49 protein-coding genes and 1 pseudogene (1 of these 50 running past the window's edge) are annotated in these 57,671 nt (G+C 37.0%); 21 read left to right on the top strand and 29 right to left on the bottom strand.

The features are described from left to right. Positions 1-339, bottom strand: the 5' portion of a protein-coding gene (locus ON09_RS00785; protein WP_010599159.1) for an acyl-CoA thioesterase. Its footprint begins 183 nt before the window's first position; the window shows 339 of its 522 coding nt (coding positions 1-339); it begins with the start codon at positions 337-339; its stop codon lies beyond the left edge, outside the window. 217 nt (positions 340-556) lie between these two features. After that, entirely contained in the window at positions 557-1,402 is an 846-nt protein-coding gene (gene accD / locus ON09_RS00780) for an acetyl-CoA carboxylase, carboxyltransferase subunit beta (protein ID WP_010599158.1), read from the bottom strand. A 345-nt stretch (positions 1,403-1,747) separates the two neighbouring features. Here accD and fbaA point away from each other — a divergent pair, with 345 nt between their 5' ends. From fbaA to ON09_RS00760, 4 genes are all read left to right on the top strand, one after another. Continuing rightward, positions 1,748-2,827: a class II fructose-bisphosphate aldolase gene (gene fbaA / locus ON09_RS00775; RefSeq protein WP_010599157.1), complete on the top strand. Its 1,080-nt coding sequence runs from the start codon at positions 1,748-1,750 to the stop codon at positions 2,825-2,827. A 153-nt stretch (positions 2,828-2,980) separates the two neighbouring features. Beyond that, positions 2,981-3,439, top strand: a complete 459-nt coding sequence (locus ON09_RS00770; protein ID WP_029204019.1) for a low affinity iron permease family protein — start codon at positions 2,981-2,983, stop codon at positions 3,437-3,439. Between the two features lie 5 nt (positions 3,440-3,444). Continuing rightward, positions 3,445-3,867 (top strand): GNAT family N-acetyltransferase, encoded by a 423-nt coding sequence (locus ON09_RS00765; protein ID WP_010599155.1) that lies wholly within the window; start codon positions 3,445-3,447, stop codon positions 3,865-3,867. A 64-nt stretch (positions 3,868-3,931) separates the two neighbouring features. Further along, positions 3,932-4,225, top strand: a complete 294-nt coding sequence (locus tag ON09_RS00760) for a GIY-YIG nuclease family protein (RefSeq protein WP_029204018.1) — start codon at positions 3,932-3,934, stop codon at positions 4,223-4,225. A gap of 308 nt (positions 4,226-4,533) precedes the next feature. Here the strand turns inward: ON09_RS00760 and ON09_RS00755 are convergent, their stop codons facing one another. From ON09_RS00755 to ON09_RS00735, 5 genes are all read right to left on the bottom strand, one after another. Then, entirely contained in the window at positions 4,534-5,394 is an 861-nt protein-coding gene (locus ON09_RS00755) for a hydroxymethylglutaryl-CoA lyase (protein WP_010599153.1), read from the bottom strand. Positions 5,395-5,507: 113 nt separating this feature from the next. Then, positions 5,508-6,824 (bottom strand): NAD(P)/FAD-dependent oxidoreductase, encoded by a 1,317-nt coding sequence (locus ON09_RS00750; protein WP_010599152.1) that lies wholly within the window; start codon positions 6,822-6,824, stop codon positions 5,508-5,510. 318 nt (positions 6,825-7,142) lie between these two features. Beyond that, positions 7,143-10,118, bottom strand: a complete 2,976-nt coding sequence (gene secDF / locus ON09_RS00745) for a protein translocase subunit SecDF (RefSeq protein ID WP_010599151.1) — start codon at positions 10,116-10,118, stop codon at positions 7,143-7,145. A gap of 392 nt (positions 10,119-10,510) precedes the next feature. Beyond that, positions 10,511-11,197: a dihydrofolate reductase gene (locus ON09_RS00740; protein WP_316927760.1), complete on the bottom strand. Its 687-nt coding sequence runs from the start codon at positions 11,195-11,197 to the stop codon at positions 10,511-10,513. Between the two features lie 34 nt (positions 11,198-11,231). Next, positions 11,232-12,026 carry a thymidylate synthase gene (locus ON09_RS00735; protein WP_010599149.1) on the bottom strand — a complete coding sequence of 265 codons (795 nt, stop codon included), beginning with the start codon at positions 12,024-12,026 and terminating at the stop codon, positions 11,232-11,234. A 408-nt stretch (positions 12,027-12,434) separates the two neighbouring features. On the opposite strand from ON09_RS00735, the gene ispE reads away from it, so the two are divergent. From ispE to ON09_RS00705, 6 genes are all read left to right on the top strand, one after another. Next, positions 12,435-13,238 (top strand): 4-(cytidine 5'-diphospho)-2-C-methyl-D-erythritol kinase, encoded by an 804-nt coding sequence (gene ispE / locus ON09_RS00730; protein ID WP_010599148.1) that lies wholly within the window; start codon positions 12,435-12,437, stop codon positions 13,236-13,238. A gap of 79 nt (positions 13,239-13,317) precedes the next feature. Next, positions 13,318-13,740 (top strand): OsmC family protein, encoded by a 423-nt coding sequence (locus tag ON09_RS00725; RefSeq protein WP_010599147.1) that lies wholly within the window; start codon positions 13,318-13,320, stop codon positions 13,738-13,740. A gap of 80 nt (positions 13,741-13,820) precedes the next feature. Then, positions 13,821-14,987: a trans-sulfuration enzyme family protein gene (locus ON09_RS00720; protein ID WP_010599146.1), complete on the top strand. Its 1,167-nt coding sequence runs from the start codon at positions 13,821-13,823 to the stop codon at positions 14,985-14,987. A gap of 250 nt (positions 14,988-15,237) precedes the next feature. Next, positions 15,238-15,918: a DNA alkylation repair protein gene (locus tag ON09_RS00715; RefSeq protein ID WP_010599145.1), complete on the top strand. Its 681-nt coding sequence runs from the start codon at positions 15,238-15,240 to the stop codon at positions 15,916-15,918. A 102-nt stretch (positions 15,919-16,020) separates the two neighbouring features. Further along, complete coding sequence (locus tag ON09_RS00710; RefSeq protein WP_010599144.1) at positions 16,021-16,740, top strand: pirin family protein; 720 nt, start codon at positions 16,021-16,023, stop codon at positions 16,738-16,740. Positions 16,741-16,817: 77 nt separating this feature from the next. Continuing rightward, positions 16,818-17,114: a response regulator gene (locus ON09_RS00705; RefSeq protein ID WP_010599143.1), complete on the top strand. Its 297-nt coding sequence runs from the start codon at positions 16,818-16,820 to the stop codon at positions 17,112-17,114. Between the two features lie 181 nt (positions 17,115-17,295). Here ON09_RS00705 and ON09_RS00700 read toward each other — a convergent pair whose 3' ends face one another. From ON09_RS00700 to tgt, 5 genes are all read right to left on the bottom strand, one after another. Then, entirely contained in the window at positions 17,296-17,574 is a 279-nt protein-coding gene (locus ON09_RS00700; protein WP_010599142.1) for a lipopolysaccharide assembly protein LapA domain-containing protein, read from the bottom strand. Positions 17,575-17,577: 3 nt separating this feature from the next. Next, entirely contained in the window at positions 17,578-20,382 is a 2,805-nt protein-coding gene (locus tag ON09_RS00695; protein WP_010599141.1) for a TolB family protein, read from the bottom strand. 1,317 nt (positions 20,383-21,699) lie between these two features. After that, positions 21,700-22,578 carry a DMT family transporter gene (locus ON09_RS00690; RefSeq protein ID WP_010599140.1) on the bottom strand — a complete coding sequence of 293 codons (879 nt, stop codon included), beginning with the start codon at positions 22,576-22,578 and terminating at the stop codon, positions 21,700-21,702. Positions 22,579-22,580: 2 nt separating this feature from the next. Beyond that, the gene (locus ON09_RS00685; protein WP_010599139.1) at positions 22,581-23,684 is read right to left on the bottom strand and encodes an LptF/LptG family permease; all 1,104 of its coding nucleotides are present in this window, start codon (positions 23,682-23,684) and stop codon (positions 22,581-22,583) included. A 1-nt stretch (position 23,685) separates the two neighbouring features. Then, positions 23,686-24,816: a tRNA guanosine(34) transglycosylase Tgt gene (gene tgt / locus ON09_RS00680; protein ID WP_010599138.1), complete on the bottom strand. Its 1,131-nt coding sequence runs from the start codon at positions 24,814-24,816 to the stop codon at positions 23,686-23,688. 112 nt (positions 24,817-24,928) lie between these two features. Between tgt and ON09_RS00675 the strand changes: the two genes are divergently transcribed. The 3 genes from ON09_RS00675 (at position 24,929) to rsmG (ending at position 27,565) form a co-directional block, all read left to right on the top strand. Further along, positions 24,929-25,612 carry a hypothetical protein gene (locus ON09_RS00675; protein ID WP_010599137.1) on the top strand — a complete coding sequence of 228 codons (684 nt, stop codon included), beginning with the start codon at positions 24,929-24,931 and terminating at the stop codon, positions 25,610-25,612. A gap of 79 nt (positions 25,613-25,691) precedes the next feature. Continuing rightward, a complete protein-coding gene (locus ON09_RS00670; protein WP_238533576.1) occupies positions 25,692-26,819 on the top strand; it encodes a glycosyltransferase in 1,128 nt (375 codons plus the stop codon). A gap of 110 nt (positions 26,820-26,929) precedes the next feature. Then, positions 26,930-27,565, top strand: a complete 636-nt coding sequence (rsmG, locus tag ON09_RS00665) for a 16S rRNA (guanine(527)-N(7))-methyltransferase RsmG (RefSeq protein ID WP_010599135.1) — start codon at positions 26,930-26,932, stop codon at positions 27,563-27,565. 1 nt (position 27,566) lies between these two features. Here rsmG and ON09_RS00660 read toward each other — a convergent pair whose 3' ends face one another. From ON09_RS00660 to ON09_RS00640, 5 genes and pseudogenes are all read right to left on the bottom strand, one after another. After that, complete coding sequence (locus tag ON09_RS00660; RefSeq protein WP_162097929.1) at positions 27,567-29,066, bottom strand: M56 family metallopeptidase; 1,500 nt, start codon at positions 29,064-29,066, stop codon at positions 27,567-27,569. Between the two features lie 71 nt (positions 29,067-29,137). Further along, positions 29,138-29,509: a BlaI/MecI/CopY family transcriptional regulator gene (locus ON09_RS00655; protein ID WP_010599133.1), complete on the bottom strand. Its 372-nt coding sequence runs from the start codon at positions 29,507-29,509 to the stop codon at positions 29,138-29,140. A gap of 177 nt (positions 29,510-29,686) precedes the next feature. After that, positions 29,687-30,491 (bottom strand): annotated as a pseudogene (locus ON09_RS00650) (M28 family peptidase). 496 nt (positions 30,492-30,987) lie between these two features. After that, a complete protein-coding gene (gene smc, locus ON09_RS00645) occupies positions 30,988-34,527 on the bottom strand; it encodes a chromosome segregation protein SMC (RefSeq protein WP_010599132.1) in 3,540 nt (1,179 codons plus the stop codon). A gap of 353 nt (positions 34,528-34,880) precedes the next feature. After that, the gene (locus tag ON09_RS00640; protein ID WP_010599131.1) at positions 34,881-37,178 is read right to left on the bottom strand and encodes an ATP-dependent helicase; all 2,298 of its coding nucleotides are present in this window, start codon (positions 37,176-37,178) and stop codon (positions 34,881-34,883) included. Positions 37,179-37,486: 308 nt separating this feature from the next. Here ON09_RS00640 and ON09_RS00635 point away from each other — a divergent pair, with 308 nt between their 5' ends. Next, positions 37,487-37,810 carry a DUF493 family protein gene (locus ON09_RS00635; protein WP_010599130.1) on the top strand — a complete coding sequence of 108 codons (324 nt, stop codon included), beginning with the start codon at positions 37,487-37,489 and terminating at the stop codon, positions 37,808-37,810. 71 nt (positions 37,811-37,881) lie between these two features. On the opposite strand, the gene ON09_RS00630 is transcribed toward ON09_RS00635, so the two are convergent. Genes ON09_RS00630 through ON09_RS23965 form a run of 3 tightly spaced genes read right to left on the bottom strand, consistent with a single transcriptional unit; the run spans position 37,882 to position 40,955 of the window. Further along, entirely contained in the window at positions 37,882-39,381 is a 1,500-nt protein-coding gene (locus ON09_RS00630; protein WP_162097928.1) for a PH domain-containing protein, read from the bottom strand. Continuing rightward, positions 39,374-39,925 carry a PH domain-containing protein gene (locus tag ON09_RS00625; RefSeq protein ID WP_010599128.1) on the bottom strand — a complete coding sequence of 184 codons (552 nt, stop codon included), beginning with the start codon at positions 39,923-39,925 and terminating at the stop codon, positions 39,374-39,376. Before ON09_RS00625 ends, ON09_RS00630 begins: the two co-directional genes overlap by 8 nt. 55 nt (positions 39,926-39,980) lie before the next feature. Next, positions 39,981-40,955, bottom strand: a complete 975-nt coding sequence (locus tag ON09_RS23965; protein ID WP_010599127.1) for an SGNH/GDSL hydrolase family protein — start codon at positions 40,953-40,955, stop codon at positions 39,981-39,983. A 256-nt stretch (positions 40,956-41,211) separates the two neighbouring features. Between ON09_RS23965 and ON09_RS00615 the strand changes: the two genes are divergently transcribed. Both ON09_RS00615 and ON09_RS00610 read left to right on the top strand, forming a co-directional pair. Beyond that, positions 41,212-42,582: a dipeptidase gene (locus ON09_RS00615; protein ID WP_010599126.1), complete on the top strand. Its 1,371-nt coding sequence runs from the start codon at positions 41,212-41,214 to the stop codon at positions 42,580-42,582. 696 nt (positions 42,583-43,278) lie between these two features. Further along, positions 43,279-44,259: a glycoside hydrolase family 43 protein gene (locus tag ON09_RS00610; RefSeq protein ID WP_010599125.1), complete on the top strand. Its 981-nt coding sequence runs from the start codon at positions 43,279-43,281 to the stop codon at positions 44,257-44,259. 39 nt (positions 44,260-44,298) lie between these two features. Here the strand turns inward: ON09_RS00610 and ON09_RS00605 are convergent, their stop codons facing one another. Then, positions 44,299-45,612: an MFS transporter gene (locus ON09_RS00605; protein ID WP_238533575.1), complete on the bottom strand. Its 1,314-nt coding sequence runs from the start codon at positions 45,610-45,612 to the stop codon at positions 44,299-44,301. Between the two features lie 62 nt (positions 45,613-45,674). On the opposite strand from ON09_RS00605, the gene ON09_RS00600 reads away from it, so the two are divergent. Both ON09_RS00600 and ON09_RS00595 read left to right on the top strand, forming a co-directional pair. Beyond that, on the top strand, positions 45,675-46,322 hold the full coding sequence (locus ON09_RS00600; protein ID WP_010599123.1) for a cupin domain-containing protein: 648 nt from the start codon (positions 45,675-45,677) through the stop codon (positions 46,320-46,322). Positions 46,323-46,411: 89 nt separating this feature from the next. Beyond that, positions 46,412-47,278, top strand: coding sequence for a glycoside hydrolase family 25 protein (locus ON09_RS00595; protein WP_010599122.1), 867 nt, complete (start codon positions 46,412-46,414; stop codon positions 47,276-47,278). A 152-nt stretch (positions 47,279-47,430) separates the two neighbouring features. Here the strand turns inward: ON09_RS00595 and ON09_RS00590 are convergent, their stop codons facing one another. After that, complete coding sequence (locus ON09_RS00590; RefSeq protein ID WP_010599121.1) at positions 47,431-48,528, bottom strand: mandelate racemase/muconate lactonizing enzyme family protein; 1,098 nt, start codon at positions 48,526-48,528, stop codon at positions 47,431-47,433. Between the two features lie 154 nt (positions 48,529-48,682). Here ON09_RS00590 and ON09_RS00585 point away from each other — a divergent pair, with 154 nt between their 5' ends. The 3 genes from ON09_RS00585 to ON09_RS00575 all read left to right on the top strand — a co-directional run bounded on the left by ON09_RS00585 (position 48,683) and on the right by ON09_RS00575 (position 51,714). After that, positions 48,683-50,704 carry a thioredoxin domain-containing protein gene (locus tag ON09_RS00585; RefSeq protein WP_051010142.1) on the top strand — a complete coding sequence of 674 codons (2,022 nt, stop codon included), beginning with the start codon at positions 48,683-48,685 and terminating at the stop codon, positions 50,702-50,704. 10 nt (positions 50,705-50,714) lie between these two features. Continuing rightward, the gene (locus ON09_RS00580) at positions 50,715-51,221 is read left to right on the top strand and encodes an FKBP-type peptidyl-prolyl cis-trans isomerase (RefSeq protein ID WP_010599119.1); all 507 of its coding nucleotides are present in this window, start codon (positions 50,715-50,717) and stop codon (positions 51,219-51,221) included. A 76-nt stretch (positions 51,222-51,297) separates the two neighbouring features. Then, on the top strand, positions 51,298-51,714 hold the full coding sequence (locus ON09_RS00575) for a hypothetical protein (protein WP_010599118.1): 417 nt from the start codon (positions 51,298-51,300) through the stop codon (positions 51,712-51,714). A gap of 77 nt (positions 51,715-51,791) precedes the next feature. Here ON09_RS00575 and ON09_RS00570 read toward each other — a convergent pair whose 3' ends face one another. The 7 genes from ON09_RS00570 to ON09_RS00540 all read right to left on the bottom strand — a co-directional run. Then, complete coding sequence (locus tag ON09_RS00570) at positions 51,792-52,244, bottom strand: DUF3299 domain-containing protein (RefSeq protein ID WP_238533574.1); 453 nt, start codon at positions 52,242-52,244, stop codon at positions 51,792-51,794. A 163-nt stretch (positions 52,245-52,407) separates the two neighbouring features. Beyond that, positions 52,408-53,679 carry a hypothetical protein gene (locus ON09_RS00565; RefSeq protein ID WP_010599116.1) on the bottom strand — a complete coding sequence of 424 codons (1,272 nt, stop codon included), beginning with the start codon at positions 53,677-53,679 and terminating at the stop codon, positions 52,408-52,410. Further along, positions 53,672-54,256, bottom strand: a complete 585-nt coding sequence (locus ON09_RS00560; protein WP_010599115.1) for an RNA polymerase sigma factor — start codon at positions 54,254-54,256, stop codon at positions 53,672-53,674. Before ON09_RS00560 ends, ON09_RS00565 begins: the two co-directional genes overlap by 8 nt. A gap of 120 nt (positions 54,257-54,376) precedes the next feature. Beyond that, positions 54,377-55,078 carry a DUF4397 domain-containing protein gene (locus ON09_RS00555; protein ID WP_010599114.1) on the bottom strand — a complete coding sequence of 234 codons (702 nt, stop codon included), beginning with the start codon at positions 55,076-55,078 and terminating at the stop codon, positions 54,377-54,379. Positions 55,079-55,179: 101 nt separating this feature from the next. Next, positions 55,180-55,836 carry a hypothetical protein gene (locus tag ON09_RS00550; protein WP_010599113.1) on the bottom strand — a complete coding sequence of 219 codons (657 nt, stop codon included), beginning with the start codon at positions 55,834-55,836 and terminating at the stop codon, positions 55,180-55,182. Between the two features lie 63 nt (positions 55,837-55,899). After that, positions 55,900-56,514, bottom strand: a complete 615-nt coding sequence (locus ON09_RS00545) for a hypothetical protein (protein WP_010599112.1) — start codon at positions 56,512-56,514, stop codon at positions 55,900-55,902. 121 nt (positions 56,515-56,635) lie between these two features. Next, a partial coding sequence (locus ON09_RS00540; protein WP_010599111.1) for an ABC-F family ATP-binding cassette domain-containing protein occupies positions 56,636-57,671 on the bottom strand: 1,036 nt, incomplete at its 5' end.

The raw sequence follows: 57,671 nt of genomic DNA, 5'->3' as shown, positions 1-57,671 counted from the left end.
GTAGTAAGCCTCATTACTTTTCTGGCGGGCACCACTCGGAATATTTTCAGCCCAAACATCTAAACGAACTTCGACTGATGTATTGAAAGCCCTGGTTACTTTAGCCTCAATGGTAATGACATCGCCAAGTTTTATGGGATGTTTAAAAGAAACATTATCTACTGAAGCGGTAACTACAATGCGGTTACAATGTTTTTGAGCTGAAATGGCTGCGGCGATATCCATCCAGTGGAGTAACCGGCCACCCATCAGATTATTCAGCGTATTGGTATCGTTAGGCAATACCAATTCATTCATAATGGTAAAACTCTCTTTGGCAAATTTCTTTTTCAGACTCATATTCGAGCGCAAAAGTAAGTAAAATGTAACTTAAAGTTCCAATCTATTAGTGAATGGGAGTGGCTTTCCTGTTGAAATGAAGTTTACTTCTAATCCCTAAACAAAAAAGCTGGACTTAAAATAACCAAAATTATTTAAGCCCAGCTTTCTATATTATACCTCAAGTGCTATTAATCTACTGTTCAAATGAACGTGACTAATGAACTAACCAAGCAGCTTAATTGTTCATCATTTTAATAAAAGCACCTAATTTAGCTTTCATGGCTCTTCTATCTACAATAAAATCAAGGAAGCCGTGTTCTAATACGAATTCAGAAGTTTGGAAACCTTTCGGTAAATCTTTTTTAATGGTTTCTTTAATAACCCTTGGTCCTGCAAAACCAATTAATGCGCCTGGTTCTGCAATGTTGATATCACCAAGCATAGCATAAGAAGCAGTAACACCACCAGTTGTAGGATCTGTTAATAAAGAAATATAAGGAATTTTAGCCTGACTCAATAATGCAAGTTTCGCCGATGTTTTAGCCATTTGCATTAATGAGAATGCAGCTTCCATCATTCGGGCACCACCTGATTTTGAAATCATCAGGAATGGAATTTTATGTTTAATGCTATAATCGATTGAGCGGGCAATTTTTTCTCCTACTACCGAACCCATTGAGCCCCCGATAAATGCAAAATCCATACAGGCGATTACAATATCCTGCCCCTCAATTTTACCTACACCCGATCTGATTGCATCCTTTAAGCCAGTTTTGGCCTGGCTTTCAATAATTCTATCAGTGTAAGGTTTATTATCGTTGAAATTTAATGGATCGCCTGACGTAAGGTTAGCGAAAAGTTCCTTAAACTCGTTGTTGTCAAATAAAACTTCAAAATATTCTTTAGAACCTACTCTCAGGTGATAGTTGCAGTAATGGCAAACATATTTGTTCTCCTGAAGTTCTGCCTGATGAAGCGGTTTTTTACAATTTGGACACTTATTCCACACACCATCGGGTGCTTCTTTCTTCTCTTCGGTGGTGGTAATGATACCTTTATTTTCTCTCTTAAACCAAGCCATATAATTTTTTAAAGAATTGGATTGCAAAGAAACGAAAAATATAATTAAGATAAAGAATTACCAATGATCAAATACAAAGAATGACCAGTTATCAAATCTCAATGATCAAACTATTATAAGTAATACTCAAATTTCAGTTAGCAGATGGGCTTGGTGCTTTGTACGGTTTGAAATTGATTGTTGAGATTTGTTTATTTCCAGAAGTGTGTGTTTTTTACACTAAGGATAATGTGCTATTTACACTAAATAGCCCTTATTTGGTTGTAAGGCAAATAATTCTGTTGTTACAAAAGCTTGTAATGTTAATTTTTTTTTTAACTTCGGACTTAATAAAATTAACAAGAGATGAGTTTAAAAGGCTACAAAGGCGTAATTTACGGAGATGCCGTTCAAGAATTGTTTGAGCAGGCTAAAAAACATCAGTTTGCTTTACCAGCAGTAAACGTAACCGGTACAAATACGGTTAACGCGGTATTGGAAACTGCTAAGGCAGTAAATTCGCCTGTTATGATTCAATTATCAAATGGTGGTGCGCAATTTTACGCAGGTAAATCTTTAGATAATGAGAAATTACAGGCATGTATTTTAGGTGCTGTATCGGCAGCTAAACATGTACATTTATTGGCAGAACATTATGGTGTTGCCGTGGTTTTACATACTGACCACGCCGCTAAAAAATTGTTGCCTTGGATTGATGGCCTTTTAGATCATGGTGAAAAATTCTTCGCTGAAACAGGAAAACCGTTATTTTCTTCACACATGCTTGATTTATCGGAAGAGCCAATCGAAGAAAACATGGAAATTTCTGCAAAGTATTTCGAGCGCATGGCGAAGATGAACATGACTATCGAAATTGAACTTGGTGTTACTGGTGGTGAGGAAGATGGTGTTGATAACAGCGATGTAGACAGTTCAAAATTATATACGCAACCAAGTGAAGTTGCTTATGCTTACGAAGAATTGAGCAAAGTTTCTCCACGTTTTACAGTTGCTGCGGCATTTGGTAATGTACACGGTGTTTACAAACCAGGTAATGTGAAATTACAGCCAGTTATTTTGAAAAATTCTCAGGATTTTATCAAAGAAAAATTCAGCTTAACTGCTGAGAAGCCTATCAATTTCGTTTTCCACGGTGGTTCAGGTTCTTCTCAGGAAGAAATCAGAGAAGCAATTTCTTACGGTGCGATCAAAATGAACATCGATACCGATATGCAGTGGGCATTTTGGGAAGGAATTTTAGAATATTATAAAAAGAATGAGGCTTATCTTCAAGGTCAAATTGGTAACCCTGATGGTGATGATAAACCAAATAAAAAATATTATGATCCACGTGTTTGGTTGCGTAAAGCTGAAGAAGCATTTGTTAAGCGTTTAACACTTGCATTTGAAGATTTAAACTGCATCAACGCAAACGATAAATTATAAGGTTAAATTGTTAGGAGTTTGTAATGTTGCAACTCGCTAAATTTTAAACTTTTTAATTGAAAAACAAAAGCGCCATTGGTAAAAAACCGATGGCGCTTTTGTTTGTTTATCATTATATTTAATCAAATATTGTGATGACAAAATCGAAAAACCATATCAAGAAAAATAATTTTTTTTGAGAAATTCGCCAATGCTGCAACAAAGTTTACAGGCAGTTCAGTTGCGTTTATTGCGGCTACAGCTATTGTAGTGATCTGGGCGGTAACGGGTCCGGTTTTTCATTATTCAGAAACCTGGCAACTGGTCATTAATACAGGTACAACGATTATTACCTTTTTGATAGTGTTTTTAATCCAGAAAGCACAAAATAAAGACGGAAAGGCAATTCAGTTAAAATTAAATGAACTTATAGCGGCTCAACAAGGAGCGAGTAATCGAATGGTTGACATAGAGGATCTGAGCGAAAGTGAATTGGATCAATTGCATAAATTTTATGTTACGATTGCTACACTTGCCAAAAAAGAGGCCGATATTCATTGCTCACACTCCATAGACGTGGCGAAAGAATTAAACGAATCAAAATTAAAAACGAATAAACATTTTAAAAAGTAAAAGTAATGAGTTTACAGGTTCAAAAAGTTATCCATCCCGAAGATTTAGACAAAGTATTTGCTATACGTAAAATTGTATTTGTAGATGAGCAGAACTGCCCACCTGAACTGGAGTGGGAAAACGAAGATGTTTCTACTCATTTCCTGGCTACTCAAAACGGACAACCTTGTGGTGCTTGCCGCTGGCGTAAAACGGATAAAGGTTACAAGCTGGAACGTTTTGCGGTATTGAAAGACTTTAGAGGGCAGGGTGTTGGCAGAGCATTAATTGCCGAAGCACTTTCTGATTTACCTGAAGATGCTCATTATATTTACCTGAATGCTCAGCTTGATGCAGTGAGTTTATATGCTAAGTTTGGTTTTGTTTCAGAAGGAGATCAATTCGAAGAAGCAGGAATTCAACATTTTAAGATGGTAAAGAAAGTTTAAAATTTTTCAACATTGCGAGCAACAAAGAAATCTTAAAGCTTTCAACTATAAGAGATAAGATTTAATGGAAAGAGGAGGGTGCGTTTATATCATGACAAATTCCTTTAATAACATTTTATATGTTGGAGTAACTTCGGATTTGCAGATTAGAGTTTCGCAACACAAAAATAAGGTGTTTGAAAAAAGTTTTATCTCAAAGTATAAATGTTTTAAGTTAGCCTATTTTATGTTTTTTCCTAGAATTGAAGATGCTATTGTTGAAGAAAAACGAATAAAAGGTGGAAGTCGTCAGCAAAAAATTGATTTGATTATTGAGTTAAATCCGAGTTGGAAGGATTTATATAGCGATCTGGATTAAACGCCACGTCATTGCGAGGAACGAAGCAATCTTAAGGCGTTCGCTACACTGAGAATGTTAAAAATTATAAATACCCACCCATTGTTGTAGGATTGCTTCGTGCCTCGCAATGACGATAATCGGAAAGTGCAATTGTTATTTAAATAGTGCTTTTAGTCTCAATCTCGTCATTGCGAGGTACGAAGTAATCTTAATGCATTCGCTATAAACTAAGACATTTTAAAGTAAATAGTTATGTAAACCTTCGCACCCAGAGTAGTAGGACTGCTTCGTGCTTCGCAATGACGACTTAAGTAAAAAATTATAATTTACCCAAAAATCTTTCCTGATAAACGCATCGCCTCATTCCAGTTATCCATATTGAGATTCAGTTCTTCATCTTTTGAATTTAAATAACTGATGACTTCTTCTGTTGCGATGTTTCCTGTTAAATCATCAGCAGCCATTGGGCAACCCCCAAATCCTTTCAAAGCTGAATCAATTCGCTTTACACCAGAATCGTATGCGGCTTCAATTTTTTCAAATCTTTCGGTAGGAGTGGAGTGTAAATGAACGCCAATTTCCGTGTGATTAAATTTTGATATCAATGGAGGCAAAATTGCTTTTATTTTCGCTGGCGTAGATATGCCAACAGTATCTGCCAAAGAAAGAATCTCAACGCCTTTGCTTACCAATATAGCTGCCCATTTTTCTACAATTTCATAATTCCATTCATCTCCGTACGGGTTACCAAAACCCATTGATAAATACACTACAGCCTTTTTGTTATTTTTGGCACAAAGGTCGAGCATTTTTTCAACAGTAATAAGTGATTGCTCAATACTTGAATTGGTATTTCGCTGTTGAAACGTTTCTGAGATCGAAAAGGGAAATCCCAGGTAACTAATCTCTTTATGGTAAACAGCTTGTTCTACACCTCTTAAATTGGCTACAATAGCCAGTAACTTTGTCGAAGTCTTGCTTAGATCTAAACTGGCCAAAACTTTTTCAGTATCTGCCATTTGTGGAATGGCTTTCGGGGATACAAAACTCCCGAAATCCAGCGTATCGAAACCAACCTGAAGCAATAAATTCAAATATTCTGATTTAAGTTCGGTAGGGACAAAATCATGTAACCCCTGCATGGCATCGCGAGGGCACTCTACTAATTTGAATTTATCTTGGCTCATATGATCTGGTTTAACCGCAAAGTGCGCAATGTTTTTTGCAAAGAAAAGACGTTAGGAGGAACATTTATGTAGATTACAATTTAGTCTGTAGTCGATTGACCATAATTCATAAGCTAATGAAGTTCTTTTACTTCCTCCCTGTAATCAACACTTCTATCTTTAGCAAAGGTTCTGATAATTAATCTTGTTCCTCTATCGTAACTAAAATAACTCCATAACCAGTTCACGAACACAATGATTTTATTTCTGAAGCCTACTAAGGTCATTAAATGCACAAACATCCAGGTAAACCAGGCAAAAACTCCCTGGAAGCGGATTTTGCCGAGATCTACAACGGCCTTGTTTCTACCTACTGTAGCCATCGAGCCTTTATCGAAATATTTGAATTTTTCAAGTGGCTTACTTTCTACAATATTTACTAAGTTTTTTGCCAGGTGATGTCCCTGTTGAATTGCCGCTGGAGCTACCCCGGGATGGCCATTTGGCGTTTCTTCATCAATAATGGCTGCGACATCGCCAATGGCGTAAATGTTCTGATAACCCACTATTAAATTCTGGGTGTCCGTTTTTAATCTTCCTCCTCTAACAACCTCTGCCTTGTCTAAACCTGGAATCACCTGACCTTTTACACCTGCACTCCAGATTACCGTTGAGCTTAAAATTGGAGGCTTATCCTGAAGTATGAGCGTGTGCCCATCGTAACCTAATACGCGGGTTTCGTTCATTACTTTTACCCCCATCATAAGCAAAAATTCTTTTGCCTTTTCCTGTGCCTGCTGCGACATTTGTCCTAAGAGTTCCGGAGAGTTTTCTACCAAGTAGATATTTACCTTACTTAAATCCATCTCTGGATAGTCATTTGGAATAACATGTTTTTTCAATTCTGAAATTGCTCCTGCAGTTTCTACACCAGTAGGACCACCACCAACCACAACAAAATTTAATAACGCACTCTTTCTTTCAGGGTTAACCTCAATGAGTGATTTTTCGAAATTCTGCAATATCAAACTTCTTAAATCTAAAGCCTCCGGAATTGATTTCATTGGCATAGAATTATCTTCGATTTCTTTGTTCCCGAAAAAGTTGCTCGTAGAACCTGTGGCCATAACCAGGTAATTATATTTAACGTTTCCGATATCGGTTTGTAAGCAGTTTTCAGCGGCATTTATTCCTGTAACCTTCGTAACCCTAAAAATGAAGTTTTTTTGTCCTTTGAATATTTTTCGAAGTGGGAAAGCTATTGATTCTGCTTCCAAACCTCCAGTGGCTACCTGATAAAGTAATGGTTGAAAAGTGTGGTAATTATGTTTATCCAACATCACTACCTGAAAGGGTTTGTTCTTTAATCTTTTTGCTAACTCAATTCCACCAAATCCACCACCAACAATTACTACTCTTGGGTATTCACTTTTTGGAAGTTGTAAATCCATTTTATCTGCTTTTTTGTTTGCAAACCTAACAAAAAGATAGCCAAAAGGTTTAAGAATCCAATTTTCAATGGTTATTGAAATAAGATAGCTTTATCATGACGCGGAAGGTTTTCTTCGGTGTGAGCAATACATTGAGTGAGATAAACCTGATGGAAACGAGCATGAAGCGTAGCGGAATAAAGTGTACAGCAGGGCTGCTGTATCCTATGAAATACCGAACCTGATTTCAACAAAAAATGAAGAATAAGTTACCCCTGTCTTTTAAACAAAAAACGCCCCGATTTTATCGGGGCGTTCCATGTATTAAGACTTTGACGCTTACTTTTTCTTTTCTTCTGAACTACCCAAATCGATTACGATAGGAGTAGAGATGCATAATGATGAGTACGTACCAATAATACGACCAATCAATAGTGCGAAGATAAATCCGCGGATACTGTCTCCTCCGAAGATGAAGATTACCAATAACACGAAGAATACCGTTAATGAAGTTAAAATGGTACGACTTAACGTACTGTTTAATGCGAAGTTGATTAATTGGTTGCGTTCTTCGCCATGTAAATCTTCTTTACCAGCTTCTTTCAAACGCTCACGGATACGGTCAAATACAACAACGGTTTCTGTCATGGTGTAACCCATTACCGTTAAAATCGCTGCGATGAAATCCTGACCAATTTCTAATGAGAATGGCATAAGACCATCTAAAATAGTATAGAATGATAATACCATTAAAACGTCATGCGCAAGTGCCAATACAGCACCTAAACCATATTGCCATTTTTTAAATCGTACAACGATGTAGATAAACATGAATATACATGAAATCAATACCGCGTAGAATGCACCATTAACAATATCGCTGGCAATAATTGGGGTCACTTTTTGCGAGCTCTCAATTTTATAGTTATCGCCAGTTAAACCTTTTTTCAAAGCATCTTCTACCAGTTTATCTGTTTTGATGTCCTGATCTTCGATATGGAAAGTTGTAGTGATTTTAACATTGCTTGCTTCTCCTGCAGTTTTAACCTCAGGTGTTTCACCGCCAAAAACCGGAGTTAATTTTGTTTTTACATCCTCAGTGTTAACCGCTTTGTCGAAATGAACCAGGTAAGTTCTACCTCCTTTAAAGTCAACACCAAGATTTAAACCGCCATTTTTAAAGTACATTCCAATACCTGCAAGGATAATCACAGTAGAAATGATGTAATAAATTTTACGACGACCAACAAAGTTAAACGCTAAATTTTTGAAGGCGTTACGTGTAAAGTTGTTATCGAAACTGATTTCCATTTTACGATCTAACATCGCTTCGAAAACCACTCTCGAAATTAATACAGCTGCAAATAATGAAGAAAGGATACCAATACACAAAGTAGTGGCGAAACCTTGAACTGGTCCGCTACCGAAAGCATAGAGGATAGCACCTAAAATGAATACTGTAATGTTAGCATCCAAAATAGATGGCATTGCATGTTTGAAACCTTCTTTAATTGCAGTAGGAATGTTTTTACCTAAAGCAAGTTCCTCACGCACACGTTCAAAAATCAGGATGTTCGCATCAACTGATAAACCAATGGTTAGTACGATACCAGCAATACCAGGTAAAGTTAAAACCGCACCTAATGATACCAAAATACCAATGATGAAGAATAAGTTAACCAACAATGCGAAGTTAGCCACCCAACCTGCACGGTGATAATACAACGCCATGAAGATTAAGATCACGATAAATGCAATCACAAATGAAATTAAACCATCATGAATAGCTTTTGCACCTAAAGTTGGTCCAACTACGTAGCTACCAGCAATACGAGCTGGAGCAGGCAATTTACCCGCTTTTAAAATGTTTGATAAATCTTTAGTATCGGCTTGTGTAAAGTTACCAGTGATTGATGAAACACCACCACCAATTTCATTCTGAACCGTAGGAGCAGAATAAACCATGTTATCTAACACAATCGCAATAGATTTTTTATTGTTCGGATCAGCAGCAGCTTCAGCAGTAATTTTTTTCCATTTCGCAGCACCTTCGCTGGTCATGTACATGGTTACTTCTGGTTTGCCTTTTTGATCGAAATCAGCACGTGAATCGCTAATTGCATCACCACCTAAATCTGGTTTGCCATCAGCGCTTGTTACTTTAATTGCATACAATTCGAAAACTTTAGAACCTTCTCTAGGTTTAACGCTCCACATAAATTTCATCGTAGATGGAATCGCAGCCGCAACTTCAGGAAGTTTTAAGTATGAATTAACTTTAGCAGTATCTTTTTGTAACGACATACCAACAACCGCACCTGGCATTAATTGTTGTTGTCCGTTTTCCCCCTGGTAGATTGGAAGACTTAAAACCGCATATAATGGATTAGATTTTGCCAATTCAGCTCTTACCGCTGTAGAATCTTTTTTAGCTAAGCCAGCAAGTTTGCCTTTATCAGTAGAATCTTTAGCTGCATTTTCTAAGCCAGCTAATTTACTTCCAGCTTTTGCAGCAGTATCAGTAGTTGTAGCAGGTGCCTCAGTTTTTAAGGTTGATGCTAAAGTTTTATTGATGTTTTCTAACAGAGGTGCAACTTCCTGAACCTGGTAAACTTGCCAGAATTGTAATTCGGCAGAACCTTGTAAAAGTTTCGCAATACGCTCTTTGTCTTGTACACCCGGCATCTCGATTAAGATGCGGTTACTGCCTTCTTGCTTTTGCATGTTCGGACTCACAACGCCGAAACCATCGATACGAGAACGTAAAACAGTAAATGAACGATCGATAGCGCTTGTTGCTTCTTTCTCTAAGAAAGATTCAACTTCGCCATTGCTTGCGCTCGGTTTTAATTGCGATGCATTATCTTGGTTTGAAAAATAATCAGCAAGTTTTACACCTGGACTTAATTTTTCAAATTCATCAACAAAAATTTTGATGTAATCTTTACCACCAGCGTTTAACTGGATTTGTGCATTTTGAACTGCTTTGTTAAAGTTTGCATCAGTAGGATTGCCCGCTAATGATTTAACCAATTCAGCTAACGATATCTCCATCGTTACGTTCATACCGCCTTTTAAGTCTAAACCTAAATTGATCTCTTTCGATTTAACCTCACCATAAGTAAATCCAACAATTGGATATACTTTTTCGGTACTCATCGAATCTAAATAAGCCTTTTCTTTGGCTGCATCACCTTTCGCATAGTTTTTTGCGTCTTTTTCCACCTTGGATGCTACCAAAGTAAAAGAAAGTGCATACGCACAAACGATAGCCAATACTATCGCTATAAACTTAATAAAACCTTTTCCTTGCATTGTTTGTTTAAAATAATTTGTCTTTCGCTGTTTTTTAACAAGTCGGCAAATCTAATTAAATTTTTAAATTATAGAACCCCTTAATTGATAATTTATTAAGATTAATTTTCGGCAGAGAATTATCACTACAGATTCGTTACATTGAACATGTTTTACAGATAAATTATGCGTCGATTTATTTGGAAGGCAATTGCAGAAGCTTTTGGCTTTGGTTCGGTCCCGCTATCGTTCCAATCTTTTTTGTTATTGTCAGTACAAGCCTGTCAAATACCTTAACAAAAAAGTATTTCCACTTTATCGGGTTTAGTTGGCAGCTATAGAATTAATATTGTTGGCTACTAGCCCAATGCGCTCGTCATTACTCGTGCCTCGAAATGACTGCCTTTTTCTGATTACTTTCGTTTTAGCACCTCAAAAGTGTAATCGTACTTATTCTTTTCATCGGCTTTGTGAGGTTCAGCACTCACAACCTCCCATTCGCTGCGATCAATCTCAGGGAAGAAAGTATCCGCATCGAAAGTTTGATGAATAGTAGTTAAATAAAGTGTTTCTGTTTTTGGTAAAGCCTGGCGATAAATCTCCGCTCCACCCACGATGAAAACTGGTTTTTCTTCAGTCTTGGTAATTTCTAAAGCCTCATCCAAGCTATTTACTACCTCAACACCTTCAATTTTTAAAGATGAATTTCTGGTAATCACAATGTTTCTGCGGTTTGGCAAAGGTCTGCCAACAGAATCAAATGTTTTTCGACCCATAATAATGGTATGACCTGAAGTAGTTTGTTTAAAAAACTTTAAATCAGCAGGCATGTGCCATAAAAGTTGATTGTTTTTGCCAATGGCAAAGTTTTCACCAACGGCTACGGCAATAGATAGCGAAGGGGTTTTGGGTTTATTAGTCATTGTTTCATTAGTATAAGTAGGGATGAAGCTTTCTTTAGATTGCAAATATACTAGCGGAATGAGATTGCGTCGTCGTTCCTCCTCGCAATGACGATAATAGAGCGTCATTGCGAACTGAAGCAGGGTGGCATGCGATTCGGAGCAAGGCAATTTGATTTCTAACCCCGTAATTTCCATTTTGCTTTTAGCTCCCCTTTAGGGAGTTGGGGGGTTAAACCGCTACCACTCCTTTAATATGTGGATGGGCCTCGTAATTCTCCAGAGTGAAATCCTCAAATTTAAAATCAAAAATGCTTTTTACTTCCGGATTGATTTTCATAGTTGGCAGTGGTTTTGGCTCGCGGCTTAATTGTAAGTGGGCTTGCTCAATATGATTGTTATATAAATGGGCATCGCCTAAAGTATGAATAAAATCACCAGCTTCTAAACCACAAACCTGTGCAACCATCATCGTTAATAACGCATAAGATGCAATGTTAAACGGAACACCTAAGAAAATATCGGCACTGCGTTGGTATAATTGGCAGCTCAATTTCCCATCAGCAACGTAAAACTGAAAGAACGCATGGCATGGCGGTAAAGCCATATTTTCTATTTCAGCAACATTCCAGGCAGAAACGATTATTCTACGCGAATCTGGATTGTTTTTAATGGTATTGATAATATTGGTAATCTGGTCGATATGTTGACCATCTGGTGTAGGCCAGCTTCTCCACTGTGAGCCATAAACTGGTCCAAGGTTTCCATCCTCATCTGCCCACTCATCCCAAATTCTTACACCATTATCTTTTAAATATTTAATATTAGTGTCGCCAGTTAGAAACCAGATTAATTCATGTATGATAGATTTTAAATGCAGTTTTTTAGTGGTAACCATTGGAAAGCCCTCTTGCAAATTAAAACGCATTTGATAGCCGAAAACGCTAATGGTTCCGGTTCCTGTACGGTCGTGTTTTTGAGCGCCGTTATCCAGCACATGTTGCATTAAATCTAAATATTGTTTCATATAATCCTAATCCCGAATAATCGTGACTTCCAAAATCTAAGTAAATAATTAAATACAAATATCTAAAATTTATGATTTGTTGATGCGGCTTTTTATGCACACTTGCCATTTACTAACATTGAAATGATTTTAGGCTTAACGGTTTTTTGAAACCTAAATAGTTGTACCAATTTGCATCATAGCCCTGGGTGCAGCGATTACCCTGCAGCGAGGAAGAATGACGAAGCGAAGCGTAAAAGCGAAACACAGGATGAAACTTAAATAAGTTTGAAGGTTTTGCGCTTCAAATTTGGGTTGAGAAATGATGCAGAAACATCAAACACTTAAAACACTTTTGTATGTTTGTGTGCGTATCGATTTTAGCTTTGACGGAAATCGTAAATCGTAAATCAAAAATCGTATATCAGCATGTTATCCTTTCCAAACGCAAAAATAAACCTGGGCTTAAATATTACAGAGAAACGCAGCGATGGGTATCATAACCTTGAAACTGTTTTCTATCCAATTAATATTAAAGATTCGGTTGAAATTATTGATACTGATGAAACATCCTGCAAAATCCACGGTATTGATATTCCGGGAGATGCAAACGATAATTTATGTATAAAAGCTTACAACCTAGTAAAACAAGATTACGATATCCCAGCACAACAAATTAATCTGTTAAAAAATATTCCGGTAGGGGCAGGTTTAGGTGGAGGCTCGGCAGATTGCGCTTTTCTGATTAAACTTCTGAACGATAAATTCAATTTAGGTTTATCAACCACACAAATGGAAAATTATGCCCGTAAGCTTGGAGCAGACTGTGCTTTCTTCATTGAAAACAAACCTGTTTATGCTTTTAATAAAGGTGATGAATTCGAAAAATGTGAGGTTGATTTGTCAGGCTGGTTTAAAGTTTTAGTAAAACCGCCTGTACATGTGAGCACGGCTGATGCTTACGCATTGGTAAAACCTCAAAAGCCTTTGCAATCCTTAAAAGAAATCATACATTTGTCGCCAACAACATGGAAAAATAAGGTTATCAACGATTTCGAGCAATCGGTTTTCGCAAAGTATCCCCAAATTCATCAAATAAAAACCAGTTTATACGATGCAGGCGCAACATTCGCTTTAATGAGTGGTAGCGGTTCATCGGTTTTTGCAATTTTTAACGAACCTGTTAAACTGCCCAAACTGGAAAAAGACAATTTAGTTTATTATAATATTTAAAAAGAGCTGAAAGGTTAAAGCTGAAAGACTAACGTAAATATGTCTTAATGTTTGATACTAAATACTCGATACTAACAACATGAATATAAATCTCATCCGCAAAGGCGGAAAATTTAATTTCGAGGCAGAAAACGAGAGCGGTTTTACGGTTGAGTTAGATGCAAAAGCTGCTATCGGTGGCGAAGGTAAGGGTTTCAGACCCATGGAAATGCTTTTGGTTGGCCTTGGTGGTTGCAGTGGAATTGATATGGTAAACGTGTTAACGAAACAAAAAGAACCGCTTGACGATATTAAAATTTCGATTAATGCGACCAGAAAAGACGAAGAAATGCCTCCAATTTTCGACGTAATTGATATTCACTTTGATTTATCTGGCGATTTGAATCCATCAAAAGTAGAACGTGCTTTAGCCATGACCTTTGATAAATACTGCTCGGTATCGAATATTTTAGGCCGCTCAGCAAAAATTAACTTTACATATAAAATAAATAGTAGTAATTAGCAAGTATCGAGTAGCAAGACTAGTTCTTAGCACTCGGCACCAAATCTTGATATTTCATACTAAAATCTTGATACTAAAAAATGAAATCCGAAAATTTTGAAACCATAGCGATACGCACCCAGGTAGAACGTAGTCTGCATAAAGAACACTCAGCACCTATTTATTTAACATCAAGCTACAAATTTGATGATGCGGAAGAGATGCGGGCACTTTTTGCCAATGAGAAAGAAGGGAATGTATACAGCCGATACGCAAATCCAAACACCTCTGAGTTTATTGAAAAAATGTGTTTACTGGAAGGTGCAGAAGATGGTTTTGCTACTGCGACTGGAATGGCTGCTATTTTCACAACTTTTGGTGCATTTTTAAAAAACGGCGACCATATCATTTCAAGTCGTTCGGTTTTTGGTTCTACACACCAATTATTAACAAATGTTTTTTCTAAATGGGGCGTAACTTTCGATTATGCTGATTTGGATAAACCTGAAGATTGGGAAGGTTTGATTAAGCCAAATACCAAAATGATTTTTGTGGAGACGCCATCAAATCCTGGTATTGACATTATTGACTTAGCATTTCTGGGTGATTTAGCCCAAAAACATCATCAGCTTTTGGTAGTTGATAACTGTTTCGCTACACCATATCTACAGCAGCCGATTGCTTTGGGTGCTCATATTTCCATTCACTCTGCAACAAAATACATCGATGGGCAAGGTCGTGTTTTGGGTGGGGTAATTTTGGGTTCAAAAGATTTGATTACAGAAGTCATGAACTTTGCCCGCCACAGTGGACCATCTTTATCACCGTTTAACGCCTGGATTTTATCTAAAAGTTTAGAAACTTTAGCCGTTCGCATGGACCGCCATTGCGAAAATGCTTTAAAGGTTGCCGAATATTTAGAAAAACACCCAAAAATTAAACTTGTAAAATATCCATTCTTGCCCTCTCACCCACAATATGAAATTGCCAAAAAGCAAATGAAACAAGGTGGCGGCATTGTTACCATCGTTATTGAAGGTGGCGTTGAGGGAGCCCGCAAGTTTATGGATGGGCTAAAAATGTTCTCTATCTCGGCAAACCTTGCCGATACACGTTCAATAGCTACACATCCGGCAACAAGTACGCACAGCAAATTATCCGAAGCCGAACGCAATATCGTTGGCATTGAGCAGGGTTCTATTCGTTTGTCTATCGGTTTAGAGCATATTAATGATATATTAGCTGATATCGACCAGGCGCTTTCGTAATTAAGTTTTTAACTTTACGAATTACAATTTTTAGAAAATCAATTTCAGCGGGGCGTCGGTTACGATAGCCCCGCTTTTTGTTTCAAGCTTTTTATTAATTCCTGTCATGCGGAGAAACGAAGCATCTGTTTCATCGGTTACAGATATTCTTTCCTCAATATGCCAGCATATTTTAAGTCATTAATAAAAAGCTTTCCACTACAATCGGGTTTATTTAACTTATTTTGCTGCTGAAAACTTACATTCGAAAATGAACGACATCGACTTCATCCTTTCCGAACTAAGAGCCATTAGTGAACCTGAATATTTGGAGAAGATGGCGCATTTCGGGATTGATATTACAAAAGCTTTCGGCATTCGGGTGCCAAATATTCGAAATCTGGCTAAAACTATCGGCAAGAATCAAGACTTATCCCTGAAACTTTGGGAAACTGGTTTCCATGAAGCCCGACTTTTAGCATGCTTCATTGGCGATTATAAACTTGTCACAGAGTCGCAAATAGATTTGTGGACAAAAGATTTTAACTCCTGGGACATCTGTGACCAGGCTTGTGCCAATCTTTTTGTTAAAACGCCTTATTTTAAATCGAAGATTGTAGAGTTTGCAAACGCTGAAGCAGAATTTGTAAAAAGAACCGCTTTTGTACTGATGGCTTGTGCTGCAGTCCATCTTAAAAAAGAGCCTGATGAAACCTTTCACCAATTTTTACCAATCATTGAGCGGGAAGCTTATGATCATAGAAATTTTGTTAAAAAGGCAATTAACTGGGCCTTAAGGCAAATTGGGAAAAGAAATGCTGTACTTCATCCACATGCAGTCAAAACTGCAGAAAATATTCTCGCCCAGCAGAACAAAAAAGCAAATTGGGTGGCCTTAGATGCATTAAGAGAACTCAACGGGAATGCAGTTTTATCGAAGCTCAGTCGTTAAGTACTCCGCTTTTTGCTTCAGACTGAAAACTTTCTTACCCTACATCAATGCGCAGGTTTAAAACCTGAAGTAAATTTGTATCATAAACAAGAAAGGAAATTTATGTCACAGTTTATTTTGCACAAAGAAAACACCAGGGGCCATGCAAATCATGGATGGTTAAATGCTCACCACTCCTTCAGCTTTGCTAATTATTACAATCCTGAAAGAATGCACTTTGGAGTTTTGCGGGTTTTAAATGATGACTTGATTGATGGTGGAATGGGTTTTGGAACACATCCGCACGATAATATGGAAATCATTACGATTCCATTGGCTGGAGCCATTGCGCACAAAGATAGCATGGGTAATTCGGCTGTAATTAAAAGTGGAGAAATTCAGGTGATGAGCGCAGGAACAGGCGTTAGCCATAGTGAGTTTAATGCCTTGCCTGATGAAAAATTAAGTTTATTGCAAATTTGGTTATTTCCAAACAAGAAAAATGTAACGCCACGGTACGACCAGTTGGCTTTAGATCTTGATGCTCGTCGTAATAATTTCCAGCAAATTTTATCGCCAGACCAGGATGATGCTGGTGTATGGATTCATCAGGATGCATGGTTTTCACTTGGTAAATTTGATGAAGGTTTTGAAACAGAATACAAAATTAAAAAAGGAGGCAACGGTGTTTATGCTTTTGTCATCAGCGGAGAAGTTACCATAAACGGACAAACTTTAAGCAAAAGAGATGGTTTAGGTATTTGGGATACCAATAGCATCAGCTTTAAGGCAAATGCTGCAAACGCAGAAGTGTTGTTGATGGATGTTCCAATGGAATTTTAAATTTAGTTACTTTAAAGGTTGCGGGTTATAAGTCACACAGCTTAAGCTCGCAACTTTTAATATTTAACCCGAAAAATATGCAAACCACCATACTTTACATTGGCAGAGATGCTGAAATCACGATTGTGATGAACCGCTTATTGAATGCCCGCCCGGAATGGAAAGGTATTTGCGTGTGTACCGATGAAGAAGCCGTATCGATTTTAGAAGCGCAGAACGTTGATTTAGTGCTTCTGGGTAATGGTATTGATGTAGAATGCGAAAAAGCGCTCAGATCGAATATAAATGCGCTAAAACCAGGAGTTAAAATTATTCAGCATTATGGTGGTGGAAGTGGTCTGCTTTATGGGGAGATTATGACTGCATTAAGCTAAATGCTATTCATGCTTTTAATAGTAGCAATATTCTAGCCTCCTAAACGGGATTGCAGCGATATCCTTTTTTTGTTGCACTTCGACAGGCTCAGTGTAACAATCACAAAAAAAAGATTTAGCGGAAAGCCCGACTGACAATCATCGAAGCTGTGGTTTCGCTTTCCAAAAACAGCAATAAATTTTAGCTGATATAATCCCTATCCTCATCACTCAGTTCTTTTTTTGTCGAAACCGGTTGGTTTCTTTCAATTTCGGCATCGTAGCTAGTTACTGTTTTTCTTGGTCGGCCAACAATGAAACCGATAACAAAACCGATGATAATGCAAATGCCAATAACCAGAAGTTTAGATACCGCTACGGTTGATACGAGGAAATCGAAATCGACAGGCTCGGTGTTCACCATCAAAAAAATGGTTAACAATGCAGTTAGGATGATGATGAAGATGGTTTTTCCGCTCATGGGTTAAAAGCTATAATTAAATGAAAACTCTAATATCGGATTTTGATTGTAAATCTTATTAACAAAAACCAATCTCGCTCCTACATCAACAACAGGCTGATACCTCAAAATGTTTAAACTACTATTCAATTCTACACCATAAGTTTTAGGTTCGCCAAAATTGGTACCTACGCCAATGTTTTCATAGTGGCAAAATAAGCCCGCCCTGAAATTACGCACATAAGCCAATGAACTCAATTCCCAATCTGGAAAGGCAAAAGGGAAACGATAGTTAAATAGCATGCTGTTTTGAAGTTTGCTTTTCGCGAGGATGTTATTGTAGCCATAAACCGTCGCAATTTCTGTAGCATATTGATTTACGCCACTTGCTTTCTGATAATTGAAACTTGCCAAAAAGGAATGGTTTTTCGCAAAGCCTGGAAAATAAAAGAAACTTTCCAGAGCCATAATTTCGCCGCCCAGGTTTTTATCAAAAGGTTGATGGTTATAAGTTGCTCTAAAAACCTGAGCCCATTTTGGCGCAATGTCTCTTTCGGTTGTCCTTACACTATGATTAAAAGTAAAATTATATTCTAATGGGAATTTCAGCTCGCGGATAAAATTGATAGGCATATTCTCGGGCATGTACCTTTGGGTAAAACTGGTAGCGGCGTTAAGTGTAAAAGAATAATTTTGATTCCTGGCATTAAACGACAAGGGAACCGACGCATTGAGCTTGAAATAATTCTCTCTCCAATCGCCCTGCTGAATCGCGTTTTTAGCTCGGTAGAATGTTCGTTTCGGTCGGTTGCGATACAGCACACTAAATATAGGGTAAAGTGCTTTATAACTCACTTCTGCTGTATATTCAAAACGCTTTAAATCCCGGTGATATTTCGTACCGGTATAAAAATCCATGGTATTTAGTAAATTGTTAGACTGTAGCTCCAATCCAAAAACATATTCGTTATCGATCACTGGAATGATGCTGTGAAAACTGAACAAATTTAAGCCCTGGCGAAAGCGTTTTGATTGGTAGGTGCTATCAGGAATATTTTCAAATACATTGCCTACATTCTCTTGCTTTTCTGCTGCTGAAGAAAAATCAACGAAGGTATTTTCGCCTACTGGTTTTTCGGTAAATGTTTTCTCAGCAATTTCATAACCGTTGATTTTATAATCGTTGAAAATGATTTTGTCATCTTCAGTTTCTGCTGGATTGAAGGCGCCATATTTCGAATGAGTTAATGCACTGATTTTTTTGGAAAGGGTGTCAATGCTGTGGATATTATCAATGCCGTTAAAGTGTGCATTGAAAACAATTTTATCCTGGATGAAAACTGGTCGGCTGAGCTGTTGCCTGCTGTTTGAAATAAGCAGGGTTTTTCTCTCACCGTTCATTAACCATAAACTTTTTCCTTTTTCGCTAACGCTGATGTATGCAATCTTATTTCCACTTCTATCAAAGCCTGGTGTCTGCAAAATCTCATTCTCAGGGTTAGAATAGATTTTTAAGATTTTGCCCGATGAAGCGTCGATTTCTACCAAATTAAATTGGTTGCTAAGTTCAACTTTTACTGCAATAATTTTTTTGCCATCTTCTGAAAGGGCAGGAGAGAAGAGCCGGCTTCTGCTACTTAATTTTTTAAATTTTATGGTCTTCAAATTATAAGAACAAATCACACTATAACTTTGCTGTTTGTATCTTGGGTCATAGCGGATTTCATCCCAAACAATGGTGCCATTTTTATAACTAAACCAAGGGTTTTCCTGATAGCCAATTCCAAATAATTTTTGCTCCGTTTTGTCTTCATTGATGATGGTGAAAAATCGAGCGTTCTGCTTACTTTCTTTGAGTGCTAAAATTTGATTTTTGTTTAAACGAACAGGAAGAAAATAATTGGTTGCTAATGATGTTTTTTGATTCAAACGTTCATAGTTTTCTACTTGGATTTTTTCACTTTGATCTTTCCACTTTTGTGCTAGTTTTTCTTGTGTAGAAAGGAAATATTTTTTCGTGTTTTTTCCCGTGATTTTTTTCAGGCTTTGTGAGAATGGATAAAGCCTCAAAGGTCTTCTTCTGATGTCGCCAAGCAAACTGTCGGAAATGAACTGCCCATATTTTTCTTTCATGTCGGCAACCATTAAATATCCGGTTTGATAGTAGCCTGGAGTGACGTCTTTATTTGAACCGAAATAAGCCTTGCTGTATGAGAATTTTTTCTCTTCCAAAAGAGACGCTCGAAAAGGCATGATCCAATTTGGCTGGCGGCCACGACCTGACTCGGTCAAAGCGGTTTCATTCACGACTGCATCTCCCTCGAAAAACCAGGTTGGTAAACCTGCACCAAAATATGCGAAGTAAACCAACTCGGGAAATGGATGTTTTCTTCCTCCTGTCAATTTGTCAAACTGTGCAATATGTCGAAGTTCATGAATAGCAAGGTTATTTAACCAGTCTTGGCTATCAAAATATTGGGGTGGTGTAGTATAGAATTCCGACTTCCTCGGACCAAGCTGAACGAAGCCATTTGCAATGGTTCCGCGGTTCTGAAGTAGGAGTGGAATAGAGGTGTTTTGTTGTCTTAAACCTATTCCGATTTTTGGATAGATAAATGGTAAAGTATTGGCCATGCGTTGTGCCTCTTTTTCCAATTCCTGCGGGTAAATGATTTTGAAGCCACCTGAGTGAATATAGTTCCATTTTACACTAAGTGGGTTCTGTGCATTGCTGAAAATCTGACCAAAAACCGATAGTGAAATAAAACTTAATGTTATTGAGCATAAGTATTTGATAATTAATAATTTATTTGATTTTTCTGGACTCATCAGTATTGAATGCTAAAATATTTAGTTTTATTAAATTTTTTATCTACTTAGTAAGTTGTTTTTTAATTTATGTAAAATACATAAAGTGCTGATATTTTTCGTAATGTGAATTTTATATAAATTGATATTATTTAAATTTTGATATGGTTTTTATCACTTATTTTACTCAATAAATCGATAGATAAGGTGATTTGATTTCATCTTATTTTATGCGCTTAATTTACACTTAATATTCGATTTCCTATGAAATTTTCTAGAGCCGAATTGTGTTTTTGTATGCGCAGGTGTTCCTTTAAAATTTGTATTTAGCAGCAACTTTGTTGTTCTTTACGCTAAATTTTGAAAAGTATTATTATGTTTTTCCGGTAAATTTCCCAAAGTAATCTGCGAGTTTTAAGACGAAAATTTTGTGGGTTTTTAGATTAAATCTTCATAATAAATGTCCGCATGCAGAACCTTGTAATTGCGGAAAAATATAGAATTTGACTACATATTTAGTTTGGGAGGTTTAAATCGAAAACGATATTTTGGTGACTTAATGTCAGTTTTTTTTAGAGATTATTTTTAAGTTAATAATGACAGTTCTTCAATAAATGATTGCTGTTTGTAAGGAAGTTTTCTGGATTTTGGGCTCCGAGTTTTGCGTAAATTAGCTGAGTTTTGCCGCAACAATCTACGTTCGAGATCACCAAAATCACCAAAAATTCTTCGCATTTATGCGAGTAAATAAATCTTAAACGTACGTTTTTGTATCGTTTTTATGCCCAAATTCATTCGATTTCGCTACTCATAATGGCATTTCCTTCGCATATTCGATCATGAAAGGCAGATTTCTAATTTTTACGTTAAAAATATTTATATTTTCTTAACTGCTTTATGGTCAGTATGATACGTGATATATTCATGAATATTATCGTATTTGTATTTATGAAGCTTTAAGCTTTCATTATGCTTATAAATTGTAAGTTTTGGGTAGGTATTGTTGCATCTCATAGAGAAATTCTAGAAAAAATATGCAGATGCAGGTGCTGAAAAATTAAGATTTGAGCTTTTAAGTCTGCTCAATTTTTCCCTGATTTGTGTGAAGTTTCAATAAATTTTTGAGTGAATATTTCATGGTGATCACTCGAATATCTTTAGCTATTTTACATGTTTTTTGCAGTGTATTATTGAGTATTAAAATGGCTAAATATCCTACGAAACTAATGGGAAAAGAAGTCAAATTAGGTCAGATGTAAGGCAAGATGATAGGCATGATATCCACCCTTTTTTAGTTGTATTGTTAGGTCTGCTTTTTGCCTAAAAGACCGTGCAGCGTTACTGCTTATTCTTTCTTTTTTTATAGATCGGATACAGAAAAATAGAGCCTAAAATGATGAGCGCACCAATGTAAAATCCCCCTGTCATTTGCTCTTTATCTTTAAAGAAAAAGAAGGCTAATATGATGCCGTAAACGGGTTCCAGATTGGTGACTAAAGCAACGCGAAAAGCTGATAAAGTTCGCATTACAGATACCCCTGCAACGTAGGCTACAGAAGTGCAAAGCGTTCCTAAAATACCTATGTAGAACCAGTTTTTCAGATCCAGATTAAACGGCAAATTGATTAGCGACCCATCGTAAAATCGATACAATGTGATCCAGAATAGTCCGCCAATTAATTCGTAAAATCCAATAATGGATGGTTCGCTTTTTTGAACCAGTGTTGAGTTTATGGTAGAAAAAAGACTGGATGCTACGGCGGCCAGGAGACCGAAAATTATTCCCAATGTATACTGACCTTCGAATTTGAAGATCATGTAAATCCCCAAAATAATTAATAATCCTATTAAAATATCACCCATTTGAATGGGCTGCTTTTTAATTAGCGGTTCTAAAATTGCTGTAAATAATGTGAAAGAAGACAGGCAAACCAGCGTCACCGAAACGGTAGAAACTTTGATGGCATGGAAGAAAAATATCCAGTGAATGGCTACAATTCCACCTGTTAAAAAGAATTGAAAAAACTGCTTTTTAGTTATTTTAATATTCTTTTCTGTAACTAAAAACCAAAGAAAAAGTGTTGATGTGGCAATTAAAACCCGATACCAAACTAAAGGTACAGCATCGATTGTAATCACCTTTCCAAGTACTCCTGTAAAGCCCCAGATGAGCACGGTTAAATGAAGGATAAGGAGATTTTTTTTATTGATATCCATTATTACTTTGGCGCTTTTCTCAACAGGTAAATGCCCAAAGTACCAAATACAATTGTTGGTAGAAGTACTGCAATAAATGGTGGGAATCCACCTTTCGTGGAGAACATCTGTGTAAACTGATTAAATACGATATAAGCAAAGCTGATAAAGATTCCGATACCTAATGAAACGCCTACACCACCACGAACCTTTCTAGATGATAATGCCACACCGATAAGTGTTAAGATGTACGCAGAAAGCGGATGTAAATAACGCTTAAATTTTTCAAACTCCAGATCATTCATTATCCCAGTTCCACGTATCTTTTCTTTCTGAATTTTCTCTGAAAGTTCTTTTGTAGAAAGGTTTTGTACCACATTATCGTAAGCTGAAAAATCATCCGGACGCATGTCTAAAATGGTATCTTTAACCTTACCGCTTCCATAAATCATAGATTCTTTTAGTCCGTCAATTTTTCTGATGGAATAGTTGCTTAGCTGCCATTTGCGCTTCAACGAATCCCATTTAATGTTGTCTGCAACAATCTTTTTTACCATTACATCGCCATTAAAATTATCCAGTGTGAAACGGTAACCGTAATTGGTTTTGTTATCAAAACTTTCGATATAGATGTAAGTTTTGTTATCCAGTTTCATGTGGATATTTGACTTCGTTGATGGGTCATTACGCTTCACGTATGTGTTTTCAAAGCTGTTTTTAAGCGTATTGGTATATGGTAGGATATAGAGGTTAGAAACTAAATTGGCAGAAAAAATTACCGTTGCTGAAACAAAATATGGGAAAAGAAAGCGGTTGAAACTAACGCCGCCACTTAATATTGGTACGATTTCAGTTTGATCGGCCATTTTTGCAGTAAAGAAAATTACCGCAATAAAGTTGATTAAAGGCGAAAGCATATTCACATAAAAGGGAATGGAGCCGGCGTAATATTTGGTTAAAACGCCCCAGAAACTAAGTCCGCTTTTCATAAAATCATCCATCTTTTCTGACAGATCAAATACCACAATGATGATTACGAAAATCGCCAGGGTGTACACAAAGGTGCCCAGGTATTTACCAATAATATATTGATCGATGATTTTGACTTTTCCCTTTAAGAAACCCATTTTACAGTTTTTGACCTAAAACTTTTACCATTTTATTCTTCCATTCATAGAATTCTCCGGAGATGATTTTCTCACGAGCTTGTTTTACCAGCCACAAATAAAAGTGCAGGTTATGTAATGTAGCAATCTGTGCGCCAAGCATTTCTTTACTGTGAACCAGATGCCTTAAATAAGCTTTACTAGTCACTTGATCTGCATGTAAATCACTTTCAGCATCTAATGGAGAGAAATCATTTTCCCATTTTTTATTTCTAATGTTAATAATGCCGTTTCGGGTGAATAACATTCCATTACGGGCATTCCGTGTTGGCATTACGCAGTCAAACATATCAACGCCTAATGCAATATTTTCTAATATATTAATTGGTGTTCCAACACCCATTAAATAACGCGGTTTTTCGTAAGGTAATATGTCGCAAACAATTTCAGTCATGGCGTACATTTCTTCGGCAGGTTCACCAACCGATAAACCCCCAATGGCATTGCCCTCACGATTCATACTGGCAATAAATTCTGCAGATTTTACCCTTAAATCTTTATATACAGAGCCTTGAACAATAGGGAAAAGTGTTTGATCAAAACCATATTTTGGTTCCGTATTATCAAAATGAGTGCAGCAACGTTTTAACCAGCGATGCGTCATTTTGATCGATTCCGCCGCATAAGTATAATCACATGGGTAAGGCGTACACTCATCAAAAGCCATGATGATATCGGCTCCAATTGTTCGCTGAATATCCATGGCATATTCTGGCGTAAACAGGTGTTTCGAGCCATCGATATGAGAATGAAAAGTAACGCCTTCTTCTTTAATTTTTCGAACTTTACTCAATGAATAAACCTGGTAACCTCCGCTATCTGTTAAAATCGGGCGATCCCAACCAATAAATTTATGTAAGCCGCCTGCTGATTCCAATATATCTAAACCCGGTCTCAAATAAAGATGATAGGTATTTCCAAGAATAATTTGCGCTTCGATGTCTTCTTTTAACTCCCGTTGATGAACAGCTTTCACCGTTCCGGCGGTGCCAACAGGCATAAAAATAGGTGTTTGTATTTCGCCGTGAGCGGTGGTTACTGTTCCAGCCCTGGCTTTTGATAAAGGGTCGTTAGCCTGTAAAGTAAATTTCATATAGGATGCAAAAGTAACAAATTTAAAACACCTATATATACTGTTCACTCGTTTAATGGCGCAAAGCAAACAATAAAATAAACCCGGCGTTTATTTAACAAACCCCTTTATTATGAGATCATTTTTTCATCATTTGTTGCTTTTATTTTCTGGAGTTATAATTGGTTTACCGGCGATTGCACAATATGATGCCGGAGCAACTTTAAGCTTAGGAATGGGGCATGGCTATAATGCTTTAAGTCAGAGTGTAATGAGCAATGCTTTTAAAAATAATGGTAATAACGCGGTTAGCAAATCAAATAATGCAGATTATATTTATTTAGGTGCGAGTAATTACAGCAGGTTCGAAGAGAAAATTACGAAAAGTTTAATGGAAAATAATCCAAAAAACGATAAAAATAAAATAAGAAGTTTTCTTTCCAGCACCAGAACAATGTTTCATTTCAATACGAAAAGTAGAGCCTATGGGTTAAAAGACACTTACCTATCTGATCTGCTGGCTACGGGTATTGCATGGAACTGGGAAATGTATCATCAAACCAAGGCTGACAATAAAAAGGTAGTCAATCTTCGTAACACCATAAAAAGTAACATGGCAAAAAGTACAGTAAAAAGTCAGATTGCTAAATTATCGGAAGATCAGCGACGTGAATGGATACTAAGTTTTATGTATAATCATAGCATGTTGGCTCAAACCATAAAACAATCAGGTAAACTTTCCGCTACGCATAAACGGCAATTGGAAGAAATGGCGAAAAATGCTGGTGTGCCGGATATTGCAACTGTTTCTTTATAGTAATATTAGGATGTTTTTTTCAACATAGGGTGTATTGCAGATTTAAAATGAGAAATTTGCGCCTATTTATTTTACCATCGTGATATTAACCCTACTTGAAATTATATTGCTTTCTGCTTTAGCTTTTTGCTTAATCATTCAGTTATACTTCGTTCTTTTCGTTCACCTGAAATTAGCAAATGCTACAATCGAAGAAGTTCCCTTATCTGCCAGAAAGCCTATTAGTATAATTATCTGTGCCAGAAACGAAATTAAAAACTTACAGCAATATTTATCTTTGGTATTGGATCAGCAATATCCTGAATTTGAGGTTGTGGTAGTAAACGATCGTTCCTGGGATGGGACGGAAGAGTTTTTGGAAGCCTGGGAGAAGGAACATAGTAACCTTAAAGTTGTTAAAATTTTAGACAATGAGAAGTTTATCGCAGGTAAAAAATTTGCAGTTACCATGGGAATTAAAGCTGCTAAACATGATTGGTTAGTTTTTACAGATGCTGATTGTATGCCTGCTTCAGCAAACTGGTTAATGGATATGCAGCAACCAGAAGATGAAAATACCGATATTGTATTGGGCTACTCTCCATATTTGAAGCGTAGAGGTTTATTGAATGCTTTGATCCGTTTTGAAACCTTTTTCACGGCGGTAAACTATCTCGGTTTTGCACTGAAAGGCATGCCATATATGGGTGTGGGTAGAAACATGGCTTATAAAAAATCGCTTTTTTTTAAAAGTAAAGGCTTTGCTGCGCACATGCATATTCCATCAGGTGATGATGATTTATTCGTCAATGCACATGCAAATAGATACAATACCGAAATCAGGTTAAATCAGGATAGTCATGTATGGAGCGAACCCAATCGTACCTGGGGTGGTTATTTAAAGCAGAAAAAGCGTCATTTCGGAGCTGGAAAATTGTATAAATCAAAACATAAATTTATTCTAAGCCTTCAAATCATATTTCAGTTTTTATTTTACGGATTTTTTGTAGGATGCATGTTTCTGAGTAGAGAAGCGCAATATGCTGCAGGGGGAATCCTTTTACTTAGCATCATGATCAGGTGTTTTGTATATCCGAAATTACTGAAACGGTTAAACTATAGCGATTTGCGTTGGTGGTTCCCGATATTAGATATACTTTTGTTTTTATTTCTAAGCTTGAACGGATTCCTGGCCATGTTTGGCAAGAAAAAGGTAAGCTGGAAATAAGGAATTAAGATTTACAATTGACGACCACCTAGAATTAGAATCATAGTAACACGATGCAATTTGGAGGATTGCACTTTAAACTTTCAACCTTCTACTTTTAATTTACAAATATGGCAGACGTAAAACCAGATATCATTTTAAAATATTTTCCTGATTTAACTGAAAAACAAATCGATCAGTTTTCGCAACTATTTGATTTATATGTTTTTTGGAATGCGCAAATCAATGTAATTTCTAGAAAAGATATTGAAGAATTATACGAACGTCATGTTTTACACTCCTTAGGTATAGCCAAAATTTGCACCTTTAAAGCAGGAGAATCCGTTTTAGATGTAGGAACTGGTGGTGGCTTTCCGGGCATTCCGTTGGCCATTTTATTTCCTGAAACACAATTTTATTTAGTTGATTCCATTGGCAAAAAAATCAAAGTGGTTAAAGAGGTGGCTTCTGCGCTCGGACTTGAAAACTTAAAAGCTGACCATCTGAGAGCTGAACAAATCAAAGAAAAATTCAATTTTGTAGTTTCCAGGGCAGTAACCCGTCTTGGGGAATTTTATCCCTGGATACAAGGCAAGTTCAAAAAAGAATCAATAAATGCCATTCCGAATGGAATTCTATACTTGAAAGGTGGTGATTTAACTGAGGAGATTAAGGAATCAAAACTGAAAGCAGAATTATATCCGCTTTCAGAATTTTTTGAAGAAGATTTTTTTGATACGAAATATGTGGTTTATGTGCCACAATAGCTTAATCTTTTATTTCAATAGCACCTCTTTTATTTTTTAGTGGTTCTCCGGCAATTTTCATGAAATATTGATAAGATCCTTTTGATAAAGGAGAAGCGAAATTACCATAATTGCCTTGTTTTCCATTCCAGTCATTTTTATAATCCGTTGTGTTGTAAACTACTTCACCATTGTTATTATAAATTGTTAAAGTTTTGATTTCATAATCCGAATCGGGAATAACTAGTAGTTCATTTTTGGATCTATCTAAGCTAAGTTTTGGAAAAGGTGGCGGGGTTGGAAACTTATCAATCGTTTTAATATTATCGCCTGTAATTTCTACAGCACCGTTTTTGCCTTTATTACCATATTTTTTGATAGCAACAGATTGATTTATTATTTTTACAGATTCAGTGTTTTGCACACCTACAAACAGTTTATTATCTTCAATTCCTTTTCCATTTACAACAATGAAACGTGGGTCCGTTTTGATGGCTTTCCCTTCGTAATAGGTGTTTCTTGCGTAAAAGTATGTTTGAGGAAGTTTCTCCGTTTGTTCATTTTTTTTAATGGCAGACAGTTTTTTTGCCTTTAATGAAGTGCTATTTTTCTTTGTATCAGCTATAAGTAATTTGGGTTTTTCTTTAAATGGTGGCGTTTCTTGAAGTATGTTTCTAGATTGCACTTTCTCAGTTGACGAGAACACAACAATTGCGTAATCTTTACTAAAAGCCATAGTTGAAACAGAAATTGCTCCGCCGATGATTGGAATTACTAATAGCAGTTTGAGCCTTGCCCAACTTCCTGATTTTTTTTGATTTAACATGCTAATTCTTCTTTTTAAAATGGATGAACTAAATATTTGATTGGTGAGTGTTAAATTTTGAGCATCTGAAGAGTTTTTAATTAGAAATAGCGCATAAGCGTATTTTTCAACTTCGTAACTAGTAGTTTCCTCATCTGCTAAATATTCATGTATTACTTTTATTTCTCTTTTAATTAGATAAGAGAAGGGATTGAACCAATTTATGATGTGAAGAATTTCGTAAAACATTACATCAATGCTATGCTTTTGCCTGATGTGCACGAGCTCATGTTTTAGTATTGTGCTTTTTTCAGAAAGCAGAGGATCTAGAAAGAGGAGATTGAAGAAGGAAAATGCTACTTTGGAATCATTCAATTCAAATAATCTAACGCCATTTTCTAGGGTTTTAAAAGAAGATTTTTTCATCTTCATTATTTTGCCCAAACTATATAAAAATTTTGCCAGAAGTAATATTGATACAATTAAATATATCGCAATCAAAATATTTTCAAAATTAAAAATAGACGCTTTAATTGGTGTTCGAAAGGATTCAGCTGGAGTATAAATTTGTTGAATTTCATCATTGAGAATATGATCAGCCACCAAATTTTCTGAAGGCTTTAAAAAACCTAGTTGAAAAAGTGGTAATATGAAGGCACTGACAGAAGTTGTGATCAAAAAATATCTGTTCAAAGCATAAAAAGTTTCTTTTTGCAAAAACAGCCTATAAAACCCATAAAATAAAATCAGGTATAAGTTTGCTTCGAGTAAATAATACAACCAATTTATCATTTGTCTTTTTTAAGTTTTTCAGCCAATTGAATAAGCTCGTTTAGTTCTTTGTTACTCATACTTTTTTCTTTTACTAAAAAAGAAACCAAACTCTCATAAGAATTTTCGAAGTAATTATTCATAACTTTATCCAAGGCAAAGTGTTTATAATCAGCCTCCTTTATGATAGGGAAGTAGATATAAGTATTTCCAATAGCTTTATGGTTTAAAAAACCTTTTCCCTCTAAAACCCTTATAACTGTCGATACTGTATTATAAGCAGGTTTAGGTTCATTCATCTTTTCAATTACATCTTTTACCAATGCTTCTCCCATTTCCCAAAGGATGAGCATAATTTGTTCTTCTGCTTTCGTGAGCTCTTTTATCATGGTAACTATTTTTATAGTTTGGTTATATGAAGTTACTACTATATTTATAGTTTACAAACTATTTTTATAGTTTATTTTTATTTATTTGATTTTAAGCGCTATAATTTCTAATTGAATAAAAGAGCATAAAAAAAACCTGCCGATTGGGCAGGTTTAGTAAAATTCTTTATCATGTGTTTAAAATTTATTCATTTTCTGAGGATTATCCCGCATCAGCATTTTATCTTTTAATGTTTGCTGTAAACCTGTCTGTTTATCAATGCTGATCACCACATCCAAAACGGTTTTTGCAGCATCGCTGAAAAATTGTTTAGTAATAGTAGAATATTCATCTGTTGCTTTATGGTAATCTTTATGATCTTCCACGCCAAAATATAAAAAAGGAATATTTTTAGCATTAAATGCACCCTGATCACTTTGATTAGTCCAGTCATCGTGACCCAATTTAGGATCATCATGACCTAAAATTACTTTGATGTCTTTCCTGTTGGTATCAACATATTTTTTTAACTCTGGATATTTAAAAGTACCAGCCACATAAAGTTCTCCTTTATCACTGTGGCTAATCATATCCATGTTCAGGTTAACAGCAATGGTGTTGATGTTGACTGGCGGATTAGCCACAAAAGCTTTTGCACCTTGTAAACCCATTTCTTCAGCATCAAAGGAAGCAAAAATGATGGTGTTATTAGGTTTGTTTTTTGTCAAAGTAAGCTGCGATTTTCAGCAATCCTGCTGTGCCCGATGCATTATCATCAGCACCATTAAACACCTGTTCTTTTACCACGCCCAAATGGTCGTAGTGCGCTGAAACCACGATAACGTTTGTGCTTTTGCCAGGAATATATCCAATTACATTTGTTCCGTTAACTTTTGCTCCGCCTCTTGAATTAAAAGTAAACTCCTGTGCGTAATTTACGTACTGTGGGTAAGATTTTAAACCAAGTTTCTGGAAACGATTAATAATATAGGCTCTCGCCATTTCAGCACCTTTTGTTCCGGTTTTTCTGCCTTCATAGGCATCAGACGATAAGACTTCAACATCTTTCAAAAGTTGATTATCTAGTTTACCAGATCCGGATGGAGATTGGTTTTTAACTGATGAACAGCAGCTTAGCATCATGGCTAAGGGGATAATATATAGGATTTTCATATTTTCTTTACGTCATTGCGAGCCACGAAGCAATCTTAGGGTTAGCTTGAATAAGATTGCTTCGTGCCTCGTATCGAAGATATATTTAAATTTGTTTAAAGATATTAATTATTAGGATATTGGAAGGAGAACGTTGCTTGTTTTGCGATATTGCGTAGCTGAAGCATCGGGAGCTAAGTCATTTTGAGGTACGAAGCAATCTCTTTTGCATAATAAAATTGCAAATGAGACTGCTTCATCGACTGAAATGCCTCATCACCAAGCTGACATTAGAATACTATAGCTACATCTTTAACCTTTGAGCCTTGATCTTTCGCTTCTCTACCTAAGCCGCCACTTCCCTTAAATCTACGGCCACAACTCTTGAAACGCCTTGTTCTACCATAGTCACACCATAGATGATATCAGTACTGGCGATGGTGCGTTTGTTGTGGGAGACGATGATAAATTGAGATTGATCGGAGAATTTCCGGATAATATTATTGAATTTATCGATGTTAGTATCGTCTAATGGTGCATCAACCTCATCAAAAATACAGAATGGTGCAGGTTTTAGTAAATAAAGCGAAAATAGGAGTGCGGTGGCGGTTAGGGTTTTTTCACCTCCGGATAACTGATTGATGGATAATGGCCTTTTGCCTTTCGGACGGGCAACAATATCGATATCAGCTTCTAGAGGATTATTAACATCAGAGAGAATTAAATCGCAGCTATCTTCCTCGTTGAAAAGCGAACGGAAAACGATTATAAAATGTTCACGTGCCTGTGTGAAGGCTTGCATAAATTTATCTTTTGCAGTATCATCAATCTCTTTTATGGTTTGTAAAAGATCGGTTTTGGCGGCATTCAGGTCTTTTTTCTGGTTTTGGATGAATATGTAACGCTCCTCCATTTCTTTAAAAGCTTCCATCGCCATAGAATTGATCGCTCCAAATTCATCAAGTTGGAGTTTCATTTTTTCAACTTTCTGCCGAATTTCAAACTCGCTTTCCAGTGCCTCAACTTCCGTTTCTGTTTCCAGAAGATCGTTAATATCAATATTGAATTCAACAGCCAGCCGCTCTTTCAATGAGTTCAAATCTATTTTCAGCGTATTCTTTTTATCCTTGATTTCGGTCAGAAGGAAATCTGTTTCCTCCCGGTTTTTGCGGATATTTGTGAGACTATTTTCCAGCTCATTGATAGTTCCCTTTTGCTCAAAGTACTCTTTTTCTACTTCAGCAAGGCCTTTTTCCATATCTTCACGTTGCTGGTACATTTCCAAAAGCGTATCATCACTCAAATCGGTGTGTTGCAAGGTAGCCGTAATTTGCGTTAGTGTTTCCTGCAGTTCCTTATCATTCTGGGCAACCCGCTTAGTCAGCGCTTCCTCTTGTACAAACCGATAATCAAGGTCCTTTTCCAAACCAGATAATTTGTTTTGCTGCTGATGAAAGCGAATATTATCCTGATTATATTGCCCTGCAGATTCGTTTACCTGATCAGCAAGATCCTGATAAAGCAATTGCTGTTCCTGCAAGTCGACATGTTCCTGCTGTTGCTTTCTCTGCAATTCAACTAAAGCCGGTAATTTTTCTGCCAGAGATTGTTCTATCGAAACAATTTTATGTGCAATATCTGTTTTACGATTTTCGCTCGTTGTAATAAATTCCTGGTATTGATCGCGACGTGTTTGAACTGAAATTTGTTCATTGATCAGACGGTTCAGCTCCTGCTGTAGCGTATTGATCTGGCTTACTTTTGATGCTTCTTTTAAATTAAAAATTTGATCCGTTTCAGCTGTAATCTGCTGATTATATTGATTAATCAATGATTCGGACATTTTGATTTCTTTAGCTAAATTTTCTAAATTTTTAGCCCGACCAATTCTTTTTCCTTCGAATAATCCAACAGAACCGCCCGCCAGCGTAAATTTTGTCTGTGCATATTTTCCGTTTTTTGCCAAAATAGTTATGCTTTCTGTTGGCGTTTCTTTGAAGATATTTTCCTGCTCAGCAACGGCGATATAAACATTTTGCAATAACAGGTTACAAAGTTGCTGATACTTTTTATCTACTTCAATAACCGATAATGCAGAAATTAGGCCTTCGTAAGTTGCCAGAGTTGCATTTTTGTCGGGTATGTTTTCTAAAATGAAGAAGTTCGCCCGCCCGCGACTGGAATCCGTTAGCAGGTTAATCGCCTGAACGGCATCAGCATAATGATCCACCACGTAGTGATTCATTACCGGTTCGAGATAATTTTCGATGGCGATTCGGTAATCCTCATCACAAAACAATATATCCGATAGGAGTAAGGCGCTTTTTGAGAATGCACTATTCTTTTTAAGGAAGCGTATAGATTCGGGAAAGCCTTCCAAGCTATCTACAAGTGATTTTGTAAGGTTGTATTCGTTTTGTTTAGCATCCTTTTTACGGTTCTCTGCCGTAAGCTTTTCCTTATTAGCAGCGAGGTTAGTTTCCGATTTAGCGAGGTTTTCTATTAAAGATTCTTCGGCTTCCTTAAGTTGTTTAATGTTCGTTTGCTTTTCCGAAACTTGGATGTCAAGTTCTGCCAAAGCATGATCAAAAGCCTTCAATTCTGATGTTTTGGTTTCCGTATCACCAACATTTCTGCTGGTTTCCTGCACCAATGCATCTTTTTGAATGTTTAAAATATCAATTTCCTTTTGTGATTGATAAACCTGATTTTGCAATTCGTTAACTGACTTTACGAGGTTATCAATTCGATTTTTCTCCGTCTGCTGTTGTTCCCGAAGCGTATCAAGCGAAGACTTTAACAGTTTTAAATCGGATTCTACTTTATTAAAAACTTCTGTTTCGGTTAAAATCTCTTCGTTTAAACGCTTAATGTTATACTTAATATGGTTAAGCTGGTTTTTATCCTTTTCCAATTCGCCCGATAAACGGGTTTCCTTTTCTTGTAAAAAACGCATCTGCTCATTCTTTACCTTTTTCTCACTCTCATAAGCACGAATTTTTGAAACCAATTCATTAGTTGCCTTTTGCTGAACAGAAAGGTTTTTTTCCTGGTTTATGCTTTCCAGTTTAAACTTTTGTAATTCTGCCTCCTGGCTATCAACTTGAGTGCTTAATTCAGTCCTCAAAACCTGCTGATTTTGCTCTTGAGATTCAAGTGCATTTAAATCGGTGCGAAAAAAGGCAATACGATGCGTGGCCAATTGAACACTCAGTTCCCGGTATTGCTCTTTCAGCTTGTAGTATCGCTCTGCTTTTCGGGCTTGGTTTTCAAGTGTTTTTAAGTTTTTTTCAATCTCGAATAGTAAGTCTTCTACACGTTCTAAATCGGTTTCTGTATCTTTTAATTTGCTGAACGTTTGCTTTTTACGCAACTTATATTTCGAAATTCCGGAGGCTTCTTCAAACAATGAACGGCGGCTGTGTTCCTTGTTGGTTATAATTTCATCAACCATTTTCAGCTCAATGATGGAATAACTATCAGAGCCAATTCCAGTATCAAGAAATAGATCTGTTATATCCTTTAAGCGACACTGCACATCATTCAAACGATATTCGCTATCACCATTCCGGTACAACTTTCGGGTTACTGTAACCTGAGAATAGGCCGTAGGAAGAATATTCTTCGTGTTATCAAAACTTAAGGAAACCTCGGCAAGTTGAGCCTGTTTGCGGTTTTTTGTGCCATTGAAAATGATGTTTTCCATCTTTTCAGAACGTAGTGCTTTGGTGCTTTGCTCACCTAAAACCCAGCGCATCGCATCAATAACATTCGATTTACCGCAACCGTTTGGGCCCACAATAGCCGTAACTCCTTCATTAAAATTGATGGTCACTTTGTCGCCAAAGCTTTTAAATCCTTTAATTTCTAACTTAGTGAGTTGCATGGTTTGTGATAGGGCGAACCGAGCTCAATAATAGGTATAAATTTGCTTTTTTTCAAGGCGATATACCGAATTTAACCGTTATGGGGACTTAATTTAACACGGCTTTAAAAGCGATTTGGGATGGAGTGTCCTGGTAAATTTAATAAGAATTACCACGGAAGCACGAAATACACGGAACCTCCTTTAAATAAAAAGAACTTACCAGATTAAATTTAAATTTTGAAAATTGATAGTGGTGGTGATCACCTGAATTTATTTTCGGAATTTTTAAAGATAAAAAAAGCACAAATTTCTTTGTGCTTTCGTGTTTCTACGGTAAAAATCGCCTTTCGTAGCTTCTCAGCACATTAAGCTTATTTTACAATCATCAGCTTGGCAAACTTTAATAATAATTGCTTGTTGCCCAAGCCCTGAAAAAATACGGTTGCCTTAACATCAGGTAAATTACCTTCGAGGCTAATAATCTTTCCGAAACCGAATTTTTCATGCTCAACTTCCATTCCGCCCTGAAACTCGTGTGGTTGTGATGGCGCAAAACCAGGCGTTGGCACATGGGCTTTTGCCAATAATGAAGTCGTTTTCGGGCGAGGTGGTGGGGCAGAAGTTGTACTTGCTGGTTTTGGTTTGCTAAAGAAATCACGGGGCTGCGAAGTCCACGTTTTACGTTCATCATCAAAACTACCTTCAAAAACATTGCTCTTTGCAGGCTTAACATCCAACTCTAAAAACCTTGGATTAATTTCATTAATGAAACGGCTTGGTTCGCAGTTGGTAAGTGTTCCCCAGCGATAGCGGGATGTAGCGTAGGTGATCGTTAATTTTATTTCAGCCCGGGTAATCGCAACATAAAATAGACGACGTTCCTCTTCTAAATCAGATCGTGAATTAACCGACATTTGAGAGGGGAAAAGGTTCTCTTCCAAACCCACAATAAAAACGTTCTTAAACTCCAATCCCTTCGCGGAGTGAATTGTCATTAAAGAAACGGTATCCTTGTTTTTATCACCATCTTTATCATCATTGGTTAAGAGTGCCACATCCTGCATAAAAATATCCAGTCCTTTTTCTTCAATATCCTCACGCTCAGCAAACTCCTTAATACCATTTAATAACTCCTGTATATTTTCATATCTCGCTCGTCCTTCAACGCTATCATCGGTATACAATTCTTTTAAAATACCAGCATGCTGAGCAATAAACAAGGCAGAATCATAGGCATCAAGCTTTTTCGCTTCCGCCTGAAAGCTCTGAACCATCATTGAGAAATCGTTGAGCTGGTTGGCCAAACGGCCATCTACATATTGGTGTGCATTCGAAATCACATCCCACATGGTGATGTTATGCTGATCAGCGGCTACAATAATTTTGTCAATTGATGTATCTCCAATTCCACGTTTTGGATAGTTGATTACTCTTTTAATAGCTTCTTCATCCTTCGGGTTAAAAGTTAAACGGAAATAAGCAATTAAATCTTTAATCTCTTTACGCTGATAAAAAGAGGTGCCACCATAAATTTTGTAAGGAACATTTAATTTGCGCAAACCTTCCTCCATGGCCCTGCTTTGGGCATTGGTACGATATAAAATCGCGAAATCATGGTATTGGTAACCCTTTAAACCCCGTTCCTGGATAATGGATTCGGCAACTAATTTACCTTCTTCGTTATCCGTAAACGCCCGGGAAACCTTAATCCGATCGCCTTCCACATTTTCTGAAAAAACATTTTTCTCCAGTTGGTTTTTATTATTGGCAATGATGCTGCTGGCGGCATCAACAATATTTTGGGTAGAACGGTAATTTTGTTCTAGTTTATATACTTTTAAATCAGGATAATCGCGTTCAAAATTCAGGATGTTTTGAATATTTGCACCACGGAAAGCATAAATACTCTGTGCATCATCACCCACTACGCAAATATTTTGGTAAGCTGCAGCTAGTTTTTTCACAATGGTGTACTGCGAAAAGTTGGTATCCTGGTACTCATCCACCATTAAATACCTGAATTTTTGCTGGTATTTATTTAAAACATCAGGATGTTCTTTAAGCAGAATGTTGGTTTTGAAAAGTAAATCATCAAAATCCATGGCACCAGCCCTAAAACATCGTTTAGCATATTGCTCATATATCTGCCCCATTAACGGACGTTTATTTTGAATATCTTCAGCCTGTATCTGGTCGTTCGATTGATATTCGCCCCACGATATCAGGTTATTTTTTGCAGAAGAAATACGGCCGTAAACAAAATTTGGTGCGTATAATTTATCATCAAGCTGCATTTCTTTCAAAATAGCACGAATTACACTTTTACTATCATCGGTATCGTATATGGTAAAGTTGTTCGGATAACCAATTTTTTCAGCTTCAACACGCAAAATTTTCGCAAAAACAGAGTGGAAAGTACCCATCCAGATATTTTTAGCCTCAGCACCAACCACCTTCGAAATACGCTCCCGCATATCTTTACTGGCCTTATTTGTAAAGGTTAAAACCAGGATGTTAAAAGGGTCGGTTCCGGTTTGGATCAGATGTGCTACTCGAAAAGTAATTACACGTGTTTTGCCCGAACCAGCACCCGCAACAATCATTACCGGTCCTTTTGTATTCTCTACTGCTGCTCTCTGTTGTGGGTTTAATCCTTCTAAGTAATCCAAATCGGTTCCTGTTTTTTTTGAGGTTCAAAAATAACAATTCTCAAGTCTTTTGCGAAAAGTGTTAGTAATTACTTTAATACGGATTGCGATCCTGGTTAAAATATTTCAGTGTGCTTGATCGTCTGCTATAAATGTCGTCAAGCTAGCCTGAAATTCAGGATCGCAACTTTCATATAAAACAATAATGCTATTACACCCGAAATAAATCTAGGGTGACGGCCATTTAAACATTTTTGGTGGCCAAAACTTATCGTTATGCCAAAATTACATATTGCTTTTTTAGGAATGGATTTTGATATACCGCTGCTATGGATGATAATAATATTAACAATAATATAGAGTTTACTGATATCCCAGAAGGATCAAGTACTGATATTTATGCTAATCTGAAAGAGAAATTAGAAAGCGTAGAAAAGTTTCCTGGTATTTACAACTTTAAGTTCATAATAACAGGCGGCCTAGATAAGATTGAAGAATTGCGCAAAGTTTTGCCTGATGATGAATTTATCGAGCAGCCCTCTAAAACCGGCAAGTATGTTTCTATTACAGTTAAAAAGCAAATGCAAAATGCTGACGAGGTAATTGCCATTTACAAACAAACGGCAAATATCAAAGGCATTATGACACTCTAAGTTTTTTCCGCAGATCTCGCAGATCGTTACAGAACCTTTTCAAGGTCTGCGGGAAACAACATAAAGGTCGGCTACATCCAATTTTCATTACCACTCTCTACCTGGTAAAGCCAATAATTTACAAGACGTTTGATTTCGGTATAATTTCCATATTTAAAACGAATTTTACCTGCTGCGGTGTGCAAACATAAATGGCCAACATCTACACCCTTGTGCCATGGATACTGCGAAGCCGTAATGGCCTGTATTTTATGAGGCATTATAATTTCATTTGAAATATCCCAAATGCCACTTGTTTTAATGATGGATTCCTGGTTTACAGCAATTCGATGTCTGCGGTAACTCACGTAAATCATGAATGCTCCTATAATGAAGTAGGCGAATCCAAATCCAATTAAGGGCTTTATTTCAGGTACGTTAAATGCTACCACTGAAAATATTGCCAGGGGCAAGATCAGTTTAAAAAAGATCGGCAGGTTCAGGAAGCGCCAGTCTGGGATAAAGGTTTTGCCTTTAACCGGAACCTGGCCTAATATCATATGCAGCAATTCATCACGCTCTATTTTATTGCAGCCAACAATTTCAAGGGTGTTTCCCTGCATTTCCTTTCCATTTTTACTCATCCCGAAATTAGCCTGCTTTAAACTGATGTTAAGCATATTCAATTTCTTTTGAAAATAATTCTGGCTGTGTTTGGTAATCTGCACCTTATCCGGACTGATCATCGTATTCTTTTTTGCAACTAAACCTGATGACAGGATGAGAGAATGTTTGTGTTGCCCGATTTCAAGATCGAAATATTTATAAAAAGTTCTCACCAGGTTGATAATCAGCAAGGCTACCAGAAGCACTACAACTATAATGGCCACAGAAAACAACGTGGCTAAGCCCATCACAGTATTTTCTACATACCCATCGTCAACTTCTAAAAGATCCATTATATGACTTGCCTCCTGAATAAGATATATGAAAAACAGGAACATCAGTGTTAAGCTTTGTCCGTGGTTAGACGTTAGGCCAACTTTTAACAGGGTAAGTGCACTAATTTTTAAAACAGGTGTTGCCGTTTCAGGCCTATGAACAGGTTCAGATGTTTCATTTATCACATTTGTTTTTCTATCTAACAGATGTTCTTTTAGGTTATATGCTGAGGCTTCATCTATTGCATAAATAACTACTTCTTCTCCACTGGCGCCAGCAGTATCGATCTTTAAACCATAAACACCGAAAATTTTTTGCAAAACATTTTGGTTGATGTTAACCTGCTGAATCTTTTCAAGATGTATAATTACCTGATCACGGTTTAGAATACCTTTATTCACCACAAACTCCTGATTTTGCTTGTTAAGAAAAAAAGTGAAATTACGGTACCATAAGTAGGAGATGATCACAGCGATTATTAACAGGGCTAAAAGACCTAGAAAAAGGTAGTGTTTGTTTTCTGTCGTTCTGAAAAAAGCAATGATGATGGGGATGATAAGCGCCTTAATTACCCGGAATGACCCATGTGCCACAATTACGATAATGCCCGTAGCAGATTGACGCTGTGGTTTACTAAAATCGTTATTCACCGGCATTTGTTTCAGTTTCCACAGATTCAGTTGAATCAAGTTTATTAAGAATCAAGTCTCTGATGCTTTTCGCCTCATCAATCGGTATTCCACCAATCCGCAAATGGCCGCTCACTCCACCTGCAGTAAATATTTGTAGTGAGCCTAATTTAAACATACGGGATAAAACACCTTCATTTAACTCAATATGCTGAATCCTGTTTAGCGGTACAATGGTCGTCGATTCGGCAATAATCCCATCTTTATAAATTACATCCTGGGTTCTGATTGCGTAGCCACGTTTCCTGAAACTCGCCCAAAAAACCACGAAGAAACAAATCAGCAGCATGATATAAGCCGAAACAACGGCGATAAGATAGGGCTTAATCTCATCATTAAAAACTAACAAAAAGGCAGCAATAATTCCGAGGAGTAAAAAACAAATGATCAGATTAATGCAAATGACTTTCCAGTAACTGACGTGAGGTTTTTTCAAAACGATTTCCTGATACTTCGGAAGTGAATCAATGTCAATTGCATCATTGGTAAAGTTTTCGGTAAGCATGGCTTAAATATTAAAACTAATAAATCCTTATTCAGACGGATGGTTATGCCTTTTGTTACCTCGCTACAATAAACTTTTTCGCCGCATTATATTGGCCTGAATCAGACGTTAGTTTTAAAAAGTATATTCCAGGAACAAAGGTTGAGGTATTGATCTCTAAAGTATGTTTGCCAACATTCAGGTATTCATTGATCACCGTTTTAACCAGCCTTCCCATCATATCGTAAACCTGTATGGTTAGCTTATCGGTTTGTGGCAATACAACATCCAAATAGGTTTGGGTTCCGGCAGGATTTGGGTAATTTTGCGACACCACAAACATCAGGAATCTATCAAAAATAGCCTTGTTAATGGAGTCGAAGATTACATAACTAATCAATCGGTATCCTCTGGCATTCGGGTGAAATGCATCCTGGTATAAACTAAAATCCCTCCTCATGGCTGCGTTAACATCCGCGAGGTAAATTTTATATTCTGTAACTAACCTGCGGTAGATGACGTTTAATGATCTGATCACATTATTTACCGCAACTAATGGCGGATTGTTGCGGTCATCAACATTTTGAAGCGTACAAACAATCGGAACCAGGTTTTGCTTTAAGCTGGTAGAAATCAGTGAACGCATATTGGCTTCTGTTTCGGCAATACTGCCCCGGTTATTTGCAATTGCCAGTGCGTCATTAATCCCCATTGATATGACAATAAAGCCAGTTCTGTCTTTAATGGCATTATCAATTCTAAGCAAACCCTGAAAGGTAGTTTGCCCGCCAATTCCATGGTTGGTGATATCTACAACCTTATTTACATAACAATTTGAAAAATTATTTTTAAGCATGGTTTGGAAACCTACACCACCTACGCCCTCTACAGTACTGGCACCAAAGGTGACAATATTTATACTGTCTTTAGCGTAAAATTGGGCAGCTTCCGGGCAACTTACTCTGGGTGGAGTAGTGGTTTGAGAAAAAACAGAAATACCAAAAGAAAAAAGCAACACCAAAAGGAGATAAAGTCGCGTGTTGATTTTCATTACAATTGATTCATTCGGATGTTAGTTAAGGATATTTCTTGAATGGTGCAATTTAATAAAAAATGGTTTAAATTATATTTCATTAAGTTGAATTTTATTTAAAAACAACAATTATTTAACAAATGTGGTTTGCGTAAAATTCGTAAGCTTTTATCATAATAAAATGATAAGATATACAACTGAAAATATTTTCAATTGATTTATTCCCTCATGCCTTTTGTGCTAAAATCATATATTTGCCCAAATTCATTTTGTTATGCAAGAGATTAAAAATTATGTAGAAACGCACAAAGAACGCTTTTTAGCAGAGTTGTTTGAATTATTGCGTTTTCCTTCAGTGAGTGCTGATCCAAAATATAAAGGCGATGTTTTAAAAACGGCAGATTATGTTGCACAAAAACTGAAAGATGCCGGAGCAGACCAGGTAGAGATTTGCCCTACAGCAGGATATCCTATTGTTTACGGAGAGAAAATTATAGATAGCGCTTTGCCTACCGTTTTAATTTATGGCCATTATGATGTGCAACCGGCAGATCCATTAGAACTCTGGCACACCCCACCATTCGAACCAACCGTTCGTGATGGTAAGATTTATGCCCGTGGTGCCTGCGATGATAAAGGTCAGTTTTACATGCATGTTAAAGCATTTGAATTGATGATGCAAACCAACACTTTGGCTTGCAATGTGAAGTTTATGATTGAAGGTGAAGAGGAGGTAGGTTCTGCAAACCTGGGTATTTTTGTGAAAGAAAATGCTGAGCGTTTAAAAGCCGATGTGGTGTTGATTTCAGATACATCGATGATTAGCATGGAGCATCCATCTATCGAAACCGGCTTACGTGGTTTGGCTTACATGGAAGTTGAAGTTGTTGGTCCAAACCGCGATTTACACTCAGGCGTATACGGCGGAGCGGTAGCCAATCCAGCAACTATTCTTTGCAAAATGATCGCTTCTTTACATGATGAAAATAATCACATCACCATCCCTGCGTTTTACGATAAAGTTGTCGAACTCAGCGATGAGGAAAAGAAAGCTCTAAACGCTGCGCCTTATGATGAAGCCGAATACAAGCAGGATTTAGCTATTGATGAAGTGTGGGGTGAAAAAGGGTATTCTACATTAGAGCGTACAGGAACCCGCCCAACTTTAGAAGTAAACGGAATTTGGAGTGGCTATATTGGCGAGGGTGCAAAAACCGTACTGCCGAGCAAGGCCAATGCGAAAATTTCGATGCGTCTGGTTCCAAATCAGAGTTCAGAAGAAATTTCAGAAATTTTCGCCAAACATTTTGAAAGCATTGCACCTAAAAATGTAAAGGTTAAAGTAACGCCACACCATGGTGGAGAGCCGGTAGTTACACCTACTGATAGCATTGCTTATAAAGCTGCTGAAAAAGCCATCGAAGATAGTTTCGGCAAAAAAGCCATTCCAACACGTGGTGGCGGCAGTATTCCAATTGTTGCTTTATTTGAAGATGTTTTGGGCATTAAATCTGTTCTTTTTGGTTTCGGTTTAGATAGTGATGCCTTGCATTCGCCAAATGAGAAATATGATATTTACAATTATTACAAAGGGATAGAAACTTTGCCTTTGTTTCATAAATATTTCGCTGAATTGAGCAAATAAAATAACTTCAATTATTTATTTAAATCCCTGTTAGGTTCATCCAGACAGGGATTTTTTTGCATTAAACTTCTAGAGTTTAATGGAGCTAGTGCATGGATAACTTCGAAAGTTTGATAGAATTATTCTTTTTTGAAAACCAACGTGCAGTTTTTTATAGCATCTACGGTCCCGCCATTCGCTGCAATCTTTTTGTAATCCTTTACTGCCATTAATACCGTCATTGCGAGGAGGAACGACATGGCAATCTATTTTGTCAGGATAACAAAAAGTATTTTCGCTGTTGTCGGGTTTATGATTTAGGGATGGTTTTTCAAATCAGAAGATAATGAACCACCCCTAACCCCTCCTTGAAAATAAGGAGGAGAGTTGTGCTATTCATTAACTTAATTCTCCGCTTATTGAATGTTTGCAGGCAATAAATGTTTACCCAAGAGTTGCTAAAAGCGTATTCTTTTTCCCACCTAATTTAGAGGGGCAATGGGTGGTTATCAACGTTTAAATATTGGGCGTTCTGCAAAACCATTCCCAAGCATTACAAGCCCTGCCACCTAAACCCGACCTGAATGGAAAATCCTTTACTGATTTTAATCGGTAAAGATTTGAAATGGGGGCGGGGCTGAATAGAGCCATGAGCACAGCAATTGCTTTTCTAAAAAAGAAAAATCGTTTTTGGCTATTTTTTTTTAAATTGTGCACATGAAATACCTATTCTCATCTCTTTTACTTCTGGCAGGATCTATTTCTTTTGCTCAAAGTACTAAATCGATTAAGCAATCTGGAAATCCAATATTTCAAGGTTGGTACGCAGACCCTGAAGCTGCTATTTTTAACAATAAGTATTGGGTGTATCCAACCTACTCAGCGAAATATAGGGAACAGGTTTTCCTTGATGCTTTTTCATCTGATGATTTGGTGAAATGGAAAAAACACCCTCGTGTTTTGGATACAGCTGCAGTAAAGTGGGCTAATAAAGCGATGTGGGCACCAGCAATTGTACAGAAGGATAAAAAATACTATCTGTTTTTTGGTGCAAACGATATTCAAAGTGATAATGAGGTTGGTGGAATTGGTGTAGCTGTAGCCGATAAACCTGAAGGACCTTACAAAGATCATCTGGGAAAACCATTGGTAGATAAATTTCATAATGGTGCACAACCTATTGATCAGTTTGTATTTAAAGATAAAGACGGACAGTATTATTTGATTTACGGGGGCTGGAAACACTGTAATATTGCGAAATTAAATGCAGATTTTACTGGTTTTGTGCCTTTTGAGGATGGAACTACATTTAAAGAAATTACACCAGAAAATTATGTAGAAGGACCTTACATGTTTATTAAAGATGGTAAATACTACTTTATGTGGAGCGAAGGCGGCTGGACTGGTCCGGATTATTCTGTAGCTTATGCCATTGCCGATTCACCTTTCGGACCTTTTAAAAGAGTTGACAAAATTTTGAAGCAAGATCCTGAAGTAGCGAGAGGAGCAGGGCATCATTCTCTATTAATCAATGAGAAAAAAGGTACTTACCACATTGTTTATCACCGCCGTCCGTTAACGGAAACGGATGGAAATCATCGTGTTACCTGCATTGATGAAATGAAATTTGATGCTGATGGAAAAATCCTTCCGGTGAAAATTACAAATGAGGGCGTTAAAGCTCAAAAGGTTAAATAAATTTCTAAAGTCAGTTTTTAGCCTGTTTAAAAACTGACTTTATTTGCTTTCTGCTACCTTTCCCTCAAGATTTCTATCTAACAAACTGAAGCCGTAAGCACAAATTAAAAGGATGCAGGCCAATCCGAACCAAAGCCAGTTGTAACCTAAGTGCTTTGCGACAAAAAATCCTGCCATTGGACCAACCACCTGGGCGCAACTCCAGCTTAGCGTATATCCTGCAGCATATAAACCTCTGTTATGCTCGTTACTCCTGCTAATCACAACTGTATTGATAAAGGGAAGCACGAACATTTCTCCAATGGTAAAAGTGACGATGGTAAGTATCGCCGTGAAGACGTGAAAAATAATCGGGGCACTAAGCAACAAGTAAGAAACTGCAAAGAAAACGGAACCTATAATAATAAAAAACATCGGCGACCTTTTCTTTTCAATTTTATTGATCATAATCATTTCGAACAGGGCAATTATAGCTCCATTTATGCCAATGATGATTCCGATCGCAAACTCATCAATATGCCATTGCTCCTTAAAAAATACCGGGACAACCCTAAACATCAGGAAAGCACAAGTAATAAAAAGTGTGGTTAACAGTATAAAGCGAACATAAAAAGCATCTTGCCAGGGTTTCAAAATAACCATGTTGCTGCGGTTTTCTTTTGCTTTCTTTATAAAATCTTTAACCTGAGGGAGTAAAAATAAAATGGCTACGCCTACTAAAATGCTTACGCCGCCTTCTACAATAAATAAGAGTTTGTAATTTATCGAAGCAATTATTCCTGCCATGCTTATTCCGGCCGACCAGCCAATATTTACGGCAAGGCGATTTAATGAATAAGATCGCGTTATTGTGCCTTCTTTTGCATAATGTGCCACTGCGGTAAAATTGGCCGGGCGAAATGCTTCGGAGAAAAAGCTGATTACAACTGCCAAAACACAGAGTGTGGAAAAATGCGTTATGGTAGAAAATAATATGAATAATAAACCGCCAATAATTGAAGAAAGTATTTGAACGGGCCTGAAACCAATAATATCAGTAAGCTTTCCGCCGGTAGCCGAACCCAAAATGGAGCCAACGCCAAACAAAGTAATAATTAAACCTGCGTCAATTTCACTTCGATGCAAACTCTGTGTAACATACAAACCCATAAACGGAACGGCCATACTACCGCATCTATTAAACATCATCACAATGCTTAGCAGCCAGGTTTCTTTACTTAGGCCACTAAAGGATGATTTGTATGTATTTAAAATGAGCTTGAACATAGTGAATTTTCGTGTGCAAAAGTAGTAAAATGGGTTGTGATAAGTGATGAGCGAGAGATTAATATTACGGGAAATTCCTTTACTCATTTCTCAAAATTTGCTGTAATGTAATTAATGAGTTAATTTCATTCTAACTAAATTGAAACCTCATGAAAAACAACTCCAACTCCAGGCGTGATGCCATTCAGCAATTAGGTTTACTTTCAGCAGGAATGTTTATGCTTTCTTTAAACTCTTGTACTGATGATAAAATAGCAAATGATAATCTTAAAGAAACTAAGGCACCTTTGCCATTTCTAATTCCTGCTCAAAAACCTTTGGAAACGGGACCAATGGGAAATAATATGAGAACATTGATAAGGAGTACTCAAACGAATAACCAGTTCTCTTGTGTAGAAGCTGTTTTAGCGCCAAAAAAAATTGCAGGAAGTCCCCACAAACACGATAAGCTTGATGAACTAATGTATGTTTTGGAAGGAACAGCATCTATCTTAATGGGCGATGAAGTGGTAGAAGTTAAAGCAGGATGTTGGCATTTGAGACCGAGAGGTATAGTTCATGTGGTTTGGAACTCGGGAAGCGAAAATCTACGGCTTATTGATATGTATTTTAATCAGAATTTTGAAGATTATCTCGAAGAAGTTTACTTCAAAATCATTCCAGAGGTTATTCAAAATAAATTATCATTCGAAGATCCAATAATAGCTAAACGCATGGCTGAACTCGACAAGAAATTTGGCTTAACCTATTATCCTGAAAAACAACAGGCGCTGATAGACAAATATGGCCTGAGTTAACTTTCAATTCAACTTCAATAAACATTGAAGAAAACTAGATTACTACTTTTTCATTTCATCGCATTTTTTCTCAACTTTGCAGCAGCCATATGCCTCCAGAGAAAAGAATAACCACTACCAGAAAACCTTCAAACCGAAAGCCCGTCAATCGAAAAAAGAAATCCAAGTCATTTCCAACACAGTGGAAAGTGGCTATAGCGGGTTTGCTTTTGATATTATTATCTCCTTTTTACTATGGATATGTGGTTAGTGCCTTTGTTTCAACCTGGCGTTGGATAACCGACATAGGCGAGGACCCGAGTTACAGAACTTATAAAAGTTTTGATATTAAAATACCAAAAAATTACTCCATTCATGGAATAGATGTTTCTTATTATCAGGGGAAAATTGATTGGGCAAAAGTAAAGGCGATGGAAGAGGATGAAGTGAAGGTAAGTTTTGCTTTTATAAAAGCCACAGAAGGTGTTCTATTAGTCGACCCTTATTTTCAAAGAAACTGGCGTGAAGCGCCAAAAGTGGGTATTGTTTGCGGTGCGTATCATTTTTTCCGACCGAAGCGTGACGGTAAAACACAGGCTAAATTTTTTCTACAAGTTGTGAAAATTGAAAAAGGAGATTTGCCTCCGGTTGTGGATATTGAAACTTTAGATGGCGTTTCTCCACTGAAAATGCGGGCAGAACTTTCTGATTTTCTTAACTATGTGGAAATGAAAACGAAAGTCAGGCCGATTATTTACACTGGGTTGAAGTTTTACGAAGATTATTTGATTGAAAAATTTGATGAATATCCGCTATGGGTGGCGCACTATTATCAGCCCAAGCTTAGATTAGATAACAGTCGGTGGAAATTCTGGCAACATTCTGATAAGGCTAAAATAAATGGTATTGGCCATGTGGTTGATTTTAATGCTTTTAGCGGAGATAGTACAGCGTTATCGGAGATGTTGGTTAGGTGAGTTAATTAATTCTTAGTCCGTCATTGCGAGGTATGAAGCAATCTTTTTTTTTAAGCTGATTAGCATTAGTTTTGCCTTACGCCAACCTTTTTTCTCGGTTCGCCGTTGCCGAAGGCGCTTAACCGTAATTCCCCATTTAGGGGGCTAGGGGGTTATACCACCCAGCTTTCACACTTCTCTAAGAAAAACTCATCGGCTTCTGCGCCAATTCCAGGTGTTTCCGGAACATCTAAAAAGTACCCATTGTAGGTTAAGCCACCAACAGCGGGGTCAACCAAGTGTCCGAGCAAAGCGGTATCTAAATCAAAAAATACAACATTCGGACTCGCCAAAGCAAAGTGAAGATTTGCACTTAAGGCAATGCGACTTTCCAACATACTGCCAATCATACATTTTACTCCCGTTTGCAAAGCTTCTTCGTGGATTTTCTGCGCACCGAGAATACCTCCGGATTTTGAAAACTTAATGTTTAAATAGGTGGTAGATTGGCTATTTATAAGTTTTCTTGCATCGTGATAGTTGTAGCAACTTTCATCGGCCATCAACTTTACAGGAGAGTTTATGTTGAGTTCTGGTAGTTTGTCATCATACCAGGTTCTCATGGGTTGTTCACAAAATTCGATATTATATTGTTCAAGGTCACCTAAGGCAAATAAAGCTTCATCAAAAGTCCAGCCCTGATTGGCATCCAGGCGAATGGTAATTTCATCGCCAACAGCTTCCCGAATTTTTTTAACCCTTTCTATGTCGTCATTAACTTTTTTACCAAGTTTAATTTTTAAAATGGTGCATCCTTTTTCCTTGTATTGAACGGCAGTTTTTGCCATACCCTCGGGTGTATCTATGCCAATCGTCATATCCGTTTCTATTGTACGTTTGGTTCCACCTAAAAACTTATACAAAGGCAAATCTGCATTTTTGGCTGCAATATCGAATAATGCCATATCAAATGCACTTTTGATGGTGCTGTTGTGGTCGGCATAACCTAACAAATCGTTCATTCGTTCAGGTATTTCCAATGGATTTTTACCTTTTAATATCGCGGCAAAATCCTTAGCCATTGCAATACAGGTTTCTTGTGTTTCGCCAACAATCATCGGGAAAGCAGAGCATTCTCCAATACCATGAATTCCACCATCCGTGTAAATTCTAATCAAAACATTTTGCGCAAAGTGCATGGTTCCGGTTGCAATTACAAATGGCTCCATCGGGATGCTAAAACGATATATTTCGGTGTGTGTAATTTTCATGTCTATTATTGGTTGGTAGGAAGTTTAAAGTAAATACTAGGTATCGCTTTTTTAAAAATAGATTTTCAACTAAAGTATAAAAACAAAAACTAAAACAAAACAGCTTTGTAGATAATTGATAGCTTTACCAATTCATTTTTATACCTTAATTGCCATGTCGAACGTACATTCTGAGCCTAATAGTTTAATCAACGCTTCATCACCATATTTACTGCAACATGCTTATAACCCTGTTCAATGGTATGAGTGGGGCGTTGAAGCTTTGGAAAAGGCAAAAGCTGAAAACAAGTTGATTTTAGTGAGCATTGGTTATTCGGCATGCCATTGGTGTCATGTTATGGAACGCGAAAGTTTTGAAAATTTTGAGGTGGCCGAAGTGATGAACAAACATTTCGTTTGCATTAAGGTAGATCGGGAGGAGCGCCCGGATATTGACCAGATTTACATGTATGCTATCCAATTGATGACAGGTAGTGGCGGCTGGCCCTTGAATTGTATTTGCCTGCCCGATCAACGCCCAATTTATGGTGGAACTTATTTCAGAAAAAATGACTGGGTTAATATCCTGGAAAATGTGGCTGCGCTATGGTCAAATGAACCCGAAAAAGCCATTCAGTATGCAGAGCGATTAACTTCAGGCATCCGCGATAGCGAAAAAATAATTCCATCGGTTACAAAAGAAGATTATACTGATGAACATTTAACTGAAATTATTGAACCATGGAAACGCCATTTCGATATATCATTCGGAGGATACAATCGTGCCCCAAAATTCCCTCTACCAAACAACTGGGTTTTCCTGTTGCGTTATGGCTACTTAAAAGATGATGAATCGGTTTTTACAGCGGTTTGCCACACATTAGAGGAGATGAGTAGAGGTGGAATTTACGATCAGATTGGCGGCGGTTTTGCCCGTTATTCCGTTGATGATAAATGGCATGTGCCGCATTTTGAAAAGATGCTTTATGATAATGCTCAACTGATCAGTTTATATGCTGAGGCTTATCAATGCACAAAATTTAACTCCTTTAAACAAACCGCGGTTGAAAGTATAAATTGGGTTTTTAACGAAATGACATCTCCCGAGGGTTTATTCTATTCGGCTTTAGATGCAGATAGTGAAGGCATTGAAGGTAAATTTTATGTTTGGGATAAAACGGAGTTTTATGATCTGCTTGGTGATGATGCGCAATTATTAGGAGAATATTTCAACATCACCGAAGAAGGTAATTGGGAAGAAGAACAGACCAATATTTTGAGAAAAATACTGAGCGATGATGATATTTTATCAAAACATAACATTGATGCTGAAACGCTTTACACAAAAGTTGAATCGGCAAAGGCAAAATTACTAAATATCAGAAACCAACGGATTCGACCTGGTTTAGATGATAAGTGCTTGACCGCATGGAATGGGATGATGATTAAAGCACTTGCAGATGCGGCAACCGTTTTAAGCCATGATTTATATTATCAAAAAGCAGCGGCGGCAGCCCGGTTTATCTTAGTCAATTTAAAAACAGCAAGTGGCGGCTTGTATCGAAATTGTAAAAATGGAAAAGCTTCTATCACAGCTTTTTTGGACGATTATGCTTTTTTAATAGAGGCTTTGATTGCACTTTACGAATATGACTTTGATGAAAACTGGTTGAATGAGGCAAAATCTTTTACCGATTATGTGCTTGAAAACTTTAGTGATTCTGAGTCACCAATGTTTTTTTATACTTCAGCAACCGGCGAAAGCCTGATTGCCCGTAAACATGAAGTCATGGATAATGTGATTCCAGCTTCAAATTCGACAATGGCACAAAATTTAACGAAATTAGGTTTGCTATTCGATTTGGAAGGTTACAACAATAAAGCCGCAGAAATGCTTGCTGCCGTGCAGCCGAAAATTAAAACCTACGGATCAGCCTATTCAAATTGGGCAATACAACTGCTCAATGAAGTTAATGGGATAAACGAAATTGCACTTACTGGCGTGGAAACAGATGCCATTAAGCTGGAGTTAAGTAACTATTATATTCCCAACAAAATTACATTAGGTGGAACAAAAAGTAACCTGCCGCTGTTAAAAGGTAAGCAAAGCAATGAAACAAAAGTTTATATTTGCCGAAATAAAGTATGCCAGTTACCGGTTAACACTGTTGAGGAAGCATTAGCATATTTACATTAAAAAAGATTAAATGAATATTTCACCAAACTCAGTAGTCGCAGTAACTTATGAATTGCACACTACGAACGAAGAAGGACAACAAGTTTTTGTTGAGAAAGCTGATGAGCAAAATCCTTTAGTATTTTTATATGGCGTTGGCATGATGTTGCCTAAATTTGAGGAGCATTTAGCAGGTTTAACAACTGGAGCTGATTACAGCTTTGAATTATCTGCTGCTGATGGTTATGGAGAAATTGATCCAGGGGCTTTCGCTGATCTTCCAAAATCGATGTTTACAGAAGCTGGCGGTGAAGTTCCATCTGTTGGTGATGTAATTCCTTTACAAGATAATAATGGAAACCAATTCAGAGCTGGTGTAACTGCTGTTCATGATGAAACAGTTGCAGTTGATTTAAACCACCCTATGGCAGGTAAAAATTTATTGTTCGCGGGAAAAATTTTAAACGTTCGCGAAGCTACGCAAGATGAGTTGGCTCATGGCCATGCTCACGGCGCTGATGGCCACTCAGGTCACTAAGATTAAACATAAAAAGTGGCTTGCATCCCTATTAAGCTTTTGATCTCACTAGTTTTAAATATTAATTTGATTCAGTATGAAAAAGTTATTATTTGCACCGCTTGTATTTTTGTTATTTGTTAAACTTGGATATTGCCAGTCGGTTGATATGGCTACCCTTAGGGAAAAAGTTCGGCACAATAAAAATTATATTATTTATACCAATACTATAGATGAAACGGTAAAGGCTTCTTTGAATAAGGAGTTTTCGTTAAACGAAGTTGGCGCTAAGGTTGATAAAAGTAAGGTTGGTAAATTGCAGACCCTGCAGGAATTTAAAGATTTTTACAGAAAAGCAGGAGTGAAAGGTGGCGATCGTTTGGCTGCTTTACAATACAAAATATCTTACAGCTTAAAAGCACTAATAAGGGATATTCCTGAATTAAAGAAAATTCCGAAAGCGCAGTTTAATGAATTGCTAAAGCCACCTCGACGTGTAGTTAAAACCAGGTAACAACTTTAGTGATCGTCAAAATCTGAAATTCTTGAATTGTCAAAACCAAAAATCCCGATTCATCGGGATTTTTGGTTCTATAATAATTTTGATGTAGATAAGAGCACCGGAGGATTATCCATTGTGTTGGTGGTGCTCAGTTTTAACACACCTTTCACTGTAATGGGCTGATAAGTAAATTTAATTGGTTCGGCCATTTCCACTAAAACCATAATCGGGATCCCATTTTTACCGCAATAGAAACATTGATTAATGGGTAAGGTTGAAAGCATAAACTTCGTTTGCTTCATGCCATCTTTAATCGGAACAATATATCCTGAAAGCTCAAAAGGTTTGTTCTCGAATTTTTTAATGCCCGGTGAGTAAACAGCATATTTTTCTGTCGGCTTTACAGTTTTAAAAGTGATACCGCCAATTACATCCCAGTTTGGAGAATCCATTTGATCGCTGGGATCATGCTGTGCCTGTGCGTTGAGGCCAATAAAAATTAAAAATATAAATGCCAGTGCTTTCATTATTCCTTTTCTCATGTCAGCACAAATATAAGAAAGATGTAAGTGGGCAAGTGTAATTCATTTATAACAAAACCAATAAAAATTGCGAGTGTAATACGGTATGAATTAGGTTATCTATGATGTTTCCCTAAATTTCGGCATCAACATCTTTCTGGCCAGCTTTAATCGCTATAAACTTTTAAAAGTCAATTTTCAGCCTCAAACCGCCATTGGTAAGATTAAGGTTGTCATTAGAAAAAGTCTTCATCGGCAGTCGCAAAAATGGTTCAATAGCGAAATCGGTTTTCTTCGATATTTTTTGCTTGTATCCTAGTGAAAAATTGTAGAAGCCAATATATTTATCAGTTACACTTGAAGACTGGGCCTGAGGTTCAGAAACCCGTTCGGTAACGATAAGCATCCGCTGTTCAGCTACGCCGGATGTGTTGGCCACGGTAACATTTTTTCCACTGCTCACCAGGTAATTATTGTCTTGTCTGTTGTTTAAAATGGCCAGTGCCGACACCCCAACGCCTGTATAAACTTTTTTGCTAATGTTGTATTTTAATTCCAATGGGATGTTTATTCCGCGAACACTGGCATTAACTGATTCCAGGCTTCTGGCATTAGTCGCTGAATAGGTTGCCAGTGCGGCCGAGCTAGGTACAGCACTCGCCATTGCATCATTACTTTTTGCATTTTGTGTCGATGGATTGCTCGTTGAACTCAACGATGAATAGGCAATACCTGAACTGATGGAAAGTTTTTCGGCCAATTTGTAGGAAAGCGAAAAACCATAATTCATATTCACTTTGTTGTCATTTCCCATTGCAGGTGCAACATAAACTCCCGGTTCCCATTTGGCATTTGCCTGGGTTTTACCAGTATTTTTCAATTCATTTATTTTGCTGTCTTGCGCCAGCAAATCTTCAAAAGTTGGCTTTTTGAAAGGTTCTTCTTTTTTAGGTTCGGCTTTAATTTCAAATTTTCTATCGCCATAAGAAGCAAGTGGTATTTTAGTTAAAGCATTATCTAATACGTTGTAGTTTTCAATTGCAACAACCGGATCATTTGTATTAGCAAGTACGGTAATCGCCTGATCTATCTTCTGCCTATCTGGGCTTACCGATGCATCTTGAACCTGGCTATTTTTAGTAAAGGGCGTATTCAACGGTCCAACCATTTCAACCTGATCATTCTTAACCACCGGTTTTTTCTCTTGTCCTACTGGTTTTTCTTTAGTCGTTTTTTTATTTGTGATAACTAAATCCTGTTTACGATTTTGATTATTTAATATCAAAAATGTGCCACCAAAAATTAAAATCAACGCAGCAGCTACCCATAAAGGCCAAAAAATGAAACCTTTTGGTTTGTTCTCCTTTTCAGAAAAACGCTCCCATGCACCCGGCGAGTAAGATTCCTCGTGGTGTTGAAGCTGTGCGGCAATATGGTCTATTAATTCTTTATCCATTTTTTTTATAGGAACCAACCATTGTATTCAGGTAAAGTGTACGTAATTTATTTTTAGAGCGTGTTAAATATACACGGCTTGAGCTTTCGGGGATATTCAACATTTTTGAGATCTCCTCATGGGCGAAACCTTCAATTTCATATAAGTTAAATACCAGTCTTTGCGTATCTGGCAAATGATTAAGTAAATTCAAAATATCGTTTACATGCAATTCAGATGCGATAGATACTTCGGTAACAGGGTGCTCATCTTCGCCAAGGTCATCAACATAATACTGCGCTTTTGCGGTTCTGATTTTATCAATCGCAGTACGCGATGCAATTTGCGCAATCCAACCTTTAAATGATCGTTGTAACTCTTCTGGGTTTTTAGGCGATTTGAAGGTGCCCACGTGTTTAAATATTTTTATGAAGCTATCATTTACAAGCTCCTCACTATCTGAAGCATTTCTGGTGTACCTCAAAATAATGCCCATTAAATAGCCATAAAATGATTTATACATCATTTCTTTACAGCTATTGTCGTTTTTTACACAGCCTTTTAAAATTTCCTCAAAACTGAGTATTTTTTTTATCACTCCTGTAAAGGACTATTTAAAGTTTGATTAGTTTTTATCTGATATTTTAACCCTTATGCGAAATTAATGAAATAACACCATTCCCGCTTTAGAATGGTGTTATAAATGCATAGGTAGATCTTATTTGTTTGTCATCACAGCTAATCCAAATTTTGTACTATCTGTTTTGCTGCTCAGTCCTTTGGCCCAAATGGTGTATATTTTTCCCTTTTCAATTTTTATTGCCGGTAAAGTTGCTTTAACGGTTGCCGATCCCGCTTCTTTAACCTGGAAAGTATAACTTTCTGATGGATTGATGGACGCAAACGGGGTAAATTCTTTAAACGCTTTTGCGGTAAATAGAGCAGTGGCGTTTCCTTCAACAGCTAAATCTAAGGCGGTAGAACCCGGACTTAAGTTAATGAAACGTACTTTAGCCTTATCTGCATCTGGTGCTTTCAAATCATCTTCAACCAATAAAATTTTAGTTGATTTAAGTGTATCCACTACAAAAGCAGAGTAAAAAACACCTTGTTTCAAAGTTCCTGTGCCGCTGGTTAAGTATCTTAACGAATCTTTTTTGGCAACGCCGATCACTCTATTTCCTGGGTATGCTGCATAGTAGCCGCGATCGTTGGTGTAGGTAAAACTGCCGATTTTTTGATTATCTAATACAAAATCAAGCGCAGCGGTGCCCGGCGAAGCGTGAACGAAGCCAATGCCTGCAGCTTCAATAGGATCATTATTCCAGTCTTTTTTACAGGCAGAAAAAATCGTTGTTATAGCGAGAAGAGAGAGTGCAATTTTTGTTGTTAAGCTAAAGTTTTTCAAATGAGTTTTCATGTTTTAAATCAATTTTAGAATCAAAATTGGTTAATGGCCATTAACACTTTTTCTTCTAAAACGATTAACGTGGTGAAAACGCTACAATGAATTAAAATTTTTTAATTAACGGTCAATGTAGATTCATAAACATATCTGCTGGCTACTGACTTACCGTTCAGATAGGCAGGGGAGAAATCAAAATCTTCTTCTTTAAGTTTACTCAAATCCATTGTTGTTGTTTTTTTTAAAACAGGTAGAAGAATTTCTGTGTCATATTTGATCAACTTTCCGTTAACGTCTAAGTGAAATATTAAATAAACTTTGTGAATGCCGGGATAGGCATTAGATTCCTTCGGAATTTTAAAATTTTGAATTAAAAAGAATAAGCCATAATAATTACCTCCAATTTTCATGGGTGGAACAACCTTGTCGCCAGCTTTCAAAGAATCGATTTCAAAAAATATAAGTGAATCAGGCGCATTATATTCAACTTTTTTTGTGGTGTAATTATAAATTTGATCTAATGAATCTTTACTGCGATAAAAATTCCACCTACCAACACGATTATTGTTTTCATACATTCCAGTTGCAACCACCTTATGTCCTTTCATTACCTTCGCCACTCCATTTTTAATTTGTTTATTTGTTTTTAGAGTTGTAGAATGCTCAATGAAGCCACCTCTAATAAATCTGTAATGCATATGTGTCGAATCACTCTTTTGAGCGAATGCAGTAAAACCAATAAACAGTAGCAGAAAAGTACAGCGTGTTTTCATATAATTTAACTAATTTTTATGGGTGATTTTGATTATTTCAATTAACTAAGTCTATGATTTGCCTTAACTAACAGTTAGTTTAGCTTTGATAACTATTTTACTTTTAACAGGTTTGCCATTTACATAGGCTGGTATAAATCTGAATTCATCATTTAGGAATCTTTTGATATTGAGTTCGGTTAAATTGGTACTATAACTTTTTGATGAAAGCTTTTCCTCAACTTTTTCAAGATCGCCTCGTTCATTAATCGTGAAAATGTAAAACTGATCGTAACCTGCTGAATTGTATGGTATTCCATAATGATGTGATTCCTGAAATATCGCCTTAAATGCCATTCTAAAGCCGCCAATTTTTACAGGTTTTATCACACGATCGCCTTCTTTCAAGCTATCAATTACATAAGATATTGAATTTATTGGCTGGTTGTAATCTGCTTTTTTTAAATCATAGTTAAAAATTTGTTCTACACTATCCTTCTGTTTAAAGAAACGCCACCGCCCAACCCGCTTATCATTTTTATACAAACCATAAGCTAATATTACTTGGTCGTCAAATATTTGAGTTAACCCATTTCTAATGCCGGGTTTGGAGATTAATTCAGTAAAATTTTCCTTAAAACCAAAGGCATTCCTTTTCGAGCGTACTTTTGTCGAGTCGCTTTCCTGAGCGACCGCCAAGAAACTAATAAAAAAATAAGAGGAGTGTAGAGAGCGTTTTCATCATATTTGATCAGGCTATAAAGAAAAAAGGTTTTGATGTAAAATCAAAACCCTTTTCAAAATATATTTAATAAATGCCTTAGGCGTACATTTCTTCGCGAAGTTTTGCCACATCAGGACTATTGATGTACTCATCGTAAGTCATTAATTTATCAATAGTGCCTTTCGGCGTAATTTCAATAATTCTGTTGGCTACAGTTTCAGTCAACTGGTGATCTCGTGAGGTAAATAAAATGGCACCCTTAAAATCTTTCATACCATTGTTCAAAGCTTCAATAGATTCCAAATCCAGGTGGTTGGTTGGTTCATCAAACATCAAAAGGTTTGCTTGCTGCAACATCATTCTCGAAAACATACAACGCATTTTCTCACCACCTGAAAGCACTTTTACGTTTTTTAGAACTTCTTCGCCCGAGAATAACATACGGCCTAAAAAGCTACGCACAAATTGCTCATCGGCATCCGTTCCAGAATATTCACGTAACCAATCTACCAGGTTTTCATCCTTGCCAGCAAAATATTCAGAGTTATCATTCGGAATATCAGCTGTGCTAATGGTAACGCCCCATTTAAATTCACCTTTATCGGCAGGCACTCTACCTGTTAACACATCGTAAAATGCTGCGGTCGCCAAACTATTCTGAGATAAAATTGCGATTTTATCGCCCTTGTTTACCATAAAAGTAACCTTGTCGAATAAAATGCCATCGTTTCCCGATTTTCCTAATGCATCAACCTGTAAAATCTGATCGCCCGCCTCACGACCTGTATTGTTAAAAATAATGGCTGGGTATTTTCGGCTCGATGCTTTAATTTCCGTAATATCGATTTTATCTAAAGCTTTTTTACGTGAAGTTGCCTGCTTTGATTTTGATGCATTTGCACTAAACCTGCGGATAAATTCCTGCAACTCTTTCACTTTATCTTCCATCTTTTTGTTCTGGTCACTACGTTGTTTTAGCGCCAGCTGACTCGATTCGTACCAGAACGTATAGTTACCAGTGTAGATGCTCATTTTTGCGAAATCGATATCAACAATGTGCGTACAAACTGCATCTAAAAAGTGCCTGTCGTGAGAAACCACCAATACAATGTTCTGGTAATCAGCCAAGAAA

The sequence above is a fragment of the Pedobacter agri PB92 genome, from assembly GCF_000258495.1.
Taxonomy (GTDB): Bacteria; Bacteroidota; Bacteroidia; order Sphingobacteriales; family Sphingobacteriaceae; genus Pedobacter; species Pedobacter agri.
The sequence above is the reverse complement of the archived record's forward strand: the minus strand, read 5'-3'. Positions and strand labels throughout refer to the sequence as shown.

Bases quoted from the DNA above. Each gene is read 5' to 3' on its own strand.
- ON09_RS00655 (WP_010599133.1), bottom strand. From the start codon at position 29,509: ATGATAAAAGAGCTCACGAAAGCAGAAGAACAAATTATGCTCATCCTT.
- ON09_RS00605 (WP_238533575.1), bottom strand. From the start codon at position 45,612: ATGAGTAAAGGAATTTCCCGTAATATTAATCTCTCGCTCATCACTTAT.
- ON09_RS00585 (WP_051010142.1), top strand. From the start codon at position 48,683: ATGTCGAACGTACATTCTGAGCCTAATAGTTTAATCAACGCTTCATCA.
- ON09_RS00690 (WP_010599140.1), bottom strand. From the start codon at position 22,578: ATGGATATCAATAAAAAAAATCTCCTTATCCTTCATTTAACCGTGCTC.
- ON09_RS00600 (WP_010599123.1), top strand. From the start codon at position 45,675: ATGAAAAACAACTCCAACTCCAGGCGTGATGCCATTCAGCAATTAGGT.
- ON09_RS00710 (WP_010599144.1), top strand. From the start codon at position 16,021: ATGTCACAGTTTATTTTGCACAAAGAAAACACCAGGGGCCATGCAAAT.
- ON09_RS00565 (WP_010599116.1), bottom strand. From the start codon at position 53,679: ATGGATAAAGAATTAATAGACCATATTGCCGCACAGCTTCAACACCAC.
- ON09_RS00625 (WP_010599128.1), bottom strand. From the start codon at position 39,925: ATGCTTACCGAAAACTTTACCAATGATGCAATTGACATTGATTCACTT.
- smc (WP_010599132.1), bottom strand. From the start codon at position 34,527: ATGCAACTCACTAAGTTAGAAATTAAAGGATTTAAAAGCTTTGGCGAC.
- ON09_RS00550 (WP_010599113.1), bottom strand. From the start codon at position 55,836: ATGAAAACACGCTGTACTTTTCTGCTACTGTTTATTGGTTTTACTGCA.
- accD (WP_010599158.1), bottom strand. From the start codon at position 1,402: ATGGCTTGGTTTAAGAGAGAAAATAAAGGTATCATTACCACCACCGAA.
- ON09_RS00575 (WP_010599118.1), top strand. From the start codon at position 51,298: ATGAAAAAGTTATTATTTGCACCGCTTGTATTTTTGTTATTTGTTAAA.
- ON09_RS00715 (WP_010599145.1), top strand. From the start codon at position 15,238: ATGAACGACATCGACTTCATCCTTTCCGAACTAAGAGCCATTAGTGAA.
- ON09_RS00755 (WP_010599153.1), bottom strand. From the start codon at position 5,394: ATGAGCCAAGATAAATTCAAATTAGTAGAGTGCCCTCGCGATGCCATG.
- ON09_RS00590 (WP_010599121.1), bottom strand. From the start codon at position 48,528: ATGAAAATTACACACACCGAAATATATCGTTTTAGCATCCCGATGGAG.
- ON09_RS00615 (WP_010599126.1), top strand. From the start codon at position 41,212: ATGCAAGAGATTAAAAATTATGTAGAAACGCACAAAGAACGCTTTTTA.
- ON09_RS00695 (WP_010599141.1), bottom strand. From the start codon at position 20,382: ATGAGTCCAGAAAAATCAAATAAATTATTAATTATCAAATACTTATGC.
- ON09_RS00740 (WP_316927760.1), bottom strand. From the start codon at position 11,197: ATGGAAATTACGGGGTTAGAAATCAAATTGCCTTGCTCCGAATCGCAT.
- ON09_RS00720 (WP_010599146.1), top strand. From the start codon at position 13,821: ATGAAATCCGAAAATTTTGAAACCATAGCGATACGCACCCAGGTAGAA.
- ON09_RS00595 (WP_010599122.1), top strand. From the start codon at position 46,412: ATGCCTCCAGAGAAAAGAATAACCACTACCAGAAAACCTTCAAACCGA.
- fbaA (WP_010599157.1), top strand. From the start codon at position 1,748: ATGAGTTTAAAAGGCTACAAAGGCGTAATTTACGGAGATGCCGTTCAA.
- ispE (WP_010599148.1), top strand. From the start codon at position 12,435: ATGTTATCCTTTCCAAACGCAAAAATAAACCTGGGCTTAAATATTACA.
- ON09_RS00685 (WP_010599139.1), bottom strand. From the start codon at position 23,684: ATGGGTTTCTTAAAGGGAAAAGTCAAAATCATCGATCAATATATTATT.
- ON09_RS00635 (WP_010599130.1), top strand. From the start codon at position 37,487: ATGGATGATAATAATATTAACAATAATATAGAGTTTACTGATATCCCA.
- ON09_RS00735 (WP_010599149.1), bottom strand. From the start codon at position 12,026: ATGAAACAATATTTAGATTTAATGCAACATGTGCTGGATAACGGCGCT.
- tgt (WP_010599138.1), bottom strand. From the start codon at position 24,816: ATGAAATTTACTTTACAGGCTAACGACCCTTTATCAAAAGCCAGGGCT.
- rsmG (WP_010599135.1), top strand. From the start codon at position 26,930: ATGGCAGACGTAAAACCAGATATCATTTTAAAATATTTTCCTGATTTA.
- secDF (WP_010599151.1), bottom strand. From the start codon at position 10,118: ATGCAAGGAAAAGGTTTTATTAAGTTTATAGCGATAGTATTGGCTATC.
- ON09_RS00725 (WP_010599147.1), top strand. From the start codon at position 13,318: ATGAATATAAATCTCATCCGCAAAGGCGGAAAATTTAATTTCGAGGCA.
- ON09_RS23965 (WP_010599127.1), bottom strand. From the start codon at position 40,955: ATGAAAATCAACACGCGACTTTATCTCCTTTTGGTGTTGCTTTTTTCT.
- ON09_RS00570 (WP_238533574.1), bottom strand. From the start codon at position 52,244: ATGAGAAAAGGAATAATGAAAGCACTGGCATTTATATTTTTAATTTTT.
- ON09_RS00760 (WP_029204018.1), top strand. From the start codon at position 3,932: ATGGAAAGAGGAGGGTGCGTTTATATCATGACAAATTCCTTTAATAAC.
- ON09_RS00700 (WP_010599142.1), bottom strand. From the start codon at position 17,574: ATGAGCGGAAAAACCATCTTCATCATCATCCTAACTGCATTGTTAACC.
- ON09_RS00675 (WP_010599137.1), top strand. From the start codon at position 24,929: ATGAGATCATTTTTTCATCATTTGTTGCTTTTATTTTCTGGAGTTATA.
- ON09_RS00705 (WP_010599143.1), top strand. From the start codon at position 16,818: ATGCAAACCACCATACTTTACATTGGCAGAGATGCTGAAATCACGATT.
- ON09_RS00610 (WP_010599125.1), top strand. From the start codon at position 43,279: ATGAAATACCTATTCTCATCTCTTTTACTTCTGGCAGGATCTATTTCT.
- ON09_RS00750 (WP_010599152.1), bottom strand. From the start codon at position 6,824: ATGGATTTACAACTTCCAAAAAGTGAATACCCAAGAGTAGTAATTGTT.
- ON09_RS00765 (WP_010599155.1), top strand. From the start codon at position 3,445: ATGAGTTTACAGGTTCAAAAAGTTATCCATCCCGAAGATTTAGACAAA.
- ON09_RS00555 (WP_010599114.1), bottom strand. From the start codon at position 55,078: ATGAAAACTCATTTGAAAAACTTTAGCTTAACAACAAAAATTGCACTC.
- ON09_RS00580 (WP_010599119.1), top strand. From the start codon at position 50,715: ATGAATATTTCACCAAACTCAGTAGTCGCAGTAACTTATGAATTGCAC.